Source organism: Paenibacillus sp. FSL R7-0128, from assembly GCF_038002245.1.
Lineage (GTDB): Bacteria > Bacillota > Bacilli > Paenibacillales > Paenibacillaceae > Paenibacillus_AQ > Paenibacillus_AQ silagei.
Map to the genome: position 1 here is coordinate 7204121 of NZ_JBBOCD010000001.1, position 57671 is coordinate 7261791.

Genomic DNA, 57671 nt, shown 5'->3' on the forward strand with positions numbered 1-57671 from the left:
ACCGGGTCACGCAGATTGATGTTAGGAGAGGACATGTCAATTTTGGCGCGCAGAACCTTCTCGCCGTCCTTGAATTCTCCCGCCTTCATACGGTGGAACAGATCAAGGTTCTCTTCCACCCCGCGCTCGCGGTAAGGGCTGTTCTGCCCCGGCTCCGTCAGGGTTCCCCGGAATTCACGGATCTGCTCGGCGCTGAGATCATCGACATAGGCCTTGCCCTTCTTGATCAGCAGCTCGGCCCGCGCATACATCTCCCCGAAATAATCCGAGGCGAACCGCAGCTCCTCCCATTCATACCCGAGCCATTTCACATCCTCCTGGATGGAATTGACATACTCGGTATCTTCCTTGAGCGGATTCGTATCATCGAATCTCAGATGGGTCTTGCCGCCGAACTCATCCGCCAGCGTGAAGTTAATCCAGATCGCCTTGGCATGTCCGATATGTAAATAACCGTTCGGCTCCGGCGGAAAGCGGGTGACGACTTCCTTAACCTTACCCGAGCGGAGATCTTCGGTAATGACGTTCTTAATGAAATTGGAGGGTGTACCCTGGTTCTCCACATTGATCAACCTTTCATTCTGTAATATAACTACTTCCTTGTATGAACATGTTTCCTATTAATATACCCGTTAAGCCGGGAATGTTCAACAAGCGGAAACGGCATTGCCGTCCTTTTAAAGGACGGTACCGTTTCAGCGAGAAATAGAAAGATAAGTTATCGTGTGAAACATATAAATTTTTATATTTCAAAAGTTAAGCAGCCGCCGCATCCTTTGACTTCTCTCCCGGCGATGGAGTAGCATGATAAATATAGGAATATTAAGCTAAAGGGGGATGCTTATGCAACCGGTAAAACTGCCTAAAGAGCAGCGGGAGATGATTACGGAGAACATCCGTGCTTACTTCGAGGCGGAGCGCGGGGAAACGATCGGCCACCTGGCCGCAGACAATCTGTTGGAGTTCTTCCTGAAGGAGCTGGGGCCGGCGATTTACAACGGGGCGCTTAGCGACTGCCGCACGCTTGCTCTTCAGCGCATGCAGGCCCTGGAGGAAGATATCTACGCCTTGGAGTGGCAGAAGCGTTAGTTCAGCGAGGCTTATAACTCACAACGCATAGGGGGCAGCCGCATGTTTAATTATGTCATAGATGAAGAGCTGAAGCTGAAGCTGCTCATGCCGGAGCATGCCCGTCAGATGTTCGCCCTGGTGGAACGCTCCCGCCACCGGCTCAGACAATGGCTGCCTTGGGTGGATGGCGTAGCCGAGCAGGCTCATCTTACCACGTTCATCAAGAACTCCGTGAAGCAGGGAATTGATAACGGCGGCTTCACTGCCGGACTGTGGGTCCGGGAGGAATTGGCCGGCATTATCGGCTATCACGAGATTGACTGGCATAACCGCTCGGTCGGCATCGGCTACTGGCTGGGCGAAGGCTATGAGGGACAAGGCTATATGACCAGTGCCTGCCGGGTCTTTGTCGATTACGCCCTGCTGGAGCTGGAGCTGAACCGCATCGAGGTCCGCTGCGCTACAGGCAACCTGGCCAGCAGAGCTATCCCCGAACGGCTGGGCTTTATTTTCGAAGGAGTCATCCGCCAGGCCGAGAAGCTGCCTAGTGGTTATGTGAACCATGCAGTGTACGGCCTGCTGCGCAGCGAATGGAAGCTGCTGGGCTGAGCGGGGAGGGCTGCCGGTCATAGAGCACGGGTGCGCGGAGCATACAGGGGAACGGGTCGGTCGGGTCGGCGGATTCGGGGGCATTTCTGCCCCTCATTTCCGCGACCAGCCCACTTTCGGCAGATTCAGGGGCACACCGGATATAGTTGGATTTTGTCCACTTGCTGATGAACAATTTGCCCGTGCGCGGACTGGAGTTGGATAAACAACACTTAATTTCTCACCTTTCGTCTAACAGGGCTGGAACTAACTATTTTAGTTGCTCTTTTTCCACTTGTTTTCGGTTATTTGCCAGAAGTAGGCGAGATAAGATACGTTTTTCCACTTGTTTACTTTGCAGGGCGGGTGGCCCAGCTCTCCTAGCTGCTTCACTCCACCCGCACCACCTTAGCTCTCCGCCGCATCCAGCCATCTCTGGAACCGCTCACGGATACCAGCCGCAAGGCTCTCCAGTCCGGCCAGCTCAGCCAGCCCGGCAGGGTCCTTACGCCCATGCTCCATCGAGTACAGTACCTGTCTCACCGGGAAGCTTCCCGCACCGCTCTCCAGCTTAACAATCCGGTCACCGGCTGCCACCCGGCCTTCACGCAGCACGCGGAAATAGAATCCGCTATACCCCGTGGACAGCACCTGAGCCGGCATATCCGCCGGTCCATGCTTCTGCGTGAGCTTGAAGCACGGGAAGCGCGGCTGGCTGACCTCCAGCAGTGCCGTACCGATCTCAAAAACATCCCCGATGCACACCTCGGTCTCCAGCAGTCCGCTCGCCGTGATGTTCTCGCCGAAGGCGGAAACCTCCAGCTTCCGGCCAAGCCACTCCTCCCAGTGGGCATAATGCTCCACCGGATAGACGCAGACTGCCTTGTCAGGGCCTCCATGATTGACCAGATCCGCTTGCCCGTCTCCGGTGAACCCACCCACCCGAAGCGCAAGCGGCCCGGCTACCGGCAGCTTGTAGATTCCGGTGTCCAGCGGCTTACCGCGGTACTCCACCGTCTTCGGCTTGCCTACATTAAGCGAGACGACTTGCATCTTCACTTCACTCTCCATCCCCTTCTCCTCCCGTCAGCCTGCAGCTCATAAATACTTCATCCACATAACGTCCGCTTAAGTAGAATTCCTCCCGCAGCCGTCCCTCTTCCTCGAATCCGCATTTGCGGTAGAACTGAAGTGCCGGTGTATTGCAGGAGAGCACACGCAGCCGCAGCTTGCGGATGCCATGCCCCGCGGCATGGCGCTTGATCTCCGCGATCAATCGGCTGCCTACACCCAACCGCTGAAAGCGCGGGTGCACAGCGATATTCACCTCGCATACATGGCGGTTGCTCTCCATCCCGCTGGGACAGCCGAAGCCAACGTAACCACATAGCTCCCCGTCCTGCAAGGCCACAAGCTGGGAGCCGGGCGGCGCATGCAGCAGATAGTCCTCCCGCGAGCGCCACATCAGCGGACCCGGGGTTGTATTCTCCGTCCAGATCATATTATCGAGCACGATCAGCTCACGGGCATCCCTGATTTCGGAAGGCCGGATAAGCAGTGCAGCATCACTGTTAATTGGTTGCATTATTATACCCCCTTGCCTTACTAAGCAGATAGAAAAAGATTAGTTGCAGCGTGAACGATTATGCAGTCCTGCGCTCAAGCTGTACAGCTGAACGGTTCATATAGGCGTGAAGCGCGAAGAATCCTACGGATAGCACAGCCATGCCGCAAGCGAGCCAGCCGGTTGGCGCAAGACCGCCCCTGTCGAACTGAACACCCATCAGATAAGGCCCGATGACACGGCCGATTGCGCCAATTCCGCCGCTCAGCCCGAGATAGAACGGCGCGCTGCGCTGGGCATGCTCCGAGATGAAGGAAGGCATCGCCGGAGAGATCAGCATCTCCCCAAGGGTAGCCAGCACCATACCCAGCAGCATCCCCGGATAGCTTGGCATAAACAGAATTACAGCATACCCGCCCAGGTAAAAGACGGCGCTTGCTGTCATCTGCGCAGTTGACGTCTGCGCGAACCCGCGCTTGATCAGGCTGACCAGCGGCTGCGCCGCGAAGATCAGCACACCGTTCAGCGTCCAGAGGAAGCCGTACAGCTGCTTCGACCAGCCTTCCGAGATAATGAACGGCGAGACTCCGCTGTTCCAGATCGAATTGCCGATCAGCAGGAACATCGAGCCCACCGCCATGAACAGATAGATCCGTATATGACCGAGGAGTCTCCAGCCCGACACTTCATTCTGCGGTTGCTTTTTCGATACTGTGCTGTGAGCCGGAGCCGTCCCTACCTTACGCAGATAGACGAAGAAGAATCCGGCAAATACGGCCGAGGTCACCCCGTTAAGCACAAAGCTCAGCATATAATTGCCCAGGAAGCCGCTCAGCGCGGTTCCCAGGGCTACCCCTATATTATTGGCAACATAGATGATATTGAACAGCTCTGCGCGCTGCTCCGCGAACCGGAAACCGATAAACGCCTGGATCGCCGGGAGGGAGAGGGAGTTGAACAATCCCATCATACCCATAACGATTATGAATACGCTCCAGCTTCCGCTCGCCCACGGGAGGGCAAACAGCGTCAAGGCATTCATCGCCAAAGCGCCGACAATCAGGCGGTTCACTCCTACCTTATGATACAACGAACCGCCCAGCAGCTGACCGGCAATCCCGCCAAGTGACTGCACCAGCAGCACGATTCCCGCGTCTTTCATACTGCGTCCCAGTTCATCGAATACATACATTGTAACCAGCGGCCACATCAGTGCACTGCCGGTAGCATTAATCAGACTGGCAATCAAGAATACTTTAATTTCCTTCGGATAGGCCTGCATGAATCTCATATCTTGTCTGTCATCCCCTGTAACATAGCTGTCATTAATCCATCCAGTATCATCCCAAAACAGGGGGCGGGGCAAGCATGTGCGTTAATGCTGTATCGCGGGAAACCGGGATATAATTTGTGATATTTATATTCTATAACCCGCTCTTTCACACGTAAACAAAAATACCTTGCCGGCACTGATTCGTTCCCCGGAAGCCGGGGTAATGATCCATATGAAACACTCCCTATTTTATTCACCGTGAGATCCGATTTCGTTCCCCCGAATCGGATTGCACGGTGAATTTTGTTTTATCCGGAGGATGATCCTGCTGTACCTATACCAAACAAGTAGAAACGGCTTTGCCGTCCTTTTACAGGACGGTACCATTTCAGCGAGAAAGATAAGGATAATTATAACGCGAAGCATATAAATTCTTATCTTTATACAAAAACACTCCCTGTCTCTACGAATCCCTTGAAGCAGGGTGCCGAGAAGCAGGAAGTGCTAGGCAAGCTATGTTACAGTCCGGCGATGTGATTCACCGGGTCAGGTCCGTATTCATTAAGCGTGTTTCTTCAATCCAGCAGCAGGTACGCCTGCGGCTGGACTCACAGCACCCGGCTCCTTGCGCAGATAAGCCATCCAGTACGCCGCAGCCACGAAGATCGCGCCGCCCGTCAGATTGCCCAGCCAGACCGGAACGAAGTTGGCCGCATACTGGCCCCAGGTGAAATGTCCTTCGAAGATCGCAGCAGGGATAAGGAACATGTTAGCTACAACGTGCTGGAAGCCGATGGCCACGAACGCCATGGTCGGAAACCAGATACCGAGGATTTTGCCGCTGAAATTGTCTGCCCCGTACGACAGCCATACCGCCAGCGCTACCAGCCAGTTACAGCCGATCCCGGAGATAAAAGCCTGCAGGAACGTAGCATCGATCTTATGCTCCGCCATACTTACCAGCTTCTCCAGATACACGCCATCTGATGTAAGGCCAACGATGTGACCGAAGAAATAAGCGACGAACAAGGCGCCTGCCAGGTTGCTGAGCGTGATTAGCACCAGGTTCTTCATGACTTCCCAGAACGAAATCTTCTTCGCCATAAAAGCCAGCGGCACCGCCATCATATTGCCCGTAAGCAGTTCGCCTCCGGCAAGCAGCACCAGCACCAGTCCAACCGGGAACACCGCAGCCCCGATGAAGTTAGCAATGGACCCCCACTCGGCGGGTGCACCGGCAATGACACGAATATCCAGCAAAAATCCGAGCGCGATAAACGCTCCTCCCAGGAAACCGAGAATGAGTACAGTGCTGAGCGGATTATGCGCCTTCTTAATTCCGTTCTCTACCGTCACTTCAGCGATTCCCTGCGGTTTGTTATAAGCCATGATTCCTATCCCCTTCGAATTACTTAAAATTTGTTCCTTTATGCCATTGTAACGTGATCCCAATCACATTTACGTGATAAAAGTCACTATCATAAAAACCACGTGAAAGTTTTCACTGACATGTCAAATTTACCATAAAAGCGGGCTGTACAGAAATTTTTTTTCATTCCCGGCTGCCATTGCATCGAGAGTTCACAAAAAAAGAGCCCTAAGCGGGCTCCGGCAAAATATTCAGCTCTTATACGTGTACAGGTTCTTTAACGGCAGCCAGCTTCGGCAGAGCCTGAAGGCCTGCGGTGTTCAGGAAATTCCATGGCTTGTTGTAATGCGGCTGGAAGAAGAAGTCGATGAAGGCTAGCTGGTCCACGGTCATCTTATTCTGGATGCAGACCGATACGGTATTGATCGACTGCGTCAGATCCATCTTGGACATAATCTGCGCGCCCAGAATGCGGCGGGTGGCACGGTCAAAGACCACTTTTACCTGAACCTGCTCGAAGGTCGGCATGAACTCCGGACGGTAGTTGTCGATCAGCATCACGCTCTCCGTATCCATTCCCTCGGCTGCAGCAGCCTCTTCAGTCAGTCCGGTTCCGGCAATATTGTCCTCATAGATCTTGATGCCCGATGTGCCTTGCGTACCCATGTAAGGGATCGTGTTCGAGACCAGATTGCGGGCAACCAGCGTTCCCATACGCACTGCGTTGGTGGCCAGCGGGATATACGCGTGTTTACCAGTCGGATTGTAATGAATCGCGCAGCTGTCTCCGGCAGCATAGACATCCGGCAGGCTGGTCTGCATATAATCGTTAACCATAATTGCGCCGTTCGGCAGCATATCGACTTGGCCCTTCAGCAGCTCGGTATTCGGACGGAAGCCGATGCAGAGTATAACCAGATCCGTCTCATGTTCACCCTTGCTCGTTATCACCTTGGTCACTCTGCCGTTCTCACCTGCGAAGGAGGCGACCTTCTCGCCCAGCGCCAGCTTAATGCCGTGATCCTCAAGCGACTGCTGGATCGGTGCGGTGAACTCTTCATCGAGATATTTGCTCAGGATGCGAGCTTCCCCATCAATCAGCGTAACTTCCTTGCCATTCATCTGAAAAGCCTCTACCAGCTCGACCCCGATATAACCGGCGCCGACCACAGTAATTCTGTTCACCTTCTGTGCTTCTTCGATAATGGTATTGGAATGATTGTAGTTCTTCGAGAGCAGGATGCCCTCCATCTCTATTCCTTCAAGCTTAGGCACAATCGGCCATGAGCCTGTTGTCATAATGAGTTTGTCATAAGTATCTTCCATTTCCTCACCGGTCACGAGGTTGCGGGCTTTTAGGGTTTTGCGGGCGGTGTTCACGTTGATTACCTCATGACGCATCTTCGTCTGCACACCCAGGGCGGCAAGTTGTTCCGGGGAGGAATAGAATAGTCCCTGCGGGTCCTTGACCACACCGCCAACGTATAAGGCAATGCCGCAAGACAGGAATGAGATATTATCGTTGCGCTCATACACCGTAATCTGGGCATCCGGGTATAACTGTGCGGTATTTACAATGGCGGCCGTTCCGGCGTGGGTACATCCAATAACTGCTACTTTCATAATTTCTTCCTCCTCAAAGTTGAAAAGCTTATTTAGTAGGGCTTGTGATTGCGTCTGTAAAAAAGTGCTGTACTGACTGCGTTTATACAACTTTACATTTGTGATTGTTTTCACTTTATATACTGATTATATTGTGATATTTATCACATTGCAAGAGTTATTGTGATTTTTCTCACATTGTTCACAATTTCAAATTTTAATAACTTTGGAGTTTCACCGCATCATCCACTCCATTTGTAACGCCGCTGCACTCTTCAACCTTGGCTTAGTTTCCCCCGGAGGAGGGGCATTATGTCTGCCAGGAGCAGGAAACAGCAGGAGTGAATCTGGCCTACGCGGCGCGCCCGGTCCAATTGTGAGCGGTTTTTCGATTATATTTGGCTTACGCTACCCGACCCACTCCAATTGTGATCGGTTTTTCGATTACATTTGGCTTACGCGGCGCTCCCAGTCCAATTGTGATCGGTTTTTCAATTACATTCGGCCTACGCGGCGCGCCCGGTCCCATTGTGATCGGTTTTTCGATTTCATTCGGCTTACGCGGCGCTCCCGGTTCAATTGTGATCGGTTTTTCGATTACATTTGGCCTACGCGGCGCGCCCGGTCCCATTGTGATCGGTTTTTCGATTACATTCGGCCTACGCGGCGCGCCCGGTCCCATTGTGATCGGTTTTTCGATTACATTCGGCTTACGCGGCGCGCCCGGTCCAATTGTGATCGGTTTTTCGATTACATTTGGCTTACGCGGCGCTCCCGGTCCCATTGTGATCGGTTTTTCGATTTCATTCGGCTTACCCGGCGCATCCTGTTCAATTGTGATCGGTTTTTCGATTACATTCGGCTTACCCGGCGCATCCTGTTCAATTGTGATCGGTTTTTCGATTACATTTGGCCTACGCGGCGCTCCCGGTCCCATTGTGATCGGTTTTTTGATTGCATTCGGTGCGACCCCCTTATCCCGGAGTCCTCCGTATAAAATCAGCACTTGTCGTAGATATGCTCTTTATTTCGCTTTTTCTCTCGGCCAGAAGAAGCGGGAGCGGTCTTCTAGGGTCAAGACCCATTCCGCAAAGGTAGCTGGCGGCATGTTCCGAAGGCTTGTATGCATTCTGCGATTGTTGTAGAAGTCCATGTACCGGTCCACGGCTTCATAGGCCTCTTCGAACGTCTCGAAGGCCTCTTTGCGGAACAAATCCCGATCGATATTACTGTGGAACGATTCAATAAAAGCATTTAAATCCGGCGTTCGAGGCGGAATGCGTTCATGGGTCATTTCCCAGCTTTCACACATGTCGCCAAACAGATGGCTGACGAACTGTGGACCATTGTCGGTGCGGATCACCGGGCGTGCGCTGTCAGGGGCGCAGTGTTGCTCCATGGCGCGTCCCAGCGTCTGGCAGGCGTGCTTGGCTTCACACGACGATCCGCGGTGGTAGCCGACGATGACACGGGTAAAGACATCGATAATACTCAGGACAAAGAAATGCCTGCCCTGGCCCGCCACGTAACCGTACTTAATGTCCATCTGCCAGAGCTGACCCGCCCCTGTAATGACCCGGTTCTCCGGCAGCTTCCGAGGATGCTTAAAACGCTTGTGACGCTGCGGCTGTAGGATATCCAGCGCCTGACACAGCCGGTAGCTTTTCTTGTGATTGAGCCTCAGCCCGTGCTGGTTCCACAAGCACTTGGCCAGCAGTTTGTACCCGTACACGTGCTCCTCTCCAGCGATTAATTCCAGCAGCCATTCCTGGATTTCCTCGTCGCTAATCTTCTCTCCAGACTCGGTCAGGGAATAGCCGGGTACGGGTCTTCCGCGCCCCTGGGGTACGGCCTGTACATCCTGCTTCTTGCGTTTCTTACGGTCGTAATACGTAGACTCTGCTAGCCCCACGAGACGTAGTACCAACGCTGCGGTATTCCCCTGCTTAATGAACATGTCGGCTACCTCGATTTTTTCGGATAAGCAGGGGTTGGCTTTTTTAGCAGTTCACGCAGAATCTCGATCTCTAACTCCTTTTCGCCGAGGATCTTGACGGCCTTCTCGTATTTCTGCTCCACGTCCAGGAGGCGCTTCAGTTCCTCCACCTGCTCCTGGGGATACGGATGATCTTGTTCCCCATGGGCCTCTCGGTAGTCCCTCACCCACTGATTCACCGTCGATGGGGTCACCCCATACTTGCGGGCAACCACCGCTGCCTTAATGCCAGACAACACCTCTTGCGCTGCCTTCTCTCTTGTTCCTGTTAAGTGTCCCATACCGTTCATCCTCCTCCTATATCTAGTCTACATTTTTGTGGGGGAGGACTCCAACTTCTTTAGGGGGCTGTGGAGCATTTGGCCTACGCGGCGCGCCCGGTCCCATTGTGATCGGTTTTTTGATTACATTTGGCTTACCCGGCGTTCCAGGTCCCATTGTGATCGGTTTTTCGATTACATTTGGCCTACGCGGCGCGCCCAGTCCCATTGTGTTCGTTCTGTTTTTAGGCGCGCTGCTCATTTTCATGCTGGGGTTGTGCCTTGAAAGACATGTTTGTTTTGGCATACAAAATAGCCTCACCCTCCGCAGCATATCTGCGGTAAAGTGAGGCCAAACTACAACTATTAGCTGCTGATGTCTTATTCCAGACCGGAAATTACGCCATCCTCATCGACCAGTATGCTTTCTGCTGCGGGCTTGGCGGGGAGACCCGGCATCGTGACCATGTTGCCGGTGATCACAACAGCGAATCCCGCCCCGAGGGACAGGGTGATGTCCCGGACGCCCATGGTGAAGCCTTCCGGGGCTCCGAGCAGCCGGGGCTGATCCGAGAAGGAATACGGGGTTTTGGCCATGCAGACCTGAAGATGATGCAGGCCCAGCCGGTCAATGACAGCGAGACTGCGCTTGGCTGCCGGAGAGAAGGCTACTCCCGCACCACGGTAGATCTCCGTGACGATGCGGTTGATTTTGGACGGGATATCCAGATGGTCTTCATACAGCGGCGCATAATTCACAGGCTCTTCCCGGTCCAGCAGCTTCATCAGCTCCTTCGCCAGCTCCTGTCCGCCCGCGCTTCCCTCAGCCCATACCTTGGACACCGCAGCAGGTACCCCCAGCCGCCCGCAGGCTTCCAGCACCTCATTCACTTCAGCAGGGGCATCCCCTTCAAAATGATTCAGCGCCACCAACACAGGCACACCGAACTTGCGCAGATTCTCAATATGCCGCTCCATATTGGACAATCCGGAGAGCAGCGCTGGCCGATTGCCCTCATACAGCTCTTCCTTGCGGACGCCGCCGTTGTATTTCAGCGACTTCACCGTAACCACCAGAACAGCAGCCGAAGGTGCCAGCCCGGCCTGACGGCATTTGATGTCCATGAATTTCTCCGCGCCCAGATCTGCGCCGAAGCCTGCCTCCGTCACTACCACATCGCCCAGCTTCAGTGCGTAGCGGGTTCCGATTACACTGCTGCAGCCGTGGGCAATATTGGCGAACGGGCCGCCATGTACAATGACCGGGGTTCCTTCCAGCGTCTGCACCAGATTCGGCTTCACCGCCTCCTTCAGCAGCGCAGTCATCGCCTCTACGGCTCCTATGGCCTGTGCCGTTACCGGCTGACCCGCATGGTCATACCCGATCAGAATGCGGCTGAGCCGCTGCTTCAGATCCGCAAGATCGCTGCACAGGCAGAGCACGGCCATAATCTCGGAGGCTGTTGTAATCTGGAAGCCGCTCTCCCGCACAGTTCCGTTGCCGTCGCCAATGCCGGTCACGATATTCCGCAGGCTGCGGTCATTCATATCCATAACTCTTTTCCAGACGATTCGCTGCGGATCAAGCCCCAGGCTGTTGCCCTGGAACATATGATTGTCGATCATCGCCGAGAGCAGGTTATGTGCTGACGTCACCGCATGGATATCCCCCGTGAAATGCAGGTTAATCTCATCTGCCGGAACAATCTGCGCCTTGCCGCCTCCGGTTGCTCCGCCCTTCATCCCCAGACAGGGACCAAGCGAGGGTTCACGCAGCGCTGCTACCGTGCGTACACCCGCTGCATTCATCGCCTGGGCGAGCCCAATCGTCGTCAGCGTCTTGCCTTCACCTGCCGGTGTAGGATTCATTGCGGTAACCAGAACCAGCTTGCCGTCCGGTTTGTGCTTCAGCTCTGCCCAGAGCGAGGGCGCCAGCTTGCTTTTATATTTGCCGTACAGTTCCAGATGCTCCTCCTTGATCCCCGCTGCCGATGCTACCTCTGTAATTAACCTCATGCCGTTATGTAACCCTCCTGCCGTTATTATCCTGCATCCTTGCTTCCTGTATGCGATTCATGTAGTCAGGCGAAGCATTTCTCTTCAAAGAATACAGGGTCTCTGAAAAGATTCAAGGATAATTTTCATAAAGGGTGAAACTTAATTGTATAGAAAACTCCCGGACCGGGCGCATCTGCACCACTATCCGGGAGAACACGTATAGCCTGGCTCCAGCCTTCAGAGCGGATGATTTCAGCCTCATTACAGCAGAGATTCGATAAGCCCCTTCATGCTCTCCGGTGATTCCTTCGGCTCGACACGGGCCACTACATTGCCGCTGCGGTCAACCAGGAACTTCGTGAAGTTCCACTGGATATCACTGCTCTCGCCGTCCCCCGGCTGCTGACCCTTCAAATATTGAAACAGCAGGCTCGCCTCCGGACCATTCACATCGACCTTGGCGAACACCGGGAACGTAACCCCATAGTTAATCTGGCAAAAGGACTCCGCTTCCTCGCTTGTGCCCGGCTCCTGACCGGCGAACTGGTTACACGGAAAGCCCAGCACCACCAGCCCCTGGTCCCCGTACTGCTCGTACAGCTTCTGCAAATCTCCGTATTGCGGGGTCAGTCCGCACTTGCTGGCGGTATTGGCGATCAGCAGCACCTTGCCCTCATAGTCCTTAAACGGCACTTCTGTACCCGAAGGTGTCACTCCTGCAAAACTATAAATCGACATCTCTGCTTCGCTTCCTTTCGGCTGTATGCCCAGTTCTTAAGTGCGCTTTATATAAGTAACCTCTTCATTTTACCCTATTCGCAGCCAAAACCAAATTCCGGCGGCAAAGGCTACGCCCTGCGCTGCAGCCCGCAGGCTTCGGCGATGAGCCGGATGGACTGCAGCTTGTCCCTGAACTCATGGATATGCGAAGAAATCATCAGCTCCCCGCAGCGGTATTCCTCCGCCAGCAGCTGAAGCTGCTCCCTGACTTCAGCAGCCGAGCCTATGACCATCCGCTTCCGGTTATCCTTAATGGTAAAACGGTCGTAAGGGGTATATGTATAGTTCAGTGCAGTCTCTACGGACGGGGTCGGGGAAGAGAGGTGTTCCCTCTCCAGGCTAACCAGTGAGAGATCCATACTGGCAGCCAGCCGGTCTGCTTCGGCCGATGTCTCTGCACAGACGGCGAACACCGCAAGCAGCGGCTTCGGCGATGCAGCGGCCACGGATGGCGCGAAGCTGTCCTGGTACTCATGCACCGCTCCCGCTCCCCCATTCCCGGCAATGAACCGGGCGAAGGCATAACCGGTTCCCAGCCGGGCCGAGAGCGCCGCACTCTCCCGGCTGGAGCCCAGCAGCCAGATTTCCGGTGCTGAGTCTACTGCAGGCGTTGCCCGCAATCCGGCATAGCGCTGGGGGATGCTCCGCCCTCAAATTCATAGAGATAAGCAATCAGCTCCTGAATCTGCTGCTCGTACCGGTCAACGTCGTCAATAGTCACACGGGTATCCTGTAGTGCTTTGGCGGCCAGGGCACCGCCGCCTGCCGCTCTCCCTATCCCGAGATCGATCCGCCCGGGATAGAGCGCCTCCAGGACGCGGAAATTCTCCGCGACCTTGAACGCACTGTAATGCGAGAGCAGCACCGCTCCCGAGCCGATGCGGATCGCTGAGGTCACCGCAGCGAGATGCGCCATTAGCACTTCAGGGCTGGAGCCGGCAAGGCCTGGCGCAGCATGATGCTCCGCAACCCAAAAGCGATGATAGCCGAGCCGTTCCGCTTCACGGGCCAGCAGGGCCGTCTGCCGGAGCGCCTCTGCCGGAGTGCTTCCCTCCGATACCGGAGATTGATCGAGAATGCTTAATTTCATATGAGAGCAACTCCAATGGGTTGGATTGTAGAGTCTTCAGAGATATCTTGGCGTCTTGCTGCTGTAGGATCTGTATTCTTCGCCAAAGACAAGACGCAGATGCTTCTCCTCCTGCAGAATCAGCAGATGAATAGCAGCAACATTCAACACTAGAATAACTAGCGTCAGCCAGCTCGGATACATAAGATAAAGACCTGCGAACATCAGATCGAAGCCGACAAAAGCAGCGTTCCGGCTAATCTTATATACCCCGCGGGTCACCAGCCTGGTTGTTGTGGACTTATCAATTCCTACTCTCCAGGAAGTGTTCATCGCTGCCATGGCAAGAATGAATACCGCACACCCTATACTAACTATACCCACACCGATATAATTCACAACCGGAAGATTATAATGCCGCCCAAGCAAGTTCACAAAATACGGCTCAGCTATGGACATCAGGAACCATGTAGCGCCCCACAGAAGCGTAGCGATTTTGACAAACCATTCGGTTGATTTAATGGTCGTAATCTTCTTACCTTTGCCCAGTACATTGGCCTGGATGTTGTTCTTTCTGTTGAGAATTACAAGCTTTAACACATAAGAGGCAAGGAACGTACAGAATAAAATCAGGGATAGGAGATTAAGGGTGGTCATTGGACATAGCTCCTTTGTTGGATGGATGGTTTGGATGGTTAATAGTTGGATGGTTGATTATCATACATATGAACAAATGCTCATATAATAAAATAATTATATCTCCCATCCGCTGCTGGGTCAATTGTTTCCTGCACAGCAAAAAGGCAGCACCGCAAGTATCACGGAACCGCCTGATTTACTTTACTTTTATAGGATGGGATGGAGCAACGTTGTTACTGTTTCAGGGAGCCATGCTGCTTGTTCATGCTTTTTGCAGGAGAGTATAGGCACTCTATGCCATCAGCGTTGATTACTACAAAAACGTTTGCTACTTTCCGGTACCGCTACTTTTAGTGCTGCACCATCTTTACCAGCATATGCGCCAGCCGGTGGCGCTCCTCCTTGTTCCCGGCCTTCCACAATTCCAGCAGCAGCTTCTCTTCGCTATTGCGGGGCTCCTCATACGCTGCCAGATAATCGGCGATTTTCTCGGCGGCCAGCGCCAGCTGTTCGTCGCTGAGGCCGATTTTTTGCGCCAGTTGAATGCGCTTTCCTAAATACGCCTTGAACTGCCCGAAATTGTCCAGAATCATCTCCTTCTGCCCCGGATCGATCCGGTCCAGCGCCTCCGTTACCCGGTTCATGGTCACACTGCCGTCCTTACTCACCACATGATTATGTTCAGACATCCAGAACGCCTCCCATTTCATAGTGTGCGGTTTCCCACTACTTAACCAGCGTTTCCGGGGGTGAACCATGCTGCTGCACGAGCCATTATCCGCCTCAGAAGCAAGCACGTGGATTAACGTATCTTATTTTCCCGGTTTCAGACGATTGGCCGGAAGCAAGTGGATGAACAGCATCTAATTTGGAGCGTTTGGCTACTTTTGCTGGATAGTGATTAATTAAGTGCTCTTTTTCCAATTGCTACCGGAGGAGGGCTCAATCGCGCCACAGCAGGTGGATGAAATCCACTTATTCTCCTGACACACGTATGATCAGAGCATCTATTACCCGACATTAGCGTGCCTTGTAGCATCAAAAGCATACATTACTCACCCTAGCCTGCTTCTTTGTAGCTTCAGAGATGCAACCTCTTACTATAGCGCCCCGTTAATGTCCGTACACGCTTCATTGTGGCGATACAGCCAACTGGCGAACAAATCACCTCCCGCCCGCCCAGACACACAAACGGCCCCGCAAATCGCGGGACCGCCTGATTATAGTGTAGGGTTAATTCGACACCGGGACGGCGTCATAATATTCTTCGAGTGTGATCCCTCTTTCGGCTATGGAAGCCGCAATCTCCTTGCCTACATACCGGACATGCCAAGGCTCATACTTGTACCCGGTAATCGCCTCCTTGCCTTCAAGGAACCGGATAATATAGCCGTATTCAGCGGCATGGGCGGCAAGCCACTCCGCTTCCTTCGTTCCTGCAAAGCAGCTCTCCGCCGCACACTTGCCGTCTCTGCCGGACAGGTCAATGGCCAGCCCCGTCTGATGCTCGCTGTGTCCCGGCATGGCGCTGTAAGTCCGGGCCTTCTCTTCGCCGTCTCTGGCGACATAGTTATCGAACAGCCGTCTCTGGGTCGATTCCGAACGGTAGCCGGATACACCGGCCAGATAGACCCCGTCCGCCTTCGCCCCCGCGAACATCTCCTCCAGCGCCGCAGCCGCTTCACGCCGCAGCATACGCTTCTCAATCTTCTCCGAGAAGATAAAAGGTACGTCCGGGTAGACCAGATCGGCAGGCTTATACTGATCAGGCAGGCTGTACTGCTTATTAACCATAACCGTGATGCTCTCCGGCTCGGCTACCACCATCTGCGCAGCATTGTTCCCGGATGTGCCATTGCCTGAACCGCCAGGAGCTGGCTGATCCGTAGGCTCCGGCACTGCCGAAGCTTCAGGCGCTGCCTCCGGCCCCTCGGCTCCCAGATCTGTGCCTGCATTTATATTGGTTTCGTTCTCCTGGGAAGCGGACGGTGCCGTGTACTTCCCGATTCCCCAGCCGACCGCAATGACGACGATGAGTAGAATGACAATTTTAGCGGTTTTGGACATGCTGTGTAATCCTCCTAAACGTTGTGTACCCCCGCACTCCTGAATTCGGCAGAACCCCGCCTAATCAAAAGTGCAGGTTACATTCTTTATCTCTCTATTTATACTTGTACCCGAATGTTACGACAGTATCTATTAGACAGGCCTGATAGCCAAAAGGTTTCAGTAAATAAATATTACCATAGAGTCATTGGCTGTTACGCCAACGGCCCTATGGTAACAAGGATTAGCTATGCATGTAAAGCGCCTTTATCTGGAGGAGCCGCGTCCGCCGCGTGCACCGCCGCCAGAGCCCCCGCTGCGCCCGCCGCGCGATGAATTCCCGCCGCTGCTGCTTCGTCCGCCCGAGCTGAAGCCGCCCTTACCGCCCTTAGAGCCGCCGCGTGAGCCGCCTTTGGGAGCGGAGGCACTATAGCCGCCCGCATCGTTGCTGCGCGCTACATGCGCCCGGAATTTCGGGCTCGACTTCGCGCCGCCGGGATTATACCCGGCCCCGGAACCGGCACCCTTCGACGCGCCGTAGCTGAAGCCGCCGGCATCTGCGCCCCGGGATACGTTGGTGCTGTAGCCGCTGCTCGGCCCGCCCTGGGAGGCGTTGCCTCTGGAGGCCCCGCCCCGCGCAGCGCCGCCCTTGCCGCCGCGCCCGGCTGCGGCACCCGCACCTGCACCCGCAGCATAGCCGCTGGCTGGTGCGCTGTCGCCGCCGCTGGCGAAGGCGCCGTAGCCGCCGCCAGGTCTCGGCTTCTTCGCCGCGCCTTGCCCGGCGGAGTCGCCCTTCGGCGCCGCAGCGGCGCTGTACGCGCTGCGCTTGCCGCCTCCGGCCGCGTCCTTCCGGCTGCGGCCGCCGCCTTCCGCAGGCGCGCCCCAGCCGCCTGCGTCTTTGCCGCCGCGTCCACGCCCGCCCGGACGCCCTGCGGCTTCGCCGCGCGGCGCACCGCCGCTGCGGCCCTGCCCGCGGCCGCCACGGCCGGCGCGCGCCGCTTCAGGCGCCGCGCTCTGCCGCCCGCGCGGCGAGCCGCCGCCTTGCACCGAGGTGAATTCGCCTACGCCGAATTCATCCTTCTCGTACCGGCGGCGGTCCAGCCGCTGGGAGATGCCGTGCTCGATCAGTTCGAGCCCGGCGCGCTCACGCGGCGAAGCGAACGTGATCGCGAGGCCCTTGCCTCCGGCGCGGCCGGTGCGGCCGATCCGGTGAATATAGCTGTCCGCATCCAGCGGAAGATCATAGTTGAAGATATGGGTGACCCCTTCAACATCCAGACCCCGTGCCGCCACATCCGTAGCCACCAGCAGCTGGAGCTTGGCGTCACGGAACCGCTTCATGACGGCTTCGCGCTTGCCCTGCGACAGATCGCCGTGCAGCTCGTCACAGTCATACCCGGCCGCCTGCAGCGCCTCGTTCAGCTTGATGGCCCGGCGCTTCGTCCGGCAGAAGATGATCGCCAGGTAAGGACGGTCGCGCTCGATCAGGGAGATCAGCGCCTCCTCCTTGTTGCGGTCCGAGCATTCCACCACCTGCTGGCGGATATTATCCAGAGGGATCGGCGAACCGCTCTTGATAATGACATCCAGCGGCTCCTTCATATAGTTCGCTGCCAGCCGTTTGATCGGGTCCGGCATCGTCGCGGAGAACAGCATCGTCTGGCGGCGGTAAGGCACAGCCGTAATGATCGTCTCCACATCCTCCAGGAAGCCCATATGCAGCATCTGATCCGCTTCATCCAGCACCAGCATCTTCACGCCGCTAAGGTCCAGGGTCTCCCGGCGGAGGTGATCCAGCAGCCGTCCCGGTGTACCGATGATCAGATGTCTGCCGCCTTCCAGCTTGCGCAGCTGCTTCTCCACATCCTGACCGCCGTAGACCGCCAGAATCTTCACACCCGTATGACGGGCCAGCTTGCGTGCCTCTTCGGTAATCTGCAGCGCCAGCTCACGCGTCGGTGCCAGAATCAGCGCCTGCGGATAAGCGGCCTCAACCCGGATCTTGTCCATAATCGGGAGCAGAAAAGCCAGCGTCTTCCCCGTTCCCGTCTTCGCACGTGCGATCACATCCAGACCCTGCACCAGCGGCGGAATCGCCTCTTCCTGCACCGGCGTCGGCTTCACGATGCCCTGCCCCTTGAGCAGATCAATCAGCACTTCAGATACTCCTAAATCTTTAAAACCCGGCAATTGCTCCACCTCACTAATTTTCTAAATTTTCAGTTCATCATGTCAGTCCATAACTTATATTCATCCATGTAACGGAGTAATGTACGCAAGGTAAGCAGAGGGGATCTCACCCTCAGGCCCTGTATAAGGACGGTACCGTTTCACATTCTTATCATATTAAATAAAAGCGGAAGCACCCCGTCACCGGAGCCCTTCCGTCCCATGGGCCCGCAAGGCAGCGGTCGAACGTTCGGTTATACGGCGCAGCAGCGATCCACCGGACGTTCAGACGGCACTCCATTTGCGTTCCATTACACTTTAATTGTGGCAAGTTATCTTAATATTGTACTTGATTTTGCAACCTTTGTATGCATTCGGCGAAGAATAATTATTTATCCGTCTCTTCCGGCTAGAATCTGCCCGATTTGAAGATAGAGAATAGCAGCCACAGAATCATCAGCAGCGCGATGACCGAGCCGATCTCCACAATCGGGAAGTCCCAGAGCAGCGACGGCTCGCCGCGCAGGGAGGAGGCAACAATCAGTCCGGCCATGATGATGCTGAAGGCCAGCAGCACGATACTGAAGGAGAGGCGGTTGCCGATCCGGCTGAACTTATGCTCCAGGTCCTGCAGCTCGGGGACCCCGATCTCCACCTTCAGCTTCCCCTTGCTGATCAGCGAGGAGAGCTGCCGGGCCTGAGCGGGAAGCTCAACCAGACTCTCGGCAAGATCAGCTACCCCGCCCAGCAGCTTGCGCTGCAGACGGCTTCCGCTGAAGCGCTGCTTGATCAGCCGCCTGCCGAACGGCTCGGCCATCTGCATAATGCTGAAGGCCGGGTCCAGGCTGGCGACCATGCCCTCCAGGGTCAGCATCGTCTTGCCCAGCAGCGCCAGATCCGGCGGAATGACCAGCCGGTGCTTGCGGGCAATGCTGAACAGATCATTCAGCGCCTTGCCGATACTGACCTGCTTGAACGGGATATCATAATACTGCTCGCGCAGCCGGTCCATATCCTCGTGCAGTGCCATCCGGTCGGCCTCCTCCGGGATTACTCCCAGGCGCAGAATGGCCCGTACCATTGAGTCCGTATTCTTGCGCATGAGTGCAATCACCAGCGCGGACAGGCCATCCTTCATCTCCTCGCTAAGCCGCCCGACCATTCCGAAGTCGATCAGGGCCAGCTTTCCGTCCTCCAGCACCATGACATTCCCGGGATGCGGGTCGGCATGAAAGAAGCCATGAATAAAAATCTGGTTCAGCATCATCTCCACGAGCTGCTGGGCAATCGTCTTAAGCTTCATGCCCGAGCCCAGTAGCTCGTCCTTGCGGTTCAGCGTAATCCCTTCCATGTACTCCATAGTCAGAACCCTTGTGGAGCTGAAATCCCAGTAGATGGCCGGAATATAGATGTTATCTTGAGCAGACAGCTGCCCGGCTATACGCTCGGCATTGCGCCCTTCCTGGGCATAATCCAGCTCCGCCAGCAGCGCCCGGGAGAATTCCTCGACCATCCGGGCTAATCCGTATTGCCTGGCCCAGTCCATCTTGCGCTCGGCGAGCAGGCTTAGATCCGATAGAATCTCAAGATCCCTGCCCATCGTCCGCATGACGCCTGGACGTTGTATTTTGACCGCAACACTCTGTCCGCCATGCAGCACAGCGCGGTGCACCTGGCCGATGGAGGCGGCAGCGAGCGGATTGTTCTCGAAGTATTCGAAGACCGCATCAATAGGCTGGTCCAGCTCCTGCTCCAGAATATTGCGGGCCGTCTCGGCTGAGAACGGCGGCACATTGTCCTGCAGCTTGACCAGCTCCTGAATAATCGCATCAGGCAGCAGATCGGAGCGCGTACTGGCAAGCTGGCCCAATTTGACGAAGGTCGGCCCCAGCTCCTCCAGCACCCTGCGGACCCGTTCAGCGAGGGTCACACTTTCATGAACCTCCTGTGTGATGATCCGGCGGGGAAGCGACAGAAGATGGTAGAGGCCCAGTTCCTCCACCATATAGCCGAAGCCATGACGCATAAGCGCCATGGCGATTGCCCGGTAACGTCCGGCATGCCTTATGCGGACAGCCATTTATTCCGTACGCTGTTCCGGCACGGTGGTCTCCTGGGGTGACTTGCCCTCAAGCTCGGCAACACGGCCCTCAAGCTGGGCAATGCGCGACTCCAGCCTGGTGATATCCTCCTGTACAGGTACCTTAAGCTCCTTCAGCACCCGCTGAACCTGCTCCTGCACGGCAGACTTGAACACACCCCGTTCTTCATCTCCGCGCTCTACCAGCCGTTCCACCAGCGCCTTGGATTCCGATGGGGCCAGCTCGCCCCGCTTTACCAGCTCGTCAACGACCTTCTCAACCTTCTCCTTGCTGACAATGGTGAGGCCTACGCCTAATGAGATAGCTTTCTTCAACAGATCACTCATGGTACTTCCCTCCCAAAGATTGCAGTTATGGATAAAGTATACCCCTTCGCCCGCCATTTCACAAAATAACCCCACAAAGTGGGGCTAAGCTTCGATATTGCCGATTATTTGCTGATTATCTGGGGATACGTGCCGCCCAGGTGGCTGCCCGCAGAATCAGCTGACGAACAGCCGGATGCCGGAACGACGGCTCATGATGGCCGGGCATCAGATAGACCACCCGTCCCAGCCCATAGCTGTGGCACCAGGCCGCAGGCAGCATCTCCCCGTCCGCTTCGTATTCGAGCAGAATCTGCTTCTCGGTGAACCGATCGAACTCGAACCGGTACGGCTCTTCATCGAGCTGGAAGTCTTCGATGCCTTCGGTAATATCATGCTCCTGCACCTTGAACTGAAGCGGAGTATAAGCCGGATGGCCGGTGAATCTGGCACCGATCAGCTGAGCCAGCTCATAACGCTTCGCCAGGGATACCCCGGTGTGCAGGACAATCAGACCGCCTCCTCCGCTGACATAGCTCAGCAGACCTGCCGTTTGCTGCGGAGATACGGTTTCATTCCACAATTCATTATATGCGATGCACAGATCATATCCGGACAAATGCTCGCTTAGCATCAGCTTCTTGTTCTCCGAGCATTGTACCGTCAGAAGCTCATGCAGAATTTCACTGACCTGCTTGTCCACACCTTGCAACGGGTGAAACCGGGGGTGTGTGTAATCGCCTAACAACAGGCATTTTCTCTTGTCCATAGGTCTCCTCCTCCATATCTCTCTGTATTGTAGTAGTAAATGTAATTGAACGGCCCGCTGCTACCGGTTAGCCGCAATATAGCGGCCCAGGGTAACGAACATGCTGCCCATCCGCTCGTGCTCCGGCATGACAATCCGCTTCACGCCTTCTTCCTTCAGAGCCTCCGAGGTCATACGGCCGACAGATACCGCCAGCACCCTCTCTTCAAAAGCCTGCACCAACGCCGCAAGCTGCCCCTGCTCCCGCGCATGCTGTGCCAGGAAGCGGAATTGCGGCGCACTTGTGAACGCCACTGCATCCACCTGTCCTTCGGTGATCTCTGTGAGCAGCTGCTCCAGCGCTCCAGGCTCCGGCTGAGTATACCGGTAAGGCTGCACACAGCTTACGACTGCGCCCGCCTGCTCCAGCCAACCGATCAGCTGCGGGGCAGTCTCCCCATGCAGCTGAAGCATGACCCGCTTGCCCTGCAGATCATAGTCCTGCAGGCCGCGAATCAGTCCGGCAGAGCTGCCGTCATCGTCACGCACGACCGGCTCAAGTCCCCGTTTCTTCAGGGCATTCACTGTCTTATAACCACGGGCAGCAACAGGTGAGCCAGAGAGAACCTCCAGGAAGCGGTCCGCAAGCGCCAGCTTCGCAGCCGTCTCGAACAATGCGTCCAGCCCCATACCGGTAGTCAGAATAGCCAGATCCGGCGGCTGCTCTGTCCAGGCAATCAGCCCCTCACGCAGGGCGGCATCATCCAGAAAGGTTGTCCCTTGAGCGGGACGGTGCAGCGCGGTTCCTCCCATATTCTCTACCAGCTTGGCCATGTCTTCCGCTTTACGCGGACCGGCCAGGGCTACGGTAATGCCCTTTAATTGCTCTGCCATGAACGCTTCTCCCCTTCATCACCCCGTATTGTTGCTTACCAGTATACTTGCAAAGTGAGGTAAAAGAAAAGACCAGACCGCATATTCGGCCTCATGAATTCTGCTGATCCCCAGGGAGGTTCTCCCCCGGCTTGACCGCTTCCGGCGCGGCAGGAGCCTGGTTTGCCGGGTACAGCTTGAAGCGTCCGACCAGCTGCTGCAATTCATCGGCTTGCCGGCTCAGGTCGGCTGAGGAAGAGGCGATCTCTTCCACCGAGGCAAGCTGCTGCTGGGCGGCTGCCGAGATCGTCTCGGTACTGCCTGCCGCAGCCTCGGTAATGCCGCGGATCTCGTTAATAGCCTGATCCAGACTATCTGCTTCTGCAGTCAGGGTCTGAACGCCTTCGTTCATTCCGCCTATAGTCTCCGCGGCCCCCTTAATCGCCCTGCGGATACGGGAGAACGAACGTCCCGTTGTATCTACAGCCATAATGCCGTCCATCACCTTGGTCTTCGCATCCTCCATGCTTGCCGTAGCCCGGAGCATCTCTGAATGGATAGAGGCAACCTGCTCGGAGATCAGGCTTGCTGACTTTCCGGATTCTTCCGCAAGCTTGCGGACCTCCGAGGCTACCACAGCGAACCCGCGGCCCTGTTCACCGGCTCTGGCCGCTTCTATGGACGCATTCAGCGCCAGCAGATTCGTCTGCCGCGAGATTCCCGAGATCACGCCGGTGATCCCCTGGATCTGCCCGACCCGCTCACTCAGCTGATCGATGACCTTGCCCATCTCCTCCACGGTCTCATGAATGCCGTTGATTTTGTCGACTACGCTGATGACCGAATCATTGCCCTCCGAAGCCGACAGCGAGGTCTTGTCCATCATTACCGACACCTGCTGCATGAACTCCGAGATATGGGCTACCTCGGTGGTGGTGGCTGCCGTGCTTGCCATTCCTTTATGTACACTGTTGACCTGCTGCTGCGTGCCGGCTGCCACCTCCTGGATGGCTACTGTAACATGCTCTATAGCCTTGGTCGTCTGCTCTGCCCCCGCGCTCAGCTGCTCCGCGGAGAAAGAGACATTATCCGTCATGGTCTGCACCCCGATAATCATCTGCCGCAGATTCTCCACCATCAGGCGGAAATTCCCGGCCAGCAGGCCGATCTCATCCCCCCGGAATTTCCCGATATCCTCCGACAGGTCGCCGCCGGCAATCCGCTCGGTTGCCTTGCGCAGGCGGATCAGCGGCTTCAGAATCGACGCAATGTTGAAATAGATCAGCACCAGCGCCAGCAGCACGGATACAGAGATGACCAGCCAGACCGTCTCACGGATGCCGCTGGTTGCCTGCGTAATCTCATTCAAGCTGATGGTGCCTCCGATTCGCCAGCCCGTCAGCTCATTCACCATGAAGGTCATCTTCTTGGGTGCATCCTTATATACATAATCGAAGCTTCCGCTCTGACTCCCGAACATCTGCTTCACGAACTCAAGCGAGGATTCCGCACCAATCGCTTCTGTGGGATGAACCAGGAATTTCTTGCTGCTGTCGATAATCAGAATATAGCCCTCCTGACCGACCTTGATATCCGTCATACCGGCAAGGGAGGACAGATTCAGATCAAGACTGACTACGCCGTCCCCGCCTGCGAGCACCGCCGATACCGCAATGGCGCTCTCCCCGTTCACCGTCTGAAATACCGGTGAGATCACAGTGCCGCTGCCCTTCTTAAGCGCATTGATATATGTATTCTCCTTGCGCGGATCATAGCCTTCCGGCAGCTCCAGCTCTGCCGCTCGGATGCTCTTGCCTTTGCTGGTTCCGGCATAAATATCAAGCACATCGGGATGCAGCGCGGCATACTCCCGTAATCTGTTCTCCAGTGCAGGCGACGCCAGTCCGGCCGCCTCGTTATTAATGGAATCTGCCGGAAGCTGTCCGGCGAAATAGAGAATATCATCTATTTTCGACTGAATATTGGAACTTATGATCTGGTTCACTGCAACTACACTTTCCTGGGCATTATTGGTAAGCTGCTCCCCTATGTTGCTGCTGGCCGATTGATAGGTTAACCAGCCTATAATGATGCTCGGTACCAGCAGGACAAGCAGATAGGTAGTAATCAGCTTCGTACGGATGTTCAGACGCACCTTTTTATTCATATAATGGACTCACTCTCTCTTTCATTCTTCCTGGGTCTTAAGAAGGATCATAGCGGCAGCTTTATATATAATTAAATATCAGCCCCCGAAACCCTCTTTTTTCCGGCAATTAATGATAATTTCCCTATATTTATTGATAATTTTTATAGGAGCACAGCAAAAAGACCGTTTCCATGAAAACGGTCTTTTGTTATATTCCGTTACTAAGCGAGCCAGCACGCCTCATACAAACGTCCTAGTTCTGGCGTGAATTTCTGCTCTGGCAGGCCGGGCATATGCCTCCGAATACCACATGCGTATGAGTGATCGAATAGCCTGTATCTGCTGCCACCGAGTCGCTCCACTCCTGCGGGACCTGGCTCATCACTTCATCCACGGCACCGCAGATTTCACAGACAATATGCTGGTGGTCGTCCAGGCGCGCATCATACCGGCTGGCCGCCTCGCCCAGCTTCAGCTCGCGGATCATCTGCTTATCTGTAAGGTAGCGCAGGGAATTGTAGACCGTTCCATAAGCGAGGTTATGGCCCTGCTCAACCAGCCGGTTCATGACTTCCGCAGCGGTAGGGTGATCATGGGAATTGCGGACGATATCATACACGGCTTGACGCTGAGAGGTTAGGTTCAGGGTTCTCATCTTTATCATCCTCTAATTTGTTTTTAGATCAAGTATAAGTCCTGATGCCGGAAGCGTCAATCCGCCGCGGCTCTATTTGATCATTCCCGAGTATTTAATGTCCACCTTGGCCTTGACCTGAAATTGCAGCCGGGGATACAGACGCTCCCAGTCAGCCATCTCCGTATCATTATTCCAGTGCCGCGCGCCATAATGCAGCCCCCAGCCCAGCGGGTCCATGCCGCTGCCTTGTATTTTGACCAGCAGTGCGGTTACGGCATGTTCCAGTTCCGCTGCACCGGCCTCCCCAATCTCCTTCAGCATATGGTGGGTGACGGTCTCCGCCGTGCTGCTCTCCTCCAGGATCGCCCGGATTTTAATGGTATAGCGGAGATAGGGATCTTCATCTGCGGGAGTGACAATCTGGTAGCTTGAAGAGGAGCTCTCCGTATAGTACTGATACATACCGCCGCCTATATGGGCGGGGAAGTTCGTCCGCAGATTGGAGCGGGACAGCAGGTTGAACAGCCGGGTCTCGTCCGGGGAGAGGACCAGCTTGATTTTTCTTTTATCCAGCAGAGCGATCTTGTCAATCAGGAACTGGTCCTTCTTCTGCGCTTCAATAACCGGCAATATGGGGTCTATCCCATTCTCATAAATACTCCGCATCAGCTGATAGGAATACACACTGGAGATGAAGGGCGACTCGGTGCCTTGCCCGCTCATTGCCAGAATCAGCGAGTTGGACGGAATGCGCTCTGACGGCGGCTTAACCTGAAGCACCTCCAGCGCCCCCGGCCTGCCCACGGCGAAATTAAGAATCAGCTGGATGTCTCTGCGCCGGACTGCCCAATCCGTTACATGCCGGATATCGTCCGCGGCAAGCCCTTCCCCCAGAATTACCGATTTGCAGTGCACATAGTCGAGCTCCTTTTCCACCTTGGACTTCATTCTGCGCAGTGCTTCAGAGATACTATCCGATTCTTCGGTCAGGATCTGCATCTTCTCGTCAATCTTCGTGACATCCCCTTGCGGAATCGCCAGCTTCAGACTAACCTTGAACGTTCCTTCCTTCCGGCCGGGATCAATGCCAATAGCAACCACAAATATTCTCCGGTCAATATCCTTGAAATTACAGCCTGTAAGGGTCAGGGTCATGGTTGCGGACAGCAGCATCACCAGCAGAGTCCCGATTACTCCCGCTCTCACGCTCTTCGCCTCCTTACCATCCAGTAGCACCCGAATAACAGCAGGATCAGCAGCAGCTCCCCGTACCAGCGGATATGCAGCAGGAATACCCCGAGCATATTAAGGTCGTACTGATCTATGCGCATCAGGAGCAGGGTGCCCGCTGCAAAAACCGCCAGAATGACGATCTCCTGCCACTGTCTGGTCTTAGGTCTGCCGGGGGCGGAGGGGAGCTGGCTGAGGAGCAGCTCTTTGCCGACATGCCACTGGATAATGGCACTGACCAGCGCCAGCGTGCTGTAAGCAAAATAAAAGAGATAGAGCATACGCTCAATCAAAAACGACTCAATCCGGATGCTGTCCGCTGTGGTGAACCAGGTGTACACATGCCGCTCGACACCGACGGTTCCGTGATATCCGATGGGCACATAAAACGTGATGGCCAGCACGAGCAGCCCCTCCAGACTCAGAATCCAGATATGCTTCAGCTTCAAGCCATGAAATACCCGGTTAAAGACCGCCATATTAATGTAGCCGCTGAACGTGAAGGTCGCCGCTGCAATGCTGTTCCAGTCTGGAGGTTGCAGGGCATGTGTCATGATCTGCAGCACAGCGTCCCAGCTAAAGTCCGGGTTCACCACTGCTTTGACTGTCGTGTACAGAATTAAGGGCAGGGTGATAGCCAGTGTAATTTCCAGTCCATAGAGCAGGGACAGCGAGTCTATTCTGGCACAGAGGCAGGTCAATACCAGGAACCCGAGCAAGACTGCCATCGGGCTGGTGTCCGGACTGATGAACCGGAGGGTAATGTCCACAAAGGACAGAAGAATCAGCGCCCCGGCCAGATACCAGAGAACCGCATATACAACAATCAGCGGGGAGACCAGCAGCCTCGGCATCACTGAACCGAAGATCTCCGGCAGTCCTTTCCCCGGAAATTTACGGATGACTCTGGTGAACAGGTAGATGAACAGGGTGCCCGTAGCCACCGCAACCAGGATGGAGGACTGCGCACCGTCGAAGCGGGCATCCATCAGCTCCCGTGGGGTGAAGTTAATGATATTGATCAGGGAGTTCATGAGAAACAGACAGTAGAAATAGCGGCTGTTTGCCATTAGGAGCCCCCACTTTTCTTCTTCAGTGACGCTCCCAGCGCATCAAGGGCGAACATCTTGAAATACGGCTGGCCGAAGCTGCGCTGGCTGCATAAGTACAGCGTGAAGCCCACCAGGCAGATAACGACACCGACAAGCCCCAGCACAGCTGCGGCAATGACAAAGAAATACTTCAGCACACGGATGGAGAAGCTCATCATATTCAGCGGAACCAGGAAATTGGATATCGCCACCACGGAGACGAGAATAATCATAATGTTGCCGATCAGCCCCGCCGCTGTAGCAGCCTGCCCCAGGATCAGACCGCCGACCGTGGTCGCTGTAGGACCGATGGCTCTGGGCAGACGCAAGCTGGCCTCCGTCAGGAACTCCATCATAATCATCATCAGAATCACCTCGACAAAAGAAGGATAAGGCACCGTAGCGCGGCTTCCCCCGATCAGCAGGGCGATCTGCACCCGCACAATCTCCGGATTGTATGAGGTGAAGGCAATGTACAAGGCCGGCAGCCATAACGTCATGGCCACGCCCAGAATGCGCAGCAGCTTCAGGAAGCGGCCGACGAAGGGCAGATGGATTTTGTCATCCATGGCGGTGAAGAAATCATTGAATATGGACGGAAGCACAATCGCATACCCGGTCGTATCCAGCAGGACCGCCACCTTGCCCTCTGCCAGATTGAATACCACCCGGTCGGGGCGCTCGGTTACTATGGTCTTGGGAAAAATGCGCAGCTTGTCGCTGCTGATATATTTCTCCAGTTCACCGGCAGCCTGCAGAATGTCGAGCTTCAGCGAGTCCAGCTTCTCTTTTAACTCCGCCAGCACCTGGTGATTCACCCGGCTCTCGTCGTAGAGGATCGCCACCTTGGTCTTGGACACATTGCCGATAACGGTAAATTCCATCTTGAGCGCAGAGGACAGATACCGCCGCCGGACCAGATTGAGGTTCACCGCCAGACTCTCCCCCAGCGCATCGGAGGGACCTTGGCTGATACTCTCCGTAATCGTCTCCTTGATACTGCTGGCCTCCGCCCGGAGGACATCGAAGCAGCAGAGCTTGCCCTCCCGCCCAATACAGGCATAGCCGCTGAGCAGAAGATCCAGAGCACGCTGCCCGTCTGTCACCTCTTCACTGCCGGGGTAATCGGCCACATAGCTGTAGTAGGCTGCGGGATGCCCCATCTCGTAGAACGGAGCAATAATATTGCGGCTGATCGCCTGTGCATCCGTCACACTTTTGATATAGAGCAGGCTGACCTGTCCCGCCGGAATCGTCAAGACCTTGTCTTCAAGGTCGCCGAACCCGCTTAGCTGGCTTCTGATCCATTCGAGCACGACCGCCTGTGTATGCTGTTGTTCCGACATAGGTCTCTGCCCCTCTCCGCCCGCTGCTCCGTGAATTTCTTCTTAGGTTGGCACTTTCTGGCGGTTTTCATGCACCTGCCGGGGGAGCGGGGCGTTTCTTTTCACGGAAGAGTGGTAATAAATGAAATGGATCATCACTTAGGAGGGACTAGACTATGAGCACACAGGAACCCCGTCCGCAAGGTCTTCCGCAATTTCCGGAATCATTATGGATAGACAGTACAGGCCTGCCGTCTTTTCCGGTGCTTGCGGAAGATCATGTCACAGACGTAGCTATTGTAGGGGCAGGAATTACCGGGATTACTACCGCTTATCTGCTGTCCAAGGCCGGATATAAGGTCACACTGCTTGAAGCCGGACAGATTCTCGGCGGGGCCACCGGCTATACCAGCGCCAAAATCTCCACCCAGCACGGCATGATCTATCATGATCTGCTGAAGCATTTCGGCGAAGAGCAGGCCCGGATGTATTATCAGTCGAACAGCGTGGCCATGGAATGGATGATTGCCACAGCGGAGGAGCTGGACCTGTCCTGCGGGATGAAGCGGGAGGCGGCCTACCTGTATGCGGATCAAGGTGACGTGAAGACGCTGAAGGCGCTGAATAAGGAATTCGAGGCTTACGGCAAGCTGGGACTGCCCGGAGAGTGGCTGGATCAGGTCCCCCTGCCGCTGGGTGCAGGCGGGGCTATCAGGATGCCGGATCAGGCCCGTTTTCACCCGTTGGAGTACCTGAAGGGACTGCTGCAGGCGGTTCTGGACAGGGGCGGCGCCGTATTTGAGCATACGATGATCGGAGAGAAGGTTGATACGGACGGACAGATAACCCTGCATACCGAGGGAGAGAAGCTCCAGATCCGCTGCCGCCATGCCGTGTCGGCTTCCCACTTCCCCTTCTATGACGGCGGCTCCCTCTACTTCTCACGGCTGCATGCCGAACGCTCCTACTGTCTGGCGTTCGAGCCGGAGACGGATTATGAGGGCGGCATGTATCTGAGTGCCGGTGAACCGGCCCGTTCGCTGCGGGCAGTGGAATGGGGAGACCGGAAGCTGGTCATCGCCGGCGGGGAGAACCACAAGACGGGTCAAGGCATTTGTACGTTCGGCCATTATGAGAATCTGGAGCGGTTCGCCGGGGAGCTGCTGGGCATCCGCAGTATTCCGTTCCGCTGGTCCACCCAGGACCTGATCACGCTGGACCGGGTGCCCTATATCGGCAAGCGCGCCGAGGACGAGGAGATCTATATCGCCACCGGCTTCGGAAAATGGGGCATGACGAACGGAACCGTGGCTGCCCGCCTGATCGCAGACGGCATTCTGGGAAGCAGCAACCCGTACACCGGGTTATATGATCCCTCACGCTTCAAGGCCGTTCCAGCCATCAAGAACTTCATCGTGCAGAACTTCTCGGTCGCCAAGGAGCTGGTGGCCGGCAAAGTGGAGATTGTGCACACCAAGACAAAAGATCTGGAGCCGGATCAGGGGGCTGTTGTCTTCCATGACGGCAAACGCGTAGGTGCCTACCGCGACCCTGAGGGCCAATTGCATCTTGTGGACAGAACCTGTACCCACATGGGCTGTGAATGCGAATGGAATAATGCCGAACGCTCCTGGGATTGCCCGTGTCACGGCTCCCGCTTCTCCTACGAAGGCGATGTGCTCGAAGGTCCGGCGACCCTGCCGCTTAAGACAATTACGCCGGAAGACTAAAGCGGGATGACCGGGCGCTGCGGGGCATTAGCGGCACAGGCGGCACAAGTGGTACCGGGGGCCTGGCGGTCTGCACTGCCGGAGGTGCGGCTCCGGCGTGATTGTGCCCGGCCGCTCAGGTATAATAGACAGTATCTTCTAGAATTACCCATCATTCTATATATAAGGAGCGTGACGACAGGTTATGGATTTGAGAGGAACCAGTATTGTCATTACAGGTGCAGGCAAGGGAATCGGCAAGGCGCTCGCTATGGGGCTGGCTAAGGAAGGCGCCAACCTGGGGCTGATCTCCAGAACCTCGGCGGATCTGGAGGCGCTGAAGGCGGCGCTGACCGAGGTGTACGACATCAAGGTCAGTATCGCTGTAGCCGATATTGCCGTACGTGAAGAAGCGGAGCGGGCGGTAGTGGCCCTGCAGAAGGACCTCGGCCCCTTCGACGCGCTTATTAACAATGCCGGGATCGCCCAGTTCGGCACGTTTCTGGAGATGGACCCGGCGGACTGGGAACGGCATATGCAGATCAACCTGTTCGGGGCCTATTATGTGACCCGCGCGGCACTGCCTGCGATGATCGAGCGTTCGAGCGGCAATATTATCAATATCTCCTCCACCGCAGGAGAACGCGGCTTCGCTACAGGCTCAGCCTACTGTGCTTCCAAGTTTGCGCTCATGGGCATGACGGAGTCGCTGGCGATGGAGGTGCGTAAGCATAATATCCGTGTCGTAGCGCTGACCCCAAGCACAGTGAATACAGGCCTTGCTGCCGATGCGGGTCTTAAGATCGGGGACGAGGACCGGATGATGCAGCCGGAGGATGTGGCCGAGCTGACGCTCGCTGCACTTAAGCTGCCTGACCGCGTTTTCCTGAAAACAGCAGGCATCTGGACCACGAATCCGCAATAACGACAGACATTACGTACAACAAAGACAGACATTACGTACAGCCCTACAAGGAGGACTTGGCATGCTGGTAGTTACCAATACGATTAAGATCAAGGAAGGACATGGTGAAGCGCTGGCCTCACGGTTCAGCGCAGATAACGGGGTGCAGAGCATCCCCGGCTTCATCCGCATGGAGGTGTGGCGCGGCGCTCCCAAGGAAGGCGTGGAGGAGCTGAAGATCAGCACCGTCTGGGAGAATGAGGAAGCGCTGAACGGCTGGACCTCAAGTCCCGCCTTCCGGGACTCGCACCGCGGTGCCGGCCGGAACGAAGCCATTGTCGGCTCCTCGCTCGACAAGTACGAGCTGCTGCACAGCCGTACTCCGGATGTCCAGGCTGACTAGCTCAGCTCAAAAGAAGGGCTTCTCCCTTTAATAGAGATTCGCTGGCAACAGCAAAAAAATCGCTCCTTTCGGGATGGTTGATGGATCTTCCATTTTCCCGAAAGGGCGATTTCTTTGTTGTTTTTTCAGAAAATTGTAGAACTAACTACTCCTTACCGCTGTGTATCCGAAGCAGAGGCTTCACTTACTTCCTGATGCTTACCCGGCCAGAAGGCCAGACGTCCGAAGAGAACAGTAATAGCCGGTACCAGGAAGGGACGGACCACGAAGGTATCCAGCAGGACACCGATCGCAGTGATGATGCCGAACTGGACCAGCACCTGAATAGGTAGGCTTGCCAGCACGGCGAAAGTACCGGCCAGGATTAATCCGGCGGAGGTAATGACCGAGCCGGTCTCATTCACACCTTCTGCAATCGCCTGCTTCAGCGGCATATGCTTCCGCTTTTTCCAGATATTCGAGATCATGAAGATGTTGTAATCCTCCCCGAGCGCTACCAGGAAGACGAAGGAATATAGCGGAATGGCCCCTTGAATCGCATCTGCTCCGAGCACGTAATGAATGATGATCCAGCCCAGGCCCAGTGCCGAGAAGAATGATAGAATTACTGTCCCCACCAGATAGACTGTGGCTACGACAGATCTGAGATAGACCAGCAGCAGCACCGTAATCAAGCCGATAACGACCGGGATGATCAGATCGGTGTCACGTTCCCCAAGCTCCTTGGTATCGTGCTGGGTAGCGGTCTGGCCGCTGATCCATACCTTATCCTGCGCGTTCTCAATCCCGGATTCCGTCAGGGCCGACTCAACCGTAGCCTGAAGTGCCGGGATATGGTCCATCGCCTCAATCGAATACGGATTGTCCTTGAACTCGATATCATAGGCGGTAATCTTCGGGTTGACGGCCCCCTGCTGCGGGTCTGAGACCACATCCACGTAGGACAGGCTGCTCAGCACGGATTTCAGGTCTTCTCCGCCGGATAACCCTTCCGTATCAACCATCAGCTTGGCGGGCGCCAGCTCACCGGGGGAGAATTGCTCGCCAATCAGGTCGAAGCCTTCCCGCGACTCCATAGTCTTCGGGAATGACGACAGAATATCATAGGTGAACTTAATTCCGCTGGAGAATGAGGCCAGCACTCCCAGAAGTACTACGGTAATTCCGACAATGGCCCACGGGCGGGAAATCACCAGATATCCGATTCCTTTACGGCGGGCAGGCTGCGGCTGCGGCACCGGTCTGCCCTTGGCCCGGGCGCGCTCCGCCTCCATCTGCGGGGTGCGCGGCACGAACGGGAAGAAGGAGGTCCGCCCGAAGATCGCCAGCAAGGCCGGAACCAGGGTCAGACTGGCTACTCCCATAATCAGAATGGAGACGCTGAACGGCACTGCAAACCGGTGGTACGCGCCGTATTTGGCCAGCAGCAGAGCGAAGAGGGCCAGCACCACGGTGAAGCCGCTCATCGCAATCGCCCCGGAGGAGTGGGAAATGGCGCTCAGCAGTGCGCGCCCCTTATTCTCCTCCACCTTCAGCATCTGACGGAAGCGCGAGATCAGGAACAGGCAATAGTCTGTCCCTGCCCCGAAGAGCAGCACCGTCATGATCGAGACCGCCTGCGAATCCACTGTAATCCAGCCTTCCCTGGCCATCAGGCCAAGCACCGGGCTGGTTACGCCATAAGCGAAGCCTACAGCAACCAGCGGAATCAGCGCCAGAATCGGTGAACGGTAGATCAGCAGCAGGAAGACCAGCACCAGAATGACAGTGGCAATCAGCAGCGACACATCGGCATTCTTGAACAGCCCTGTAGCATCTACCGAGATTCCGACCGGGCCGGATACGCGCAGGCTCAAGTCTCCGCTGTCCGGCTTGGCGGCAGACGGGTCAGTCCCCGTCTCCGTCCGGACCAGCTCCTTCAGGCTCTTCAGCGACTCTCCCAGCTGGTCGCTGTCCGCCGTCTTGTCGAACAGCACAGGGGTGACCAGCGTGCTCCGGTCCTCCGACAAGGACGCCTGCAGCGCCTGCGGCGGCAGCTTGCCCAGCGGAGGAACGAAGTTCTGATGCATAAGAGGCTGCTGCTCAAGCTTGCTGTATACTGCTGTTATATGTACGAGATCCTCCTCCGCGATTCCTCCGTCACGATGCCATACGAGCAGTGCCGGCACTCCGCTTCCGGCCGGAAATTCTCTCTCAGCAACGACCGATGCCCGCACCGATTGTGAATCCTCCGGCAGATTGGAGGCATTGTTAGCAACCTGTGAATTCACTGATGGCCATAGCATCGTAAGCACCCCGACCAGTGCAACCCATACCAGCAGAGTGATCCATTTGGTCTTGCTCCCTGCTACCCATTTTCCGTAGCCCGACATACCTTTCATCCTCTCTCCTATCCGTCCGCCCAAGTAGAAACGGCTGTGCTGTCCTTTTAAAGGACGACACCGTTTCAGCGAGAAATATAAGGATAATTTATAGCGCGAAACATATAAATTCTTATATTTCAAAAAATGAGCCGCGGGTCATTTTGATATCCTTATCATATATACCCCGAAAATTTTAAGCAAATCTTTTTTCTGAAATGTTGAAAAACTAGAGTGATGACTGCCGCTGCTGCCCGGAAACAGCTGACTCAATGCTGCTAATAACGGGTAATCGTAGACACTCTCTCTAGTATTATCTGGAGAATTCGATTTAGACCTGCTTTTGAATCCGCAGACAGAAATGTTGCAGGAATTGCAACTTCCGCTCACAGATAAGCTGATAATTCGAGGAATGCTGTATAAAATGCAGGAATTTTTATTAGTAGCTTATGGAAGAAGGGGGAATGCTGCCTTCTGTACAACAATTTGAGATTAAGGCCAATTGGACGCGGAAAAAGTTGTATTTTATGCAGGAAAGGTTAGGTTGTTGGAGTCGAGTAGTGGCATAGGTAAGTGGTGAGTTGATGTGTGAGTTGCATTGTATTCGGTTTTTATAAAAAAAGCGTTCATACAGAGAATGTCCGAAGACGCTCTGCATGAACGCTGGTTATACTTGGCTGTGGTCTACAGCCGGCTATATTCAGGTAACTGTTCTATTCAGATCAGCCTGCGTCCGGCAGGTCATCACCGGAGAACTGGCTGTTATAGAGATCGGCATAGAAGCCGCCCGCTTCCAGCAGTTCCACATGGGTGCCCTTCTCAATGACGCTACCCTGGTTCATCACCAGGATCAGATCGGCGTCCTTGATGGTGGACAGGCGGTGAGCGATCACGAAGCTGGTTCTGCCGTGCATCAGCGTGTTCATCGCCTTCTGGATCTGCACCTCTGTCCGCGTATCTACGCTGCTGGTTGCTTCATCCAGAATGAGGATGGACGGATCGGCCAGAATCGCCCGGGCGATGGTAAGCAGCTGCTTTTGACCCTGGGAGATGTTCGAGGCCTCTTCATTCAGAATCGTGTCATACCCGAGCGGCAGCGTACGGATGAAGTGATCGGCATGCGCAGCCTTGGCTGCCCGCACCACATCAGCCTCCGAAGCCCCTTCCCGGCCGTAAGCGATATTATCGCGGATGGTCCCGTTGAACAGCCAGGTATCCTGAAGCACCATACCGAATTTGCTGCGCAGCTCGCTGCGCCTCATATCGGTGATGTTCACACCGTCGATCACAATTTCCCCGCCGCTGATCTCATAGAAGCGCATGAGCAGGTTGATCAGTGTGGTTTTACCGGCTCCGGTTGGTCCTACAATCGCAATGGTCTGTCCCGGACTGACCTCGATGTTCATGTCTTCAATCAGGAGTGCACCCGGCTTGTAGCCGAACTGCACGTGCCGGAATTCCACAGAGCCCTCTTCTGCAGCTGCTGAACGTTTCGCCAGTGTAGCAGCCACTTCAGGGACTTCCTCGTCCTCATCCAGCAGTTCAAATACACGTTCTGCCGAAGCGATGGTGGACTGAATGATATTGGCAATATTGGCAGTCTGCGTAATCGGCATGGTGAACTGGCGCGAATACTGGATGAATGCCTGGATGTCACCGACGTCGATCGCTTTTTTGGTCACGAAGATCCCGCCGACCACACATACCAGCACATACCCCAGGTTCCCGATGAACATCATCAGCGGCATAATAATCCCGGAGATGAACTGGGAGCGCCAGCCGGAGTTATACAGATCCTCATTGATGGCATTGAAGTCCTTCAGGGAATTCTTCTCCCGTCCAAAAGCCTTGATGATCCGGTGCCCGGTATACATCTCCTCCACATGACCATTCAGCTGGCCCAGCGATTTCTGCTGTCCGACGAAATAGGTCTGGGAGCGCTTGGTGATCAGCATAATCACCACGAAGCTCAGCGGCAGCGTTACGATCGTAATCAGGGTTAGCCACGGGCTGATCGTCAGCATCATCACAATAACCCCGACAATCGTCACAATAGAGGTGATCAGCTGGGTTAAGCTCTGCTGCAGGGTGGTACTGATGTTGTCCACATCATTGGTCGCCCGGCTAAGAATCTCCCCGTGGGTCCGGGAATCGAAATATTTCAGCGGCAGCCGCTCCAGCTTGCTGTTGATCTGCTCGCGCATGTCGTATACGACCTTCTGCGCCACACCGGCCATGACATACTGCTGGATATAACTGAACAGCGCGCTGAACAGATACAGGCCTGCCAGCAGGATCAGAATATCATTCACATAGCCAAAATCAATCGCCGCCCCAGGCACGCCCATCATCTTGCCATAAGCGCCTTCGAAAAGCTTGGTCGTTGCCTTACCCATCACCTTGGGGCTGAAAATACTGAATACGGTACTGGCAATCGCCATTACGAATACGATAATCAGCTGTACCTGGCGCGGGCGCAAATACCGGATCAGGCGGCGCAGGGTGCCCTTGAAATCCTTCGCCTTCTCGGGAGGCATACCCATGCCGGGTCCGCCCGGGCCGGGGCCGAATCCGCCGTGTCTGCGGGCGGGCGGCTTCATTGCTTTGTTCTGCTCACTCATGCTATTTCCTCCTCTGACAGCTGCGAGGATACGATCTCGCGGTACACCTCATTGTTGTCCAGCAGCTCGCGGTGCGTGCCCATACCGACAATTTGACCTTCATCCAGTACGATAATCCGGTCTGCATCCATTACCGTGCTTACCCGCTGTGCGACGATAAGGACAGTAGATTCCGTAGTCTCCTCCTTGAGCGCGGCACGCAGCTTGGCATCGGTCTTGAAGTCCAGTGCGGAGAAGCTGTCATCGAACAGATATACCTCCGGCTTGCGGACGAGGGCACGGGCTATCGACAGACGCTGCTTCTGGCCGCCGGAGACGTTACCGCCCCCCTGGGAGATGCTTGAATCGAAGCCTTCCTTCATCGCTGTGACAAAGTCATAGGCCTGTGCCACCTTGGCGGCATGAAGAATCTCCTCCTCGGTAGCATCCTCTTTGCCGTAACGGATATTCTCGTTGATGGTACCGGTGAACAGCACGGCTTTTTGCGGAATATAACCAATCTTGCCCCGTAATTCCTCCTGCGTCATCTGGCGCACATCCACACCGTCCACACTTACCGTACCTTCTATGGCATCATAGAATCTCGGAATCATGTTCAGCAGCGTGGACTTGCCTGACCCGGTTCCGCCGATAATGGCGGTAATCTCACCGGGGCGCGCACTGAAGGTAATTCCCGACAAGGCTGCCTGCTCTGCACCCGGATAAGCGAAGGATACATTGTCGAACTCCACATACCCGCGCAATCCGTCACGGCCGTCCTCCTGTGTAGCTGTAGCCGTAGTCTTCAGTTCTGCAGAGGTAGGGTCCTTAATCTCTGGCTGCATATCTAACACTTCATTAATGCGCAGTGCTGAGGCAGAAGCTCTTGGAATCAGCACGAACATCATCGACACCATGATCAGCGAGAACATAATCTGCATTGCATACTGAATGAATGCCATCAGGGAGCCAACCTTCAGATCCCCATCGCCAATGCGGATTCCGCCGTAATACAGAATGGCAATCATCGAGAAGTTCATGACGATCATCATCAGCGGCATCAGGCCCGCCATTACCTTGTTGACTTTGATTGCAGTATCCGTAAGATCTGCGTTGGCCAGGCTGAAGCGACGGTTCTCATGCTCAATCCGGTTGAAGGAGCGGATGACGCGGATACCGGTCAGATGCTCGCGCAGCACCAGATTTAATTTGTCCAGCTTGATCTGAATCGCCTTGAACAGCGGCAGACCCTTCATTCCGATGAAAAATATTGCTCCCACCAGCAGCGGAATCACCACTACAAAGATCAGCGAGAGCTTGGCGTCCTCCGACACCGCCATAATAATCCCGCCGATCATCATCATCGGAGCACCGACCATCATGCGGAGCATCATAGTCAGTACCGTCTGAACCTGTGTAATATCATTAGTGGTACGTGTAATCAATGAGGCCGTGCCCAGCTTGTCGAATTCATGGAGCGTAAAGTTCTCCACATGATTGAACACCCGTGAACGGGTATTCTTTCCGAAGCCTGCCGCCACTCTGGCTGACAGATAGCTGGCAATAATAGAGCATAGCACACCTCCAGCCGCCACCAGCAGCATGAAGCCGCCAATTCTCCAGATATACGGCTGGTCACCTTCCACAATCCCTTTGTCGATAATGTTACTCATCAAGGTGGGAAGATACAGATCGCCCATGGACTGCAGGAATACCAGAATCAGTACCCCTGCGATGGCCAAGCGGAAGGGCTTCAGTTGTTTCATTAATTTAATCATGCTTCTCATCTCCGTTCATTTGTAACCGGTCTAGATTAGGCGGAGGATTATCCTCCATAAAGGCATAGACTTTCAGCAGCAGTTCCGCCAGTTGATCAGATTCTTCCTCACCTAAATACTCCACCATCCTGTTAAGTGTGGCGTCCATATGGTCCCTGGCCCTGCGGGTAATAATTTTCCCCTGTTCGGTCAACTTGATGCGCACTACCCTCCGGTCAGACGGATCAGCCTGCCGTTCTACCATCTGCTTGGCTTCAAGACTGTTAATCAGCTGGGTTACTGTTGGCGGAGTCAGTCCCAGGAAGCGGCTGATCTCCGACACCTTAAGTCCCAGATCTGAAGCATGCGACGCCCGTGCAATACATATCAATAAAGTCATCTCACTTGGCTTATGCCCCTCCACTGAGTGATGCCAATGCCCTTTGCGCAGCTTCCGAAGTGCAGAGAAAAGCTTGTGTCCGACTGAGTTTTCACCTTCGCGATTTATCCCAATGCTTCCACCCCATTTTAGTTAGGTCTACAAATAATTAAACCATGTATTAATTAGGCTACCTAATTATATTTTCGTGCCTGCAATTTGTCAATTCCTGATTACGCCCTTACTATGTAATATATTTCACATTATCACGCACAAACGCTCCCGCGACACAGAGGGCCGGGGAGTCTCTTCAAGCTATACAATTAACTGCTCTAATCTGCTCTAAAATTCCACTCCGTGTTCAACAGCGGTAAACCCTCTGGTCTTGGACTTCTGATCTGTTCCTATACCCGCAAGAATGAAGCTAAACAATACCAAAACGCTGACCGTCGTCAACAGTGATCTCTTCATGTGCTCTCACCTCCCTGATCAGCTCCCGGTACGCATTCTGCTGGGTATCCGAGGCATAGTCTCTGTTCAGTTCAAATAAGGTTACACAATTAATAAAGTCCTTGCCGCTGTTCAGCCTGATGGTCAGACGCAGACAATGAATGATATAGTCTATTCCCTTGGCATATTGCTTGCGGGAGATATGGTAGATCGCAATCTGATAATAGAGACGGTACACCCGGTCTACATTGATCGTATCCTGGAATTGTTCAAAGCGCAGCATCTCCCGGGAAAAGCGCGACATCACCGCATCAGCGGAGAACCCGAAGCGGTTGGCCGACTCCATAATGATCACCATGCCGGACAGAATCTCGCCGGGATGCTCGGACAAGAAAGCGATATAGGACGGCAATACAGAGATGTTGCCCATCAGAATCTCCAGCGTGAACCCGTTGGCCGTGGCAAACAGCTTGAAGCTGTCCACACTGCTGCGCCCCTCATCATCCAGCATCTCGAACCATCCCAGGTCCGCATAGCCGGCGGTATATTTCTTGGCCTGCTGATATTCTCCCTGCTTGGTAAGCGCCGATGCCTTCATCAGATAACCGTGCCCGTAATAGACCACCAGCGGACGTTCTGCCTGAAAGGCCTCTGCCCTCTTCCCCTTGCTGCGGCGCAGCTCCTCGCGGTAGATTCCGCTTGCTAATGCCCTCAGCTCATCAGCGAATTTCTCCACATCCTTCCAGCGGTGCAGCGCGAAGCATACCTTCGCCAGCTTCAGCAGCCCGTCCAGCTGCATCTCCTCGGGAAGCAGCCCACGATACGGCTCGAAGCTGATTACGGCGCGCAGCTTCTGCTCCATATCCACATCCGGAGTGGATTGCAAAGACATGAAGATACGGTACTGGCTAATCGCCATACGCTCGGAATAGCTATCTTGTTCATGGTCTACAATCAGCTTGTAGAACACGATGGACTCCTGTACTTTGCCGCTGCAGAATAGCCTCTCTGCCACCCTGTAGATGATATCCAGCGGCCGCTGATATTCCATAATCCGCCTTAAGACCTCTTCAATGCATTGCTGCTTGCCCATCTCGGCACATTTAACCAGGAAGGGCTCGATACGGCGGCGTGAGATCCGCTCTTCACTGAAGCACTCATCCACATACAGCGGATACAGCCAGCCTTCCGGGAAGCCGAAGGCCCGGATCATGGCATCGAGCTGTCCCAGCGAGATGGGCTTCGGCGGATTGCCGTGAAGAATGGCGCTGAGACTGCCGCGGTTCAGGCCGGAGACTTTGGCAAATGAGGCAAGATTATGGCCCGAGCGGGACAGACTCTTCTCGATTTCCGTACGTAATGTAGTCAGCTTCGCCTCCACCCGGCACCTCCCTATCCATCATTCAGGTTATCCTTCTATTAATTGCCATTATAGGACAACACTATGAAAAGCACAACAAAATGGCCCCACATTTAGTAGGACCATAATTAACAAACACCGTCAGATGCTCGGATGTATTATAGATTATTGCTGCAGAGCCGCCTGATTCCTGATCCGCTGGCTCTTCTTATTCTTGCCGTAAGGCGCGGCTCCATTCTTGCGGCTGCGCAGGCTCTCCATCATCAGGTTCTGGGCCATCACAATATATCCGTCCAGCCGCTGGCTAAGCTCCAGCACTGCATGGTCGCTCAGACTCCGTTCCCGGGCCACCTCCAGCAGCTCGCTTCTTAAATTCTCTATAGTAAGGAACAGCTCATCTTCTCTGTAATCCCGGCCGCTAACATCAGGAGAATTCTGGTAAAGGTTCACGGTTACTCACCTTCTCTCTATCAACTTCTCCCCTATCATAAATCATGATGCCAAAAAACAAAATTTGCAAAAAAAGAAAAAAATGTCGGCGGAAGTATAAATAAGCTCTGTTATTTATATATCCTCCGGAGGCTCCGGCCGCGAATACCGCTCTCCTAGTACATTCATCGCAAAAGCAATCCACTCCCTGGCGGCAAAGGACAAATAGCGGTCCTTGCGCCAGATCATGCCCAGCTGCCAGGGAATCACCGGCTCGGTCAGGGAAATCACCGCAATCCGCGAACGGTCGATATCCCGGCAGATGGTCTCCGGCAGCAGCGCAATGCCCATTCCGGCGGCGACCATCCGGCTGATCAAATCCCACTGGGAGCTTTCATAGACCACCTTGGGCTGAAAGCCAGCTTTGACACATTCCGAGATAATCCGGTCATGGAGGGCGAAGTCCTCCCGGAACAGGACGAACTCCTCCTCGGCCAGCTCTCTCAGCGGCACCTGCTGCGCTCCGTCCAGACGGTGGCCTGCGGGAACCAGCAATTCCAGCTTCTCCTCCACAAAGGTAAAGCAGTGGAATCTGGCCGGGTCCACCGGCAGTACAATCGCCCCGATATCGAGCAGGCCGGACTCTACGTCATCCTCCACTTTCTTCGCTCCGTCCTCATGCAGCCGGATCGTCACCTCGGGATACTTGCGGTGGAATTCCCCGATGACCGCCGGGAAGAAGCTGGCTCCAACCATGGGCGGAAGTCCGATACGGATATGCCCCTGCTTCAGATTGCGCAGGCTGTCCAGCTCGGAGGAGAGGCTGGCAAAGGACTCTACAATGTTCTGCGCCTTGACGAGCAGCAGCTCTCCCGCATCCGTCAGACGGATGCTCCGGCCCTCGCGGTAGAACAGGTCGGCCCCCAGCTCCGTCTCCAGATTGCGGACCATCTTACTGATGGTCGGCTGGGTGATATACAGCGATTCTGCGGCTCTGGAGAAGCTGTTCAGCCTGGCGGCCTGCACGAAATACTCCAGCTGTCTGATATCCATTAGGTAACCTCCATGCATAGACAATTAGAATGCGAGCTATTCAATCCATTCATTGTACCTATGAAAGAATTAGATGTAAAATTTCAGTAAGAGATGAAAGGAGGTAATCATGATGAAAAAGATTGCCTTAGGCTTACTGCAGGTGGCCGGACTAACCGTGTTCTCCCTGCTCGTTAACGGATTAACCTCACTACTGCATATTCCGCTTCCCGGAAGCATTATCGGGATGATTCTATTATTCCTGCTGCTCGAATCCGGCGTGATCCGTCTGAACTGGGTGGAGGCAGGAGCTTCATGGCTGCTGGCTGAGCTGCTGCTGTTCTTCATTCCCTCGGCTATCGGGGTCATGAACTACTCGAAGCTGCTGGAATCCTTCGGCCTGCAGGTACTGGCTGTTGTGCTCGTGGGCACCTTTGCTGTCATGGCCAGCTCAGGTCTGTTGACAGGGATGATCTATAAAGTAAAGGAGCGTAGAAGCTCATGATGACCGGACTATTATTCCTTGGACTTACCATCACAGTATATCTTATAACCAAACGGATTTATGCGGCCAGCGGCAAAATGTACGCCTCTCCGCTGATCATCACCCCGCTGGTAATCATCGGCTTCCTGCTGATCACAGGCAGCTCCTATGAATCCTACAATGCAGGCGGCAAATGGCTGTCAGACCTGCTGCAGCCGGCGACAATCGCCTTTGCGATTCCGCTGCACAAGAACTTCAAGCTACTCAAAAAGCACGCCGCCGAAATTGCGGCAGGCGTGCTGTCAGGAACGGTAACGGCTGTACTGTCTTCCATGCTGCTGGCCAAATTAATGCACCTGAGCGGAGATCTCGCCACCAGCCTGGTCCCCCGTTCGGTAACTACGCCGATTGCCATGAGCATCTCGCAGAGCATCGGCGGAGTTCCCAGCATCACCGCAGTCTTCGTCATTCTCACGGGTGTGCTTGGAACGATGATGGGGCCCTCGGTGCTGCGCCTCTTCCACATTGAGAATGAAGTGGCGCGCGGAGTGTCGCTGGGCACCGCAGCGCATGGCACCGGCACCTCCAAGGCCTTCGAGCTTAGCTCGCTGACCGGCACCATCTCCAGTATCTCAATGATTCTGGCGGCGCTGTTCTCCATTGGGCTGGCACCCGCACTGATCGCAGTGTTCATTCATTAAGCAGCTCCCTGCCCCTAAGACAGAGTCCTACAGCTTCACAGGCAATCCGCTCTGGGCGGATTCATACGCGGCACAGGTTACCTTCAGCGTCTTGTACCCGTCCTCATAATCGCTGAGAATACGGGAGCGGTCTCCAGTGCGGACAGCGTACAGGAATGCCTCGCTCTCTACAGCGTAAGGGTTGCCCGTATTCTTGTATTCCTTGCTGTCCCCGCTGCGGACTTCGAGCAGACGCTCCGGGTTCCAGTCAAGCATGCCGTTGTCATTATAGAAGCTGATTCCAGCCTTGTTCACCTCTCCTGGCAGCACACAGGTATTGGAGATGCTGGCGATAATGCCGCTGGCAAGCTTCAGCGACACGGTGCCTACATCGGCTACGGTCACCCCTTCATGCTTCTCATGCATAATCCGGTTGCCGAACATGCCGTAGACCTCTGTCACCTCACCGGCCAGATAACGCAGCAGGTCAACGATATGCGTCGTCTGCTCCGTGAATTGCCCGCCGGACTGCTCCTGATTGCGCCACCACGCCACGCCGGGCATTCCGCCCATCCATTCTCCGGTAATCATCCCTACCTTGTCTCCGGCAAGCGTCTGCTTCAGCCGCTGGATATTCTCCTGATAGCGGAAATGATAGCCTACCGAGGTCAGCAGCTGATGCTGCTTGATATCCTCCAGCAGACTGGCCGGAATGGCCGTACTTGAGCCTAGCGGCTTCTCGATGAAAAAGGGGATATCCCTGCGGATCAGTGCCCGCTCAATCGCCCCGTGCGACTGTGGCGGCACACAGATGTAGACGGCATCCAGCTTGTGGCTGTCCAGCATCTCGGTAATCTCCCCGTAGCCTTCGGCCCCGTAAGGGCGGGCCATCTCTTCTCCCTTAAGCTTGCTGCTGCCGCAGACCGCCTTCAGCGACACATCCTCCATGCCCGCCAGCAAATCCGCATGTACCTTGGAGAACCAGCCTGTTCCAACAAGTCCGATATTAAGTGTCATGTCATTACCTCCTGAGTTGTCTGGTGAATGCCTTTTCAGTAGATTATACCCGCTTAGGTCAACACAGAGTAGTCCCGCCACTCCTCTGGAAGCAGCTGCCGGTAGGAAGGCTGCATGAAGCGGTCGTCTGCGAGCACAATGACCCCGCTGTCGCTCTCACTGCGGATCAGCCGTCCTCCAGCCTGCTGAACCTTGCACATGCCAGGGTAGATATAAGCATAATCGAAGCCGTTCTTGCCCTGTGACTGGAAATAGCTCCGGAGCAGATTGCGCTCCAGACCCACCTGCGGGAGTCCGACCCCCACCACCATTACCCCGTTCAACCGGTCGCCGGGCAGATCCACCCCTTCGGAGAAAATACCGCCCAGCACGGCAAAGCCAAGCAGCGGCTCCGGGTTATCCGGGCGGAAGGCCGCCAGGAAGCCCTCCCGCTCCGGCTCGCTCATCCCGCTGCCCTGCAGCAGCGTAGAGACTTCAGGGTACTTCTCAGTGAACACCTCATAGACATTCCTCAAGTACAGATAAGAGGGAAAGAAGACCAGGTAGTTGCCCTTCTTCGAGACCATGCCTCTAAGAGCATTACTAAGCGGCTGCAAGGAAGCCTCCCGGTCATGAAACCGGGTGGATACCGGCAGGACAGACACCTGCCACTGCTCTTTGTGAAAAGGTGAGGCCAGGCTCAGACTGTAGTCCTCCTCGCCTGCACCGATCATGTCCCTGTAGTACGAGAGCGGCGAGAGGGTCGCAGAGAACAGAATCTGGCTGCGAAAGCTCTTGCCCATTTGCTGCAGCAAATGCGACGGATCGAGATTGAACAGCTTCAGATACACATCTCCGCTGCGCACCTCGGCATAGGTAATGTAGCGTTCATCGTAGGTTTTGAAGGTGCGAAGCATCCCCTGTACTGCGTAATAGGTATCCAGCAGGCTATCCACCCCGTCCTCCTCCGTCTGCACAGAACTTACCGGGGAAGAGGAATTCAGCAGCTCCAGCTCCGCTTCGGCTGCGAAGTTCTCCAGCAGCTCCGGCAGCTCCTCCGGATAGGCCGCCCACTCTCCCACACCCTTATCACCGCAGATCTTACGCAGCGCAATGAAGAAAGCGTTCACCGCTTTGGCGGCAGTGCCGAGCCGGGGATTCGCCGTTTTGTAGGTCCGGCTGAGCGCCAGGAAGGGTGCCTTGGTAAGCGAAGCAGAATACATCTCCCGGCCCCGGTCCACCAGATTATGCGCTTCATCCACCAGCAGCACGGTGTTCTTCTTGCGCTCCTCGGACATACGCTTCAGACTGATGCGCGGGTCGTAGATATAATTGTAATCGCAGATAACAACATCGCAGGCATAGGCGGCATCCAGCGAGAACTCAAACGGGCAGACCTGATGCTTATGGGCATAGCCGGCGATCGTCTCCCGGGTCATCAGCGTCTCATGCTCCAGCATATCAATCAGCGCGCCGTTAATCCTGTCATAATAGCCCTCCGCATACGCGCAGGAATCCGTGCCGCAGATGCCTTCCTCCCGGAAGCAGGCCTTCTCCTTCGCCGTCAGCGCAATGACATGCAGATGCAGCCCCCGGCGGTTCAGCATCGAGGCTGCCTCCTGCGCCGCGATCCGTGTAACGGTCTTGGCGGTCAGATAGAAGATACCAGCCACCTTGCCTTCGCCCAGCGCTTTGACCGCCGGGAACAGAGTGGACATGGTTTTGCCGATGCCTGTCGGTGCCTGGGCGAAGAGGTTCGCCCCCTCAGCAATGGAGGTGTAGACTGCAGCTGCGAAATGGCGCTGGCCGGGCCGGTAAGCCGAGAACGGAAAAGACAGGTTCGTGATGCTCTCCCCTCTCTTCGTCTTGTAACGGACCATCATCTCGGCATACGGTGCATATCTGCTTACTGTCTCTAGCGCAAAGGCCGTCAGCGCTTCACGGGACATCTCCCGGTAGAGACTGTACTGTGCCTCGCTTCCCCGCTGCACATAGGTGAGCTTCACCTGAATGCAGGGAAGCTCAAGATCCGTTGCCAGCATGTAAGCGTACATATAAGCCTGGGCCCAGTGTACCTCCTTCCCTTCAAGCGCAGGGTCCGGGATTCCGGCCATGGACTTGATCTCCTCCACTGTCAGGCTCCCATCCTCTGCCGTAAGCAGTCCATCGCAGCGCCCGTCAATCTGGAACAGCAGCTCTCCGTAAGCAATTCCGGTCTTCAAATAGACCTCCTTGCGGTCCCCTTCCTTGTATTGCTTCTGGATCAACTGATGGCTGCGCGTCCCCTCCGCCATGGAGGCTCCGCTGCGGAAGCCCGGCTCCAGACTGCCGCTGCTGTAGGCAAATTCCACAAGCGCCCTCACGGACAGTGTGATTTCTGTATGCTCCATCCGTCCCCACCTCCAATAATTTCCGCCAGCTTCCGCTGCGTAAGGCTCATATTCTTCGTTTAACGCCGATATCCCCCCGCCTGAGGGAGTGGCCTGCGCCGGGTTCGTTCTAGCCGTAGTTTACGCGCGCTCCAGGGAGTATACGGCCGCTTCTGATTTTTGACATTCCTTCCCTGGCACTGCATAATAAGTTCTATTGATAATGGTATTCTTATGTCCTCATGCTGCTGTTTCCTATCACCCGGGAAACCTGTTCATTCTTCAGAAAGAAGGCGAAGCTGTGTCATCCCAAACTGTGAAACGCTGGCTCCTTAAGCCATTTGTGTTCTTTTCCATTCTTTTTCTGTTCAAAAGCCTGCTGGCCTGGGGTGTAATCTTTGATGATTTGCAATTCTGGAAATCCGTATTGACGGAGCTGCCCTTTGTCTGGGCCCTGTTCTTCCTGATTGAGCGCTTTGCTTCCAGACGGAAGCTCGGCTATTACATGACGGTCAATCTGCTGGTTACCGCGATCTTTTTTGCCGCCATTATGTACTTCAAATATTACGGGGTCATTGTCACTTACCATGCCGCCGAGCAGGTGAACCAGGTCACTGCCGTCAAGAACAGCGTGTTCTCATTGATGGACCCTTATTATCTGTTGATCTTCACCGATATTATCGTGCTGGGCTTCTACTTCTTCATTAACAAGAACGGACGCAATTATAAAAAAGACCAGATCAACCGGCGCAGCGGCCGGACGCTGCATGTCGTACTGTTCGCGGTCTCGCTCGGACTCTGCCTGTTCAATATTCTTCCGAATAAGGCGAGCATGAATGAGATCAAGAAGGCCCAGGAAATGGGCATCCTTAATTATGAAGCATACACGATCTTTGCCAAAGATAAAACCGAGCTGGTCCAGGCCAGTGAAATCACACAGAGCACAATTAACCAGCTCAAGGGCATCGACCCTTCAGCAGTCTCGGCATATGCCGGTGCCGCCAAGGGCAAGAATCTGATTATCATCCAGCTGGAGTCCTTCCAGAGCTTCCTGATGGGTCTCAAGATAGACGGCCAGGAGGTTACCCCTAACCTGAACCGCCTGATGGAGGAGAGCCTGTACTTCACGAACTTCTATCAGATGGTCGGCCAGGGCAACACCTCCGATGCGGAATTCGTGGTCAATTCGTCCTTCTATATTCCTCCGCAGGGTGCGGCCACCATGTCTTATATCGACAAGCAGCTGCCGAGTCTCCCCCGTCTGCTGGGAGACAACGGCTATCAGACGGCCACGTTCCACACCAATGTAGTGGAATTCTGGAACCGGGGCGAGCTATACAAGGCCCTCGGCTGGCAGAAGTATTACGATCACCAGTTCTTCGGTGATGAGGATGCCTTCTTCTTCGGCGCTTCCGATGAGGTGCTCTACCGTAAATCCTCGGAGAAGCTGAAGGAAATGAGCGATGCGGGCCAGCCGTTCTATGCCCAGGTCATCTCCATGTCGGCGCATCACCCATTCACTATTCCTGAAGAAAAGCACAAGATGAAGCTTCCTGAGCGGTATGAAGGAACCTTTGTCGGCGATTATGTCCGGTCGCAGAACTATGCGGACTATGCCTTCGGACAGTTTGTAGATGAACTGAAGGCGAATGGATTATGGGAGAACAGTCTGGTTATGGTCTACGGCGACCATATGGGACTGCCGATCTATTCGCTGGATCATGACGACAAGCAGCTAATGAAGGAAATCTACGGATATGATTACAGCTACGCCAATATGCTCAACATTCCGCTGCTTATCCATGGCGAAGGAATTGCTCCGCAGAAGCTTGCACAGGTAGGCGGAGAAATCGATATTATGCCTACAGCTGCCAGCCTGCTGGGGGTATCCATGGATAACAACATTTATTTCGGCCAGGATCTGCTCAGCCAGTCCTACAATCTGCTGCCGCAGCGGTATTACCTGCCTACAGGCTCCTTCATTTCCAGCTCTGCCCTGCTGATTCCGGGCAACAGCTTCGAGGATAATACCCAATATCCGCTGGCGACCGGAGGTACTGCTCCGGCCGGCAACGAGGATGAATACAACCGCGCTCTGCGGCTGCGCCAGCTGTCTGACAGCTACGTCACGCAGCTGCCGGACAAAGAACCTGCCGCAGAATAGCCGGACTAGACAAGACAAGAGGCAGCGCCTCTCCGTAACGGGAGAAGCGCTGCCTCTTTGTAATGCTTATGTTAACGCTCCTGATTCTCCAGCATGAGATAATAATCCGCGAAGTTCTCCAGCTCTGCCGGCTCCAGAATGGCCAGATGCTCTTCCAGCAGCAGCAGTGACCGGCGCTGTGCTTCTTCCAGCACCTCTTGTCCCTTGCCGGTGATCGTGACGATTACCGCTCTGCGGTCATTCTCGTCCGTCACGCGGGCGATCAGCTCCAGCAGCTCCAGCCGGTCCAGCATGACGGTGACTGCACTGGACTTCACCTCCATCTTGTCCGCCAGCTGAATCACCCGTGCCTGCTGCTCCTGAAAGATCATATGCAGCAGCCCGAATTGCGGCACAGTCAAGCCCAATTCCTTATGAAATGACATCTGCGACATGATTCTGCGCTGAACCTTCCACATGGATAATCCCACACGTTCGATCAAAGGATTGACTTCTTGTGACATCCCTTCAGCTCCCAGTCCGTTTGTTCTGCTTCAAGCGTACCATTATACGGGTCCGACATACAGTATTTTTTGAAACTAAAATAGGATTAAGCGCCTACTTTTCAATGATTTTTTATACATAATCCATCATTTTCCGACACAAAAATTCTTTTTTCTGACGTCTGCTCAAACCGCAGCGTATGCGCTATAATCGTAGCAGTGAACCCCATAATTCACTTAATCTTTTAGAGTCAGGGCTGGTGATATTTGTTATGAAATTGGCAACAAAATTAACATGGATGATGCTGATTGTATTGCTACTGGTTGGTTCATCCATAGGCTTCTTCGGTTATCATGCGGCTTACAAGCAGATCGATGAAGCTGCAGGCATTGAATTGGTAGGCTGCGCGAATATAACAACCGGTCTTATCGATCCTGCCGACATAACCGCTCTGGCTGCCGGCGATACCAGCAAGCTGACTGCGATCGAAGACCGCATCGGATGGATCAGTGATCACAAGCCTATTTTCAAAGAAGCCTTCATTCTATCACTGGACGGCAAGGTGCTGGCCGCTGACAAGAACTTCAAACAACGCGGCTACAAAGCTGGAGACCCCTTCTACTTCGCAGATGAAGATAAAGAAATGATTACCACGATGAAGCACTCCGCCTACTCGAAGGTGTATACATATCAGGGCACCTCCCTCAAAACCGGCTACGGCCCCATCTATCAGGACCATGACCCTACCAAACCCATCATTGCATTAATGGCGATTAACTTCGACGGCCCCTTAATTCAATCCCGGACCATGGATATCATCACCCAGCCCTTCCTGATCGGCAGCTCCATTCTGATTATTGCGATTCTCGCCGCTTATCTGCTGATCCGCCGGATGGTCAGCCCTCTCACCAAGCTGTCCGCATCCGTGAACACGGTAGCCCAAGGCGATCTGACCCGGGAACCGCTGCTCTTCACAGCCAAGGACGAGATCGGCGAGCTTGCCCGCGACTTCAATGCGATGACCCTGAATCTGCGTGACTTGATCACACAGGTTAACGATACGTCCATGCTGGTTGCCTCTTCTTCCCAGGAGCTGTCCGCCAGCGCCCAGGAGACCAACCGGGCCGGAGAACACAGCGTTAATGTCACTCTGGATCTGGCCGACGGGGCACACACCCAGCTGCAGAATTTGGAAGGCAGCTTCAAGGCCGTGCAGGATATGTCGCATTTCATTACTGAAATTGCAGGCAATGCCGACAGCGCAATGAACCAGGCAGCCATCAACTCCCAGAAGGCCCGGACAGGCCGAGAATCTATGGACTCGACCACCTCCCAGATGGCCATTGTAGGTGCGAGCATCTCGGATCTCTCCGGCATTATTGAGACGCTGGGCAGCCATTCCAAAGAGATTGAGAATATTGTCGGCACTATTGCCAGTATTGCCGAGGAGACGAACCTGTTATCCCTCAATGCGGCAATTGAAGCCGCACGGGCCGGAGAAGAGGGCCGCGGCTTCGCTGTTGTGGCAGGCTCAGTACGCAAGCTGGCCGAGCGATCTGCCGGATCTGCCCGCCAGATCGGTGAGCTGGTTAGTCTGATTGTCCAGCAGATGGACAAGGCCGGAGAGACGATGAGGCACTCTACGGAAGAAATGCATCACGGCAAAGAAATGATTATAGCGGCCGGCCATTCCTTCTCCGAGATTGAGTCGTCCGTCTCCGATATGTCTGCACATAGCCAGCAGATCTCAGCCACCGTGCGTGAACTGGCCCTGCTCTCTGACGGACTTGTCGCTTCGATCCAGAAGATCGTAGCGGTCTCCAATCAGACGGCCGAGGGCGCCGAGACCTTGTCCGCCTCGTCTCAAGAGCAGCTTGCCGCCATGCAGGAGGTCGAATCCTCCGCCGCATTCCTCTCCTCCCTGGCAGAGAAGCTGCAGGTATTGGTCGAGAATTTCAAAATCTAGACCGAAGTCTCATACATTTTTCAGAATAAAATCACCCCGCGGGTGAAGGATGCTGCTGCCTTCTCTCACCCGCCGCTTGTATTGTTGCACATTTTGCAGGATTCCTTTATAAAGGTTACTGGATACGGGTACAATGTTGCATTATTTGCACAAATTCCGGGGCAGAGGGCAAGTTAATGCTGACTTTGTTGCATTTCGTGCAGGATTTCGGCATAGACCGCTTCTGTGGGGCAGTATTGTTGCACTTCTTGCAAGATTTCTCTATAAATGTTACTGGCTTTAGAGCATGGGGCCCTTCTCTCGGCATATCAGCACCCATTGTATTCGGTTTAATACGAAAATAAAAGTCGGGATGCGACTGATGCACCCGACTTATTTTCATTCCTGGGGGTGACAAGGCCTCTGTCTTGTCATGCCTGTTTTTCGCATACATTTCCTAAGTAGCTAAAAAGGCTGCCCTGATGTGGAACACCCCTCCACATCCAGGACAGCCTTTTGCGTGCAACAGCAACCAGGAGCATTATGCCGTATTCTCAATGAACCATTGGCCTAATTCGTTAACCGGCATCGGACGGCCGTAGTAGTAGCCCTGCATCACGCTGCAGCCCAATGATTGCAGCAGTTCAATCTGCTCCGTAGTCTCCACGCCCTCAGCCACAACCTCCATGTTCAGATTGCTGGCAATGGCAATGATGTTGCTGATGATCGCTTTCTTGGAATGCATCTTGCTCTTGCGGATGAAGACCTGATCAATCTTCAGGGTATTCACTGGAATCTCATCCAGATTGCCAAGCGAAGAGAAACCGGTTCCGAAATCATCCAGGGACACCCGCACACCGAGATCCCGCAGCTTGGAGAGCTGGGCAACCGTCTCTTCCATATTGTTCATCGCAATCGACTCGGTAATCTCCAGTTCAAGGAAATGAGGCGCAAGGCCCGAACGCGACAACGCCTCTTCCACTACCTCATACAGGCTTCCGCCTTCAAACATCCGCGCCGACATATTAATCGAGACCGCTACACTGGCAACCTTCGCCTGATGCCAGAGCATATTCTGTCCGCACACCTCATGCAGCATCCAGTATGTAATAGGGACAATCAGGCCGGTCTCCTCGGCGATCGGAATGAACTCTCCCGGAGAGATGACGCCATGCTCCGGATGTCTCCAGCGCAGCAGCGCTTCAAGCCCCACGGTGACATTCAGCAGCGAATCCCATTTGGGCTGGTAGACCACCATGAATTCCGAGCGGGCCAGCGCCTTGCGCAGATCCTTCTCCAGTGACATCCGCCGGACCTGATGACGGTTCATCTCCAGATCGAACACACTGAATTTGTTCTTACCTGAATCCTTGGAGGTATAGAGCGCCGTATCGGCCGCCTTCATTAGCGCCGAACGGTCGGTGCCGTGCGCCGGAGTCATGCTGATTCCCACACTCGCAGTTACGTACAATTCGTTACCTTCAATGCTGTAAGACTTCTTGAGCTCCTGAAGGATATGCTGTGCTACTTCCTCCGCCGCCACGGCGGTGCAATCCGGCAGCGCAATCAGGAATTCATCCCCGCCAAGCCGGAACACCTTCCCCTTCCCGCCCACGCAGCAGGTCAGCCTGGCAGACACTTCACACAGCAGCAAGTCTCCAATATCATGGCCCAGCGTATCATTAATCGATTTGAAGCGGTCCAGGTCAACAAAAAACACGGCGCCGGAGATCCCGCCGAAGAAATCATCCTTGAAGTAGCGCTCCAGACCATGCCGGTTCGGTAGCTCGGTGAGCGGGTCATGATAGGCCATGCGCTCCAATACATCCCTGTCCAGAAAAACAGTCCCGCCGGAGACTGCCAGCACGAACAGGGTAACCAGTGAAATCCCTGTCAGCAGAACCACATCGGTCTCCATCAGCATCGGGGCGGGCGCCTGCCAGCTGTAACTATGCAGGTCGCTTGCTCTCAGACTCGTATAATGCATACCGGTAACCGCCAGGGCGATGAATAGAGCCGAATACAGCTTCCAGCGGTTGAAGCCTGTATGATCCTTGAATCTGCGGAGCATTAGAACTCCGATGTAAGAAGCAGCAAGGGCAATCAGTACCGATACAGCCTGATCCATTGCCCTGTAATGAATCTTGGCCTCCATCTCCATCGAGGACATTCCGGCATAATGCATGAACGAGATGCCGCTGCCGAGTATGCCGCCGCCCGCAAGAAGTCGCCAGCTTCTCTGGCGGGGAGCCGTAACCAGTTGAAGGGTTGCATAGCAGGAGGACATAATAATAAGCAGGGACACGGCAGCCATCACCGGATGGTAGCTGACCTTGAACGGCAGGCGGCTGGCCATAATGCCGACAAAATGCATGGCCCAGATCCCGCCGCCAAGGACACAGGCACCTGAGAGCAGCCAGAGACGTCTGACCCGGCCCGCGGAATGGGAAACCTGTGAAATCAGATTAAGCGCGGAGTACGCTGCTGCGGCAGCTAGCGTATAGGATAGTAAAACGATCCAGATATTATAGTGGATTCCCATTTGATCCATAGTTGACCTCTTCACTGGTTATAGTATCAGCGTCGTTTCAGGGTCTATCTTAAGTTATAAATCAATATACGGATAGCGGATAAATGGAAGAGTATATAATGATTGCAGGTATTCTCTGAAAACTAACTTTAGCTGTATTTTACCTTGTAATCACCGGGCTGTCTAAGTAAATAATGGAACTTGGACCCTTTTTTGAACGCCGGCAAAAATTGTCCATATTTGTCCTCAGCCGCCTGCGCGAAGGGTTGGAAATCCGTTGTCCCGGGAGGTGTCCGGCAGGAAGGCCCTGCGCCAGACCCAGGCATTTGCAGCTACCAGAATTACCATGTAGATGTATATTCCTGCAGGAATCAGGGTGAAGACATAGTGCACTCCGGCCAGCCCCCCAAGAATGAACAATTGTACAAAAGCACTGCCGGTGAATTCCTTCCGCTGCGCCGCCTCGTACTTCTCCGAGAACGGGAGTGCCTTCGGGAACGTAAGGAAGCAAATCACGGCATACAGCAGCAGAGCCAGCAGGACGACTGCCATATCTGCAATAATCCAGGAGCCCAAGAGAGCGGTGAACACTGCCGCCTCCAGCAGAAAGAGCGGCACCAGCAGCTTCACGACCGCTGCCTTCAGCATTCCCCGGTAGACCAGCCCCTTGCCCGGCAAAGGAATCACCTGATAGATCCATGCCCCCTTATAGCTGGCCGAGTAACGGACCATCTGCACGACTGTCATCAGCAGCAGCGCGCTGTAATAGATAAACAGGAAGGACTTGGAGCTTCTGATCCCGGCCAGATCGCCGCTCCACACCTGATTGAAGATGAAGATAAAGGGAAAGATCAGCGAGAAGCCGATGGTCGGATATACCCGGAGCTTGAACTCGCGTTCATTCTTCATCATCGACCAGGTGAAGCGGAAGAACATGGCCTCCGCTTTGTTCCGGCACACGGTCTCCGACAGCACACGGGCAAGCCGCCCGCTATCCCGGCCCTCTGCGCCATGCTCAGCCAGCTTCTGAAGGCTGCGTTCAAATACCGGCATCAGCCGGATGTAGGCGGCGAACATCACGGCAGGCACCACCACAGAGAGCACTGTCAGAATAATCACGGACCGGCTTCCTGTTCCGCCGCCCAGCAGCTCGAACGGCGCCCCGAACCAGACCGGAGCCAGCAGAAAATGCCACCAGGCGGGAGTGAAATCCAGCCCCAGCTCCGATAGATTGAACATCCGGCTAACCAGCTGCGCGCCGACAGTTACCCCCACAGACAGGACAATCTGAACGTAGTTGATGATGTCCTTGAGCTTTTCCCCGTCAAAGAACCTCAGGATCAGCAGATAGATTAGCGCAGTGAACACCAGAATGAAGCCGTCCATCAGCAGAATCTCAGCCGCGTACACGAAGAAGAAGCCCGGCCCGTGCCGGAATAAAGAGAATAACAGCGAAGGTCCGGTGAAAGTCAGCGTTAAGGTCAGCAGATAGATCAGAATATGTAAGCTCTTGGCCATGTTCAGTGTACGGCGGTCCACCGGCTTGGAGAAGAGGATGTTCTTATCCCGCAAATCCAGCATCACCGTCGAGAAGTCGGAGATCAGCGTCGTGGTGATCAGGAACATCACTATACTGAACAGCAGACTCATCATCAGCATATGATGATCTCTGGGCGCGACCATAGCGATCAGCATCAGCCCCAGCAGCAGATAGAGCCACTGGACTCTGAAGGACGAGCCCTCCATCTCCAGCTTGGAATTCTGCGACCCGGAGAACAGGGTAGGTGTCCGTCTGCCATCCATCGTCAGCTTGACCTGAAGAATGCGGCGCATGAGCGCATAATCGGCTCCCAGGCCCTTAAAGATCCACTGTATCCGGTCAAGCAGCTTCAGAATCAGGAATTCATTCATGCCCCGCACCCTCGCCTATCACAGCCACGAACTCGCTTGCAATATCCCTGTATTGATCGAACCCGGTCAGCTGATTGAAAATCTCCTCCAGCGACCCCTCCCGGCTCTGCTCCCGCAGCTGCGTGAAGGTTCCGTCCGCGACAATATCGCCTCCGTCCAGCAGGATGATCCGGCTGCTGATTCTCTCGACCACATCCATAATATGCGAGGAATAAAAGATGGTCTTGCCCCTGGCGGCAAGCGTGGCGAAGATCTCCTTGACCACCATGACACTATTGGCATCCAGCCCGCTGAGCGGCTCATCCAGGAACAGAATATCCGGGTCATGCAGCATGCTGGCAATCAGCAGCACCTTCTGCTTCATCCCCTTGGAGTAGGAGGCAATCCGCATATCATAGGCCTTCTCCATTCCCAGCAGCCCCATCAGCTTCCGCGCCTTGTCATCGGCATCCGCCTGCTTCAGTCCATACAGCTCACCGGTGAAGGTCAGATACTCCCGCGCTGTCAGGCTGTCATACAGCTCTGCTACCTCAGGCACGTAACCGATTCTTTTTTTGTAAGCCGTATCCCCGTCCGAGATATCCCTGCCAAAAATCCGTATGGTCCCGTTATAACCCTCCACCAGACCGAGCATAATCTTGACTGTCGTGCTTTTACCGGCCCCATTGGGTCCGATATATCCGATAATCTGCCCGCGGTATACCTTCAGATCAATCCCCCGCAGCACCATCCGGTCACTATAATTCATCCACAAGCCCTCAATTGAAATCACCGGCTCTTCAGCTAAGCCCATTGACGTCTCTCCCCCTTCGGTAAGCACACTCTTCCTTCAAGCAACAGAAAGTACCATTAACCCTATTCTAGCAAATTTTAGCACTTGATTCCTGTGATTTATCGCAGCCGGAATTCTGCATCAACCCGGAAACGAAAATTAACATATTTATACATTGACATTCATAAAATTACCATATACATTTAAACCCATAATTCCGACCAAAAAACTATTATTAGGAGGTTTTAGAGCAGCATGAATAATATCGACAACAATCTATTAACCGCCATTGAGACGAATTGGCATGGCTTTGTGGTCTCTATTATCGTATTCGGTATCCTTTATTTCCTGGCCCGCAAGAGAATCGGCTTCGGCACCCGTGTTCTGGCAGGGCTGGGCATCGGACTGATCGCAGGAATATTTTTTCAATATTTCACGTTGGAGACTAAGGCCATCAGCACCTTCGGCAGCATCTATGTCAGTCTGATCCGTATGCTTGTTGTGCCTCTGGTGTTCATTCTGGTATTGAACAGCATCTCTTCCTTAACTAACCTGGAATACCTGCGCAAAATCGGAATCAAAACCTTCGCCTGGTTCCTCGGCACCACCGGAATCGCCTCCATCATCGGCCTATCCGTGGCTCTGCTGTTTAACCCGGGCAAAGGCATCCAGCAGACCGTTCCCGAGGACTTCACCGCCCGTGAAATTCCCACCTTCTCACAGGTGATCCTGGACCTTGTCCCTTCCAACCCGGTGAATGAAGCCGCTACCGGCAAGGTTGTGCCTCTGCTGATTTTTGCCATCTTCCTGGCAGTGGCCATTATTAAGGTCGGCTCCAAAAAGCCGGAGGCTGTGAAGCCTGTCCGCGATCTTATTGAATCCTTGACGACAGTGCTGCACCAGGTTGTAAAATTCGTCATCCGCCTGACGCCTTACGGCGTATTCGCATTGATTGCCGGAATTACGGCACGCTACGGCTGGGATACCCTCCAGGAGCTGGGCAGTGTCATCCTAACCTCTTATGCCGCACTGATCCTGCACTTTGTCCTGATCTTCGGCGGGCTGGTGCT

47 protein-coding genes and 1 pseudogene (2 of these 48 running past the window's edge) are annotated in these 57671 nt (G+C 54.7%); 10 read left to right on the forward strand and 38 right to left on the reverse strand.

Annotated elements, in window-relative coordinates; all coding sequences use genetic code 11:
- Positions 1 to 572: the beginning of a glutamine--tRNA ligase/YqeY domain fusion protein gene (locus tag NST26_RS30840; protein WP_036726158.1), read on the reverse strand. The gene continues 1141 nt to the left of window position 1, outside the view; 572 of the gene's 1713 nt are visible here — the first part of the coding sequence; it begins with the start codon at positions 570 to 572; its stop codon lies off the left edge, out of view.
- A 271-nt stretch (positions 573 to 843) separates the two neighbouring features.
- On the opposite strand from NST26_RS30840, the gene NST26_RS30845 reads away from it, so the two are divergent.
- Together NST26_RS30845 and NST26_RS30850 are read left to right on the forward strand one after the other, a co-directional pair.
- Entirely contained in the window at positions 844 to 1089 is a 246-nt protein-coding gene (locus tag NST26_RS30845; RefSeq protein ID WP_036690395.1) for a DUF2164 domain-containing protein, read from the forward strand.
- A 42-nt stretch (positions 1090 to 1131) separates the two neighbouring features.
- Positions 1132 to 1680 (forward strand): GNAT family N-acetyltransferase, encoded by a 549-nt coding sequence (locus tag NST26_RS30850; protein WP_036726157.1) that lies wholly within the window; start codon positions 1132 to 1134, stop codon positions 1678 to 1680.
- 387 nt (positions 1681 to 2067) lie between these two features.
- Here NST26_RS30850 and NST26_RS30855 read toward each other — a convergent pair whose 3' ends face one another.
- From NST26_RS30855 to NST26_RS30975, 24 genes and pseudogenes are all read right to left on the reverse strand, one after another.
- Positions 2068 to 2730: an MOSC domain-containing protein gene (locus tag NST26_RS30855; RefSeq protein ID WP_235191902.1), complete on the reverse strand. Its 663-nt coding sequence runs from the start codon at positions 2728 to 2730 to the stop codon at positions 2068 to 2070.
- The gene (locus NST26_RS30860) at positions 2720 to 3244 is read right to left on the reverse strand and encodes a GNAT family N-acetyltransferase (RefSeq protein ID WP_036726156.1); all 525 of its coding nucleotides are present in this window, start codon (positions 3242 to 3244) and stop codon (positions 2720 to 2722) included. Before NST26_RS30860 ends, NST26_RS30855 begins: the two co-directional genes overlap by 11 nt.
- 58 nt (positions 3245 to 3302) lie before the next feature.
- Entirely contained in the window at positions 3303 to 4514 is a 1212-nt protein-coding gene (locus tag NST26_RS30865; RefSeq protein WP_036726155.1) for an MFS transporter, read from the reverse strand.
- Positions 4515 to 5057: 543 nt separating this feature from the next.
- Positions 5058 to 5885 carry a formate/nitrite transporter family protein gene (locus tag NST26_RS30870; RefSeq protein ID WP_036726153.1) on the reverse strand — a complete coding sequence of 276 codons (828 nt, stop codon included), beginning with the start codon at positions 5883 to 5885 and terminating at the stop codon, positions 5058 to 5060.
- A 238-nt stretch (positions 5886 to 6123) separates the two neighbouring features.
- Complete coding sequence (locus tag NST26_RS30875; RefSeq protein WP_340957503.1) at positions 6124 to 7488, reverse strand: FAD-dependent oxidoreductase; 1365 nt, start codon at positions 7486 to 7488, stop codon at positions 6124 to 6126.
- Between the two features lie 382 nt (positions 7489 to 7870).
- Complete coding sequence (locus tag NST26_RS30880; protein WP_340957501.1) at positions 7871 to 8473, reverse strand: hypothetical protein; 603 nt, start codon at positions 8471 to 8473, stop codon at positions 7871 to 7873.
- A gap of 18 nt (positions 8474 to 8491) precedes the next feature.
- The gene (locus NST26_RS30885) at positions 8492 to 9424 is read right to left on the reverse strand and encodes an IS3 family transposase (RefSeq protein ID WP_340957263.1); all 933 of its coding nucleotides are present in this window, start codon (positions 9422 to 9424) and stop codon (positions 8492 to 8494) included.
- A 5-nt stretch (positions 9425 to 9429) separates the two neighbouring features.
- Positions 9430 to 9744: a helix-turn-helix domain-containing protein gene (locus NST26_RS30890; protein WP_339313306.1), complete on the reverse strand. Its 315-nt coding sequence runs from the start codon at positions 9742 to 9744 to the stop codon at positions 9430 to 9432.
- 360 nt (positions 9745 to 10104) lie between these two features.
- Complete coding sequence (locus tag NST26_RS30895; RefSeq protein WP_340980602.1) at positions 10105 to 11739, reverse strand: formate--tetrahydrofolate ligase; 1635 nt, start codon at positions 11737 to 11739, stop codon at positions 10105 to 10107.
- A 243-nt stretch (positions 11740 to 11982) separates the two neighbouring features.
- Complete coding sequence (locus NST26_RS30900; protein WP_340946473.1) at positions 11983 to 12459, reverse strand: glutathione peroxidase; 477 nt, start codon at positions 12457 to 12459, stop codon at positions 11983 to 11985.
- A 110-nt stretch (positions 12460 to 12569) separates the two neighbouring features.
- Positions 12570 to 13591 (reverse strand): annotated as a pseudogene (locus NST26_RS34135) (LLM class flavin-dependent oxidoreductase).
- A 36-nt stretch (positions 13592 to 13627) separates the two neighbouring features.
- On the reverse strand, positions 13628 to 14227 hold the full coding sequence (locus tag NST26_RS30915) for a methyltransferase family protein (RefSeq protein WP_340957495.1): 600 nt from the start codon (positions 14225 to 14227) through the stop codon (positions 13628 to 13630).
- Positions 14228 to 14559: 332 nt separating this feature from the next.
- The gene (locus NST26_RS30920) at positions 14560 to 14898 is read right to left on the reverse strand and encodes a DUF3243 domain-containing protein (RefSeq protein ID WP_339251961.1); all 339 of its coding nucleotides are present in this window, start codon (positions 14896 to 14898) and stop codon (positions 14560 to 14562) included.
- Between the two features lie 544 nt (positions 14899 to 15442).
- Positions 15443 to 16276 (reverse strand): M15 family metallopeptidase, encoded by an 834-nt coding sequence (locus NST26_RS30925; RefSeq protein WP_036726142.1) that lies wholly within the window; start codon positions 16274 to 16276, stop codon positions 15443 to 15445.
- A 246-nt stretch (positions 16277 to 16522) separates the two neighbouring features.
- Positions 16523 to 18445: a DEAD/DEAH box helicase gene (locus NST26_RS30930; protein WP_445323352.1), complete on the reverse strand. Its 1923-nt coding sequence runs from the start codon at positions 18443 to 18445 to the stop codon at positions 16523 to 16525.
- A 388-nt stretch (positions 18446 to 18833) separates the two neighbouring features.
- Positions 18834 to 20504 carry an ABC1 kinase family protein gene (locus tag NST26_RS30935; protein WP_209868541.1) on the reverse strand — a complete coding sequence of 557 codons (1671 nt, stop codon included), beginning with the start codon at positions 20502 to 20504 and terminating at the stop codon, positions 18834 to 18836.
- A complete protein-coding gene (locus tag NST26_RS30940; RefSeq protein WP_036728281.1) occupies positions 20505 to 20852 on the reverse strand; it encodes a phasin family protein in 348 nt (115 codons plus the stop codon).
- A 115-nt stretch (positions 20853 to 20967) separates the two neighbouring features.
- Positions 20968 to 21600, reverse strand: a complete 633-nt coding sequence (locus NST26_RS30945) for a ThuA domain-containing protein (RefSeq protein WP_340957490.1) — start codon at positions 21598 to 21600, stop codon at positions 20968 to 20970.
- A 60-nt stretch (positions 21601 to 21660) separates the two neighbouring features.
- Entirely contained in the window at positions 21661 to 22473 is an 813-nt protein-coding gene (locus NST26_RS30950; RefSeq protein WP_340957488.1) for a uroporphyrinogen-III synthase, read from the reverse strand.
- A 91-nt stretch (positions 22474 to 22564) separates the two neighbouring features.
- Positions 22565 to 24619 carry a methyl-accepting chemotaxis protein gene (locus tag NST26_RS30955; RefSeq protein ID WP_340957486.1) on the reverse strand — a complete coding sequence of 685 codons (2055 nt, stop codon included), beginning with the start codon at positions 24617 to 24619 and terminating at the stop codon, positions 22565 to 22567.
- Positions 24620 to 24854: 235 nt separating this feature from the next.
- On the reverse strand, positions 24855 to 25256 hold the full coding sequence (locus NST26_RS30960) for a Fur family transcriptional regulator (RefSeq protein WP_036692190.1): 402 nt from the start codon (positions 25254 to 25256) through the stop codon (positions 24855 to 24857).
- A 72-nt stretch (positions 25257 to 25328) separates the two neighbouring features.
- Entirely contained in the window at positions 25329 to 26444 is a 1116-nt protein-coding gene (locus tag NST26_RS30965) for a Ger(x)C family spore germination protein (RefSeq protein WP_340957483.1), read from the reverse strand.
- On the reverse strand, positions 26441 to 27538 hold the full coding sequence (locus NST26_RS30970; RefSeq protein WP_340957481.1) for a GerAB/ArcD/ProY family transporter: 1098 nt from the start codon (positions 27536 to 27538) through the stop codon (positions 26441 to 26443). The genes NST26_RS30965 and NST26_RS30970 overlap by 4 nt, the downstream gene beginning before the upstream one ends.
- Positions 27538 to 28905, reverse strand: coding sequence for a spore germination protein (locus tag NST26_RS30975; protein ID WP_340957478.1), 1368 nt, complete (start codon positions 28903 to 28905; stop codon positions 27538 to 27540). The genes NST26_RS30970 and NST26_RS30975 overlap by 1 nt, the downstream gene beginning before the upstream one ends.
- 155 nt (positions 28906 to 29060) lie before the next feature.
- On the opposite strand from NST26_RS30975, the gene NST26_RS30980 reads away from it, so the two are divergent.
- From NST26_RS30980 to NST26_RS30990, 3 genes are all read left to right on the forward strand, one after another.
- A complete protein-coding gene (locus NST26_RS30980) occupies positions 29061 to 30614 on the forward strand; it encodes an FAD-dependent oxidoreductase (protein ID WP_340957477.1) in 1554 nt (517 codons plus the stop codon).
- Positions 30615 to 30798: 184 nt separating this feature from the next.
- The gene (locus tag NST26_RS30985) at positions 30799 to 31518 is read left to right on the forward strand and encodes a 3-ketoacyl-ACP reductase (RefSeq protein WP_339251980.1); all 720 of its coding nucleotides are present in this window, start codon (positions 30799 to 30801) and stop codon (positions 31516 to 31518) included.
- 61 nt (positions 31519 to 31579) lie between these two features.
- Positions 31580 to 31900 carry an antibiotic biosynthesis monooxygenase gene (locus NST26_RS30990; protein WP_036728263.1) on the forward strand — a complete coding sequence of 107 codons (321 nt, stop codon included), beginning with the start codon at positions 31580 to 31582 and terminating at the stop codon, positions 31898 to 31900.
- Between the two features lie 152 nt (positions 31901 to 32052).
- On the opposite strand, the gene NST26_RS30995 is transcribed toward NST26_RS30990, so the two are convergent.
- From NST26_RS30995 to cidR, 7 genes are all read right to left on the reverse strand, one after another.
- The gene (locus NST26_RS30995) at positions 32053 to 34281 is read right to left on the reverse strand and encodes an MMPL family transporter (protein WP_340957475.1); all 2229 of its coding nucleotides are present in this window, start codon (positions 34279 to 34281) and stop codon (positions 32053 to 32055) included.
- Between the two features lie 701 nt (positions 34282 to 34982).
- Entirely contained in the window at positions 34983 to 36881 is a 1899-nt protein-coding gene (locus NST26_RS31000; protein WP_340980610.1) for an ABC transporter ATP-binding protein, read from the reverse strand.
- Complete coding sequence (locus NST26_RS31005; RefSeq protein ID WP_036728255.1) at positions 36878 to 38638, reverse strand: ABC transporter ATP-binding protein; 1761 nt, start codon at positions 38636 to 38638, stop codon at positions 36878 to 36880. The genes NST26_RS31000 and NST26_RS31005 overlap by 4 nt, the downstream gene beginning before the upstream one ends.
- Entirely contained in the window at positions 38631 to 39017 is a 387-nt protein-coding gene (locus NST26_RS31010; protein ID WP_051478267.1) for a MarR family winged helix-turn-helix transcriptional regulator, read from the reverse strand. The genes NST26_RS31005 and NST26_RS31010 overlap by 8 nt, the downstream gene beginning before the upstream one ends.
- Positions 39018 to 39420: 403 nt before the next feature.
- A complete protein-coding gene (locus NST26_RS31015) occupies positions 39421 to 40827 on the reverse strand; it encodes a hypothetical protein (protein WP_036728250.1) in 1407 nt (468 codons plus the stop codon).
- 144 nt (positions 40828 to 40971) lie between these two features.
- On the reverse strand, positions 40972 to 41256 hold the full coding sequence (locus NST26_RS31020; protein ID WP_036728248.1) for an aspartyl-phosphate phosphatase Spo0E family protein: 285 nt from the start codon (positions 41254 to 41256) through the stop codon (positions 40972 to 40974).
- Positions 41257 to 41370: 114 nt separating this feature from the next.
- Positions 41371 to 42288, reverse strand: coding sequence for a cidABC operon transcriptional activator CidR (gene cidR / locus NST26_RS31025; RefSeq protein WP_209868560.1), 918 nt, complete (start codon positions 42286 to 42288; stop codon positions 41371 to 41373).
- Between the two features lie 112 nt (positions 42289 to 42400).
- Here cidR and NST26_RS31030 point away from each other — a divergent pair, with 112 nt between their 5' ends.
- Entirely contained in the window at positions 42401 to 42772 is a 372-nt protein-coding gene (locus tag NST26_RS31030) for a CidA/LrgA family protein (protein ID WP_036728241.1), read from the forward strand.
- Entirely contained in the window at positions 42772 to 43452 is a 681-nt protein-coding gene (locus NST26_RS31035; RefSeq protein ID WP_036728354.1) for a CidB/LrgB family autolysis modulator, read from the forward strand. Before NST26_RS31030 ends, NST26_RS31035 begins: the two co-directional genes overlap by 1 nt.
- Positions 43453 to 43479: 27 nt before the next feature.
- Here NST26_RS31035 and NST26_RS31040 read toward each other — a convergent pair whose 3' ends face one another.
- On the reverse strand, positions 43480 to 44448 hold the full coding sequence (locus NST26_RS31040; RefSeq protein ID WP_076159248.1) for a Gfo/Idh/MocA family protein: 969 nt from the start codon (positions 44446 to 44448) through the stop codon (positions 43480 to 43482).
- A gap of 53 nt (positions 44449 to 44501) precedes the next feature.
- Positions 44502 to 46817: an ATP-dependent DNA helicase gene (locus NST26_RS31045; RefSeq protein ID WP_340980612.1), complete on the reverse strand. Its 2316-nt coding sequence runs from the start codon at positions 46815 to 46817 to the stop codon at positions 44502 to 44504.
- A 280-nt stretch (positions 46818 to 47097) separates the two neighbouring features.
- On the opposite strand from NST26_RS31045, the gene NST26_RS31050 reads away from it, so the two are divergent.
- Positions 47098 to 48960: an LTA synthase family protein gene (locus NST26_RS31050; protein WP_445323353.1), complete on the forward strand. Its 1863-nt coding sequence runs from the start codon at positions 47098 to 47100 to the stop codon at positions 48958 to 48960.
- A gap of 71 nt (positions 48961 to 49031) precedes the next feature.
- On the opposite strand, the gene NST26_RS31055 is transcribed toward NST26_RS31050, so the two are convergent.
- The gene (locus tag NST26_RS31055) at positions 49032 to 49463 is read right to left on the reverse strand and encodes a MarR family winged helix-turn-helix transcriptional regulator (RefSeq protein ID WP_051478265.1); all 432 of its coding nucleotides are present in this window, start codon (positions 49461 to 49463) and stop codon (positions 49032 to 49034) included.
- A 251-nt stretch (positions 49464 to 49714) separates the two neighbouring features.
- Between NST26_RS31055 and NST26_RS31060 the strand changes: the two genes are divergently transcribed.
- Positions 49715 to 51409 (forward strand): methyl-accepting chemotaxis protein, encoded by a 1695-nt coding sequence (locus tag NST26_RS31060; RefSeq protein WP_036728235.1) that lies wholly within the window; start codon positions 49715 to 49717, stop codon positions 51407 to 51409.
- Between the two features lie 520 nt (positions 51410 to 51929).
- Here NST26_RS31060 and NST26_RS31065 read toward each other — a convergent pair.
- The 3 genes from NST26_RS31065 to NST26_RS31075 form a co-directional block, all read right to left on the reverse strand.
- On the reverse strand, positions 51930 to 53939 hold the full coding sequence (locus NST26_RS31065) for a putative bifunctional diguanylate cyclase/phosphodiesterase (protein ID WP_340980614.1): 2010 nt from the start codon (positions 53937 to 53939) through the stop codon (positions 51930 to 51932).
- 225 nt (positions 53940 to 54164) lie between these two features.
- Positions 54165 to 55829, reverse strand: a complete 1665-nt coding sequence (locus NST26_RS31070) for a hypothetical protein (protein WP_340980615.1) — start codon at positions 55827 to 55829, stop codon at positions 54165 to 54167.
- The gene (locus NST26_RS31075; protein WP_340957460.1) at positions 55822 to 56622 is read right to left on the reverse strand and encodes an ABC transporter ATP-binding protein; all 801 of its coding nucleotides are present in this window, start codon (positions 56620 to 56622) and stop codon (positions 55822 to 55824) included. Before NST26_RS31075 ends, NST26_RS31070 begins: the two co-directional genes overlap by 8 nt.
- A gap of 234 nt (positions 56623 to 56856) precedes the next feature.
- Here NST26_RS31075 and NST26_RS31080 point away from each other — a divergent pair, with 234 nt between their 5' ends.
- Positions 56857 to 57671, forward strand: the 5' portion of a protein-coding gene (locus NST26_RS31080; protein ID WP_200869579.1) for a dicarboxylate/amino acid:cation symporter. 556 nt of this gene lie beyond the right edge of the window; the window shows 815 of its 1371 coding nt (coding positions 1–815); its start codon is at positions 56857 to 56859; the stop codon falls past the right edge of the window.

Bases quoted from the DNA above. Each gene is read 5' to 3' on its own strand.
- NST26_RS30875 (WP_340957503.1), bottom strand. From the start codon at position 7,488: ATGAAAGTAGCAGTTATTGGATGTACCCACGCCGGAACGGCCGCCATT.
- NST26_RS30995 (WP_340957475.1), bottom strand. From the start codon at position 34,281: ATGAAAGGTATGTCGGGCTACGGAAAATGGGTAGCAGGGAGCAAGACC.
- NST26_RS30845 (WP_036690395.1), top strand. From the start codon at position 844: ATGCAACCGGTAAAACTGCCTAAAGAGCAGCGGGAGATGATTACGGAG.
- NST26_RS31030 (WP_036728241.1), top strand. From the start codon at position 42,401: ATGAAAAAGATTGCCTTAGGCTTACTGCAGGTGGCCGGACTAACCGTG.
- NST26_RS30955 (WP_340957486.1), bottom strand. From the start codon at position 24,619: ATGAATAAAAAGGTGCGTCTGAACATCCGTACGAAGCTGATTACTACC.
- NST26_RS30900 (WP_340946473.1), bottom strand. From the start codon at position 12,459: ATGTCGATTTATAGTTTTGCAGGAGTGACACCTTCGGGTACAGAAGTG.
- cidR (WP_209868560.1), bottom strand. From the start codon at position 42,288: ATGGATATCAGACAGCTGGAGTATTTCGTGCAGGCCGCCAGGCTGAAC.
- NST26_RS30980 (WP_340957477.1), top strand. From the start codon at position 29,061: ATGAGCACACAGGAACCCCGTCCGCAAGGTCTTCCGCAATTTCCGGAA.
- NST26_RS31070 (WP_340980615.1), bottom strand. From the start codon at position 55,829: ATGAATGAATTCCTGATTCTGAAGCTGCTTGACCGGATACAGTGGATC.
- NST26_RS30850 (WP_036726157.1), top strand. From the start codon at position 1,132: ATGTTTAATTATGTCATAGATGAAGAGCTGAAGCTGAAGCTGCTCATG.
- NST26_RS30915 (WP_340957495.1), bottom strand. From the start codon at position 14,227: ATGACCACCCTTAATCTCCTATCCCTGATTTTATTCTGTACGTTCCTT.
- NST26_RS30865 (WP_036726155.1), bottom strand. From the start codon at position 4,514: ATGAGATTCATGCAGGCCTATCCGAAGGAAATTAAAGTATTCTTGATT.
- NST26_RS30970 (WP_340957481.1), bottom strand. From the start codon at position 27,538: ATGGCAAACAGCCGCTATTTCTACTGTCTGTTTCTCATGAACTCCCTG.
- NST26_RS30975 (WP_340957478.1), bottom strand. From the start codon at position 28,905: ATGTCGGAACAACAGCATACACAGGCGGTCGTGCTCGAATGGATCAGA.
- NST26_RS30950 (WP_340957488.1), bottom strand. From the start codon at position 22,473: ATGGCAGAGCAATTAAAGGGCATTACCGTAGCCCTGGCCGGTCCGCGT.
- NST26_RS30870 (WP_036726153.1), bottom strand. From the start codon at position 5,885: ATGGCTTATAACAAACCGCAGGGAATCGCTGAAGTGACGGTAGAGAAC.
- NST26_RS31000 (WP_340980610.1), bottom strand. From the start codon at position 36,881: ATGAGTGAGCAGAACAAAGCAATGAAGCCGCCCGCCCGCAGACACGGC.
- NST26_RS30890 (WP_339313306.1), bottom strand. From the start codon at position 9,744: ATGGGACACTTAACAGGAACAAGAGAGAAGGCAGCGCAAGAGGTGTTG.
- NST26_RS30990 (WP_036728263.1), top strand. From the start codon at position 31,580: ATGCTGGTAGTTACCAATACGATTAAGATCAAGGAAGGACATGGTGAA.
- NST26_RS31065 (WP_340980614.1), bottom strand. From the start codon at position 53,939: ATGGATCAAATGGGAATCCACTATAATATCTGGATCGTTTTACTATCC.
- NST26_RS31055 (WP_051478265.1), bottom strand. From the start codon at position 49,463: ATGTCACAAGAAGTCAATCCTTTGATCGAACGTGTGGGATTATCCATG.
- NST26_RS30885 (WP_340957263.1), bottom strand. From the start codon at position 9,424: ATGTTCATTAAGCAGGGGAATACCGCAGCGTTGGTACTACGTCTCGTG.
- NST26_RS31045 (WP_340980612.1), bottom strand. From the start codon at position 46,817: ATGGAGCATACAGAAATCACACTGTCCGTGAGGGCGCTTGTGGAATTT.
- NST26_RS31035 (WP_036728354.1), top strand. From the start codon at position 42,772: ATGACCGGACTATTATTCCTTGGACTTACCATCACAGTATATCTTATA.
- NST26_RS30855 (WP_235191902.1), bottom strand. From the start codon at position 2,730: ATGGAGAGTGAAGTGAAGATGCAAGTCGTCTCGCTTAATGTAGGCAAG.
- NST26_RS30925 (WP_036726142.1), bottom strand. From the start codon at position 16,276: ATGTCCAAAACCGCTAAAATTGTCATTCTACTCATCGTCGTCATTGCG.
- NST26_RS30920 (WP_339251961.1), bottom strand. From the start codon at position 14,898: ATGTCTGAACATAATCATGTGGTGAGTAAGGACGGCAGTGTGACCATG.
- NST26_RS30940 (WP_036728281.1), bottom strand. From the start codon at position 20,852: ATGAGTGATCTGTTGAAGAAAGCTATCTCATTAGGCGTAGGCCTCACC.
- NST26_RS31075 (WP_340957460.1), bottom strand. From the start codon at position 56,622: ATGGGCTTAGCTGAAGAGCCGGTGATTTCAATTGAGGGCTTGTGGATG.
- NST26_RS31060 (WP_036728235.1), top strand. From the start codon at position 49,715: ATGAAATTGGCAACAAAATTAACATGGATGATGCTGATTGTATTGCTA.
- NST26_RS30895 (WP_340980602.1), bottom strand. From the start codon at position 11,739: ATGAGGTTAATTACAGAGGTAGCATCGGCAGCGGGGATCAAGGAGGAG.
- NST26_RS30960 (WP_036692190.1), bottom strand. From the start codon at position 25,256: ATGAGAACCCTGAACCTAACCTCTCAGCGTCAAGCCGTGTATGATATC.
- NST26_RS30935 (WP_209868541.1), bottom strand. From the start codon at position 20,504: ATGGCTGTCCGCATAAGGCATGCCGGACGTTACCGGGCAATCGCCATG.
- NST26_RS30945 (WP_340957490.1), bottom strand. From the start codon at position 21,600: ATGGACAAGAGAAAATGCCTGTTGTTAGGCGATTACACACACCCCCGG.
- NST26_RS31005 (WP_036728255.1), bottom strand. From the start codon at position 38,638: ATGATTAAATTAATGAAACAACTGAAGCCCTTCCGCTTGGCCATCGCA.
- NST26_RS30860 (WP_036726156.1), bottom strand. From the start codon at position 3,244: ATGCAACCAATTAACAGTGATGCTGCACTGCTTATCCGGCCTTCCGAA.
- NST26_RS31010 (WP_051478267.1), bottom strand. From the start codon at position 39,017: ATGACTTTATTGATATGTATTGCACGGGCGTCGCATGCTTCAGATCTG.
- NST26_RS30985 (WP_339251980.1), top strand. From the start codon at position 30,799: ATGGATTTGAGAGGAACCAGTATTGTCATTACAGGTGCAGGCAAGGGA.
- NST26_RS31040 (WP_076159248.1), bottom strand. From the start codon at position 44,448: ATGACACTTAATATCGGACTTGTTGGAACAGGCTGGTTCTCCAAGGTA.